This window comes from Streptococcus sp. NLN76, assembly GCF_015686645.1.
GTDB lineage: Bacteria > Bacillota > Bacilli > Lactobacillales > Streptococcaceae > Streptococcus.
The window spans coordinates 1-40,727 of record NZ_JADPMS010000014.1; the positions used below are offsets into that span (position 1 = coordinate 1).

Here is a 40,727-nt window from a genome sequence, read left to right on the forward strand (position 1 = left end):
GGTTGGAGGTAAAATGAAGGGCTGGGTAACAGACTTTGTAATGAAGACTGAGCAACAAGGAGGATAAGAAACAACCATGAGTCCTTTCCATAACTCTATTGTTCTGGGAAACATTGCAATAGTCAAGTATTTATACAATCATTGTTCAAACTGGGTTTTAATAACCCTCTAAACTTATATTACGAGGAGGGGTTCCTATTCAAGAGTTAAATATCGGGAATATCCATAATTCTGAGGGAAAAACTCAGGTGACACGTTCCATCTTCTTTGGACCTGAAGATAAAGCTGCTGTCAAGGAATTGAGCGAGGTTTATCATGTTCAATTCAATACCAAAACAACTCCATCTGGTAATGATGGTGCTGCTCAGGTTAATGTCTTGGACTACATTTGATTTTCTGTGGCTAAACTCATTTCAACAATTTGAAGGAGAGTAATTATGACAATTAGTATCATACAGGCCGTCCTTATCGGTCTTTGGACAGCCTTTTGTTTTAGCGGTTTGTTGCTTGGTATTTACACAAACCGAAGCATCGTTCTCTCATTTGGAGTTGGTATCATTTTGGGGGATCTTCCTACGGCCTTAACCATGGGAGCCATTAGTGAATTGGCCTATATGGGATTTGGAGTAGGAGCAGGTGGAACTGTACCTCCAAATCCAATTGGACCTGGTATCTTCGGAACTCTAATGGCGGTTACTAGCGCAGGCAAAGTCACTCCAGAAGCAGCTTTAGCTCTATCGACTCCGATTGCGGTCGGGATTCAATTTTTACAGACGTCAGCCTATACCATTCATGCTGGTTCTCCAGAATCCGCTGTGAAACACTTACGGGCAGGGAATATCTCTAAGTTTAGAGGTGTTGCAAATCGTACCATCATTACCTTTGCTGTTGTTGGATTTGCCTTAGGATTTTTAGGAGCCTATTCAATGGATACTCTGCTAAGTCTTGTGGAGCTTATCCCACCAGTATTGTTGAATGGACTTAGTGTAGCCGGTAAAATGCTTCCAGCCATTGGCTTTGCCATGATTCTATCCGTTATGGCCAAGAAAGAATTGATCCCATTTGTTCTTCTAGGCTATGTTTGCGCTGCTTATTTAGAATTGCCTGTTATTGGGATCGCCATCGTCGGAAGTATTTTTGCCTTGAAAGAATTTTTCAACAAGTCAGAACAGCCCGTAGTTAAACAGGAGGAGGTCCAAGATGACTGGATCTAAACTAAGTAAAAAAGACTATATCACAACATCCTTAAGAGCCTTTTTCCTTCAGAATGGTTTTAACTATAACAATTATCAGGGGATTGGCTATGCCAATGTACTATATCCAGCCTTTAAAAAACATTTTGGAAATGACGAAAAAGCTCTTTATAAAGCTTTGGAAAAGAACTGTGAATTTTACAATACCAACCCACACTTCTTACCTTTTATCACCAGTCTTCACTTGGTAATGCTGGAAAATAATCGCCCCGAAGATGAAACTCGAGGCATTAAAATGGCCTTGATGGGCCCCTTAGCTGGAATCGGTGATTCCCTATCCCAATTTGTCTTAGCGCCTTTGCTATCCACCATTGCTGCCTCCTTGGCAGGTCAAGGGTTGGTCCTAGGTCCAATCTTGTTTTTCCTTGGGATGAATATCATTCTAACCAGTATTAAATTATTGACAGGTCTTTATGGTTATAAATTCGGAACAAGTGTCATTGACAAAATGAGTGAGCAAATGGCAACGATTTCGAATATAGCGAACATCATTGGTGTCACTGTTATTTCTGGCCTAGCAGTAACATTTGTCAAAATTCAAGTGCCGATTACTTTTGCAGCAGGAGAAGTCCAAGAAGAAGCACAACAAAGTATTGTGTCTATCCAAGGAATGTTGGATAAAATTGCACCAGCCTTACTACCCGCTTTGTTTACTCTATTCGTTTACTACCTCATTAAAAGTAAAAAATGGACTACCTATAAATTGGTTATCTTAACTGTTATTATTGGAATTATTGGAAGTTGGCTTGGAATCCTTGCCTAATCTTATCCCTTCTCATAGTTCGAACTCTCCAGATAAATTGCTGATTGCATTAAGTAAGAAGGTCTTGCCACCATCTCCTTGTCCTAACTCATACCAATGCAATCTCGAAACCAGAATACTCAAAGTTGTTTAACATCTAACTCGAACCTTAATTCAGGAATTGAATTAAGATTTATATTTAAAGAATGCAAGCTTTGCTTGCAAATATTAATAGACTTCCTACGGACCTAATGTAGTTGATCCAATTTCACAGCAGGAATTAGCGCATAACCACACTGAAATATCTTGTGGCTCAGTCTTTTTTCAAGTGATAACTCCGATGAATCTCAAGTTCCGTCACTGTTTTGCAGGAAGTCTAATGATGAAGGTTGTTCAACGGATCAGGAAGACCTGTTGAATGTTTACAATCTAGCGTACAAGGTACGCAGTCAATAAGGTTCACCAAAGATGTTGAACAGTGTTCAGATTTTGAATCATACAGAGTGTCAGTTTATTGCAACCTCAAAGATTACTGTATCTTGGAACCGGATTTAGAATCTCGAGAGGAACAGGGGAGTTAGGGAGGGCTATGATTAGGTTTGATTTTGAAACAAATCTAGAAAGAGAGGTATAGGTTTTCCTAGCCTCTTTCTCTATTTTCCTTGAAAGGAAGAAAAGGAGCAGAGTATGTATAGTCAATCAGTCCTAGAGATATTAGAACGAGAACAGCAACCAGCTCTTAAGTCTGTGTTAAAGTCTGCGAAGCTATTGCTAGAAAACATTTTTGTGTTTGATGATAATTGGGATATGGAACCCTGTTTAATTCCCTATAGACTATCTCCTTTGAGATGGGATATGGATTGTCATGGTGATGAGGAATGGCTGTTTATGTTAAATCGCCAAGAATATTTGTGGAAACTAGGCCTTGCATTTCAACTTTCTGGAGATTCTTCCTATCTTGAAAAAATAAAGGATTTCATGGAATCTTGGATTGCTCAAGTTCAAGAATTTAGTCCCAAAGATTTACGTTGTCGGACAATGGATACTGCCATTCGTTGCATCAGTTGGAGTAGAGTCATTCCTTTGTTAAGAGACAATGCAGTAATTGATGACGAAGAGTATTATAACCTGTTGCAATCTCTTAAAAATCAGCTAACCTTCCTGAAGTACAACTATAGACCCAAAGATACTTTAAGTAATTGGGGTATTTTTCAAACGGTTGCCATCTTATTGGTAGATTATGTATTCGGAAATGAGGTGACGTTAGAATCCGAAAGGCAATTTGCTGATGCAGAAATTTTGACACAAGTTCAAACACAGATTCTTGAAGATGGTACCCAGTTTGAGCAATCTTTTCTCTATCATGTTGAAGTGCTTCAGCTCTTGTTAGAATTAGCTGATCGAATCCCTAAATATGCAGTGCTGTTGTCCGATACCTTGAGAAAAATGGGGAACTATGTGCTATGGATGACAGGGCCTGATGGGCATAATATAGCTGTAGGCGATAGTGATATTCACGCACTTCATGACGTTCTTCAATTTGCAGCTATTGTTCTAGAGGATGCAAACTATCTCCTAGACATCCCGAATATTCGACGGCTCGATTTAAAGATTCTCTTCCTGGTTGGAGAGGAGGGGTTACACACTTTTCAACGTTTGATTCCGGTTAAGCTACCTCAAGGAGGCAACCATTTCTACGAATCCGGACATAGTCTTATTCGTGAAGGGGAGTCTTTGATTTTTTTCAAAGCTGGTCCTATGGGAAGTGGTCATAGCCACTCCGATCAAAATCAACTCTGTCTGTATCATCGTAGTAAACCGATTTTCATTGATCCTGGTCGTTATACTTATCGAGAGTGCCGCGAACGTTATTTTTTGAAAAGCAGCCTAGCCCACAATGTCTGCTTATTGGATGATGTTCCCTCTGAACAAATTGAAAACTCTTGGAGTTATCACTCTTATCCGTATCTGATTAGTCACACTTCCAAAAATCGAGAAGATTGCCATTTGCTTCAAGGTGTTTATCAAGCCAAACTTGCGAATGGTCAACCTTTTTGGCATGAGCGACAAGTATTGAGCGTTGGAGCCGACCTTATTTTCTTGTTTGATATTCTAGATTGTTCCGGTGAACATACCTTGAGGACACAATTTGTTCTAAGTCCGGATTTGAATTTTTTAGAAAATAAAATAGGGGATTTGCAGATTTATAGCGAGCAAAATTTTGTGTTAAAGGATAGTCTCTATTCTCCTCGGTACAATCAATTGGAAGCAACCCGTAAAATTGTTAGACAGGAATCTTTTCAGGATCACTTAGCGACAGTCACCGTAATAGCGGAGCAGGGATTCACGGTGAAAAAAGTTCCTGTTTTCAGATCAAATCAGGAACTTTTTCCTCATGCTAAGGCTTTTTCATGTAAGCGAACTGAAGATGAAGACTATATCATCCTTTTTCAGGACAGAGACATTTATCGGGGTGAAAAACTACTGGTGGTTGATGGTGTCAAACTTCGGGGGAAATGCATTGTTTATAATCGGAAAACCAAGGAAATGCGACGCTTGCGTCATTAGTTAAGTAAACAGTTTGCCTTCTGATTTTACTTGTGGTATGCTTAAAGTGAAATAGAAAAGAGCCTTGTACAACAAGGTGTTAACCGCTTTCTTTTTAGGAGATAATCTCAATATCCATAGCGTAAGGGGAGGGTTAGGGGATGTCAAAAAAAGTGACGATTAATGACGTAGCTAAATTAGCAAATACTTCAAAAACTACGGTTTCTTTTTATCTAAATGGAAAATATGACAAAATGTCAGAAACTACACGAGTTCGGATTCAACAAGCCATTCAAGAGACAGATTATAAACCAAGTATTATTGCGCGTGGACTGACTTCTAAGCAAACGAAACTCATCGGCGTTCTTATTGGAGATATTACCAATAGTTTTTCCAATCAGATTCTAAAGGGGATCGAAGAAGCAGCTAATGACAAAGGCTATCAAGTCATCATCGGGAATAGTGATTATAGTCCGACTAGTGAAGATCGCTATATTGAAAGCATGTTGCAGCTTGGTGTAGACGGTTTTGTGATTCAGCCGACCTCCAATTTCCGGAAATACTCTCGTATTATCAACGAGAAAAATAAAAAGATTGTTTTTTTTGATAGTCAGCTCTATGAGTACAACAGCAATTGGGTAAAAACCAATAACTATGACGCTGTATACGACACTATTCAAAGTTGTATCAAAAAAGGCTATGAAAAATTTATATTGATAACTGCAGATCCAAGTCGACTCAGTACACGGATTGAACGAACTTCTGGTTTTATTGATGCTTTAACAAATGTCCATAAAAGTTACAGTGAGTTAATCATTTCAGACGTTCAAACAGATGTGGGTGAATTGGAGACTTTTTTAAAGCAAGAAATTGATGCAGAAAAACCGACCTTAATTTTTGCTCCTAATTGCTGGGCACTCCCTTTGGTTTATACAACGATGAAGAATCTTGGTTGTGATATGCCTCACGTTGGTTTACTTGGATTTGACAATACCGAATGGAGTAATCTGGCATCACCAACGGTCTCTACAATTGTTCAACCAGCTTTTGAAGAGGGAAGTAAGGCAACTCATATTTTAATTGATGATATCCAAGGATTGAATGAAGAGGAGAAACATCAGGTTTTGAACTGTTATGTCAATTGGAATGAGTCTACGAATCTCTAGTCAGATTTTAGACTAATGTATTTTGAAAAAGCTTCTTTGGAATATTCTTTCAAAGAAGCTTTTTGGGGTTTGAATGGTTTCTATTTTTTAGATATAGTCTTTTAGTTTGCTTTTAGTACAAGGCAGCGAGTCGTAGACAGTACTGAAGTACGGCAAGACGAGCTAACACAGTAATAAAAGATAAACTAAAAGAGTATAATGGATAGACATCCATCTCTTTTTTATGTATAATGTGTTTAATAAAACACACAGGAGGTTTTTATGTTTTCTGGTCAACGATTAAGAGACTTGCGCGAGAAGCAAGCGAAGACACAAGCGGATGTTGCACTGGTTCTAGGAATTAACCGAGCTTCTTATGCTAGTTGGGAGTTGGGACGGGCCAAACCAAACCAAGCGAATTTGGAAAAATTAGCTGCACTTTTTGAGGTGGAAGCGACCTATTTTGAATCGGAATATGCCATTGTTCATCCGTATTTACAACTAAACGCTGGCAATAAACTGAAGGCCGAGGACTATGTTGAGAACTTACTGGAAGCTCAAGTAGTAGCAGAAACCAAGTCCAAGGTGGTGCCATTGTTTGCGGTTCAGGTGCTAGATCAGGTGCCGTTATCAGCTGGTTTTGGGGAGGCCTATTACGATGAGCAATCCTTCCAGACCGTTTATACAGATCAGGAGTATTCTTATGATTTTGCTTCCTTTATTCAAGGGGACTCCATGGAGCCTAAATACTTTGATGGGGAGGTGGCCTTATTTGATGATGACGGATTTGACTATGACGGAGCTGTTTATGCCATTTCCTTGAATGGACGTGCTTATATCAAGCGGGTATACCGTGAACCGGAAGGTTATCGTATTGTGTCCTTTAATTCCGATTATGCAGATATGTTCGCTGGTCCTGAGGATGATTTTCGGATTGTCGGCAAAGTTATTGGACATTTCCGACCTGTGGAGGAGGTGTAGTATGTGGAAGAGAATCAGTCAATAGAGCTCTTTGATTATAGCCGGGAGCCTCGTAGTGATATCGCTTTCGTTGATATGAAGTCTTTTTATGCGAGTGTGGAATGCGCTATGCGGGGATTGCACCCGCTCAAGACTTCCCTATGTGTCATGAGTCTAACTGACAATTCCAATGGTTTGATTTTGGCTTCTTCCCCGCTCTTTAAACAGGTGTTTGGTAAGTCTAATGTGGGACGGGCGCGTGATTTACCCTTTGATATCCGAACTCGGCGTTTTTCCTATGGAGTAGCTCGCAGGCAGGGGTTACCTACAGATTCTGCCTATGTGGCCTTTGTTGAAGAGTGGGCGCGAAACAGTTTGATTGTCCCACCTCGAATGGATCTTTATATTGAAAAAAATATGGAAATTCAACAGGTATTTCAGCAATATGCAGGTTTAGAAGATATTCTACCCTACTCGATAGACGAGGGCTTTTTAGACCTAAGCGCTTCCCTGAATTACTTTATTCCAAACCCGAGTCTCAGTCGCAAAAAGAAATTAGAGATGGTGAGTGCTCGAATCCAGCGGGATATCTATCGTAAGACAGGTGTTTACTCAGCTGTAGGTCTTTCCAACGCCAATCCTCTTTTAGCAAAGTTAGCACTAGATAATGAGGCCAAAAAAACGGCAACAATGCGAGCTAACTGGTCTTATGAAGATGTGGTACACAAGGTCTGGTCTATTCCTAAATTAACCGATTTTTGGGGGATAGGGGAAGCGATGTCCAGACGGCTGCAGCACCTTGGTATTTACTCTATCCGTCAGTTGGCTGCAGCTAATCCAGATCAATTGAAGAAGGAATTGGGTGTTTACGGGGTTCAATTGTGGTTTCATGCCCACGGGATTGATGAAAGTAAGGTTCAACGTCCCTATAAGCCAAAATCTAAGGGGCTAGGGAATTCCCAAGTTCTCCCCAGAGATTATGACCGGCAGGAAGAGATTGAACTTGTTCTAAAAGAGATGGCAGAACAAGTCGCCATTCGACTACGAAAGCGGAAGAAGAAGACAACCAAGATTTCAATCTACATTGGGTACTCCGGCTTCGATGAGAAAAAGTCTTTCCGAAGTCAGATGCAGGTGGAGCCCGTTAACCAGACTGAAATGCTGCAGCAATATGTCCTGCAACTGTTTCGTAAAAAGCATACCGGTGGTTCTGTCAGAAGAATTGCTGTTTCCTATGAATCTTTTGTTAGTGAGGAATTGACCCTACTGAATCTGTTTGAAGACCCAGAAGAAATACTGAAAAAAGAACGCCTGCAGTCAGCTGTTGATCAGATTCGGCAAGAGTTTGGTTTTGCTAGTCTGCAGAAAGCGACGGCCTTGACGGAGGCTTCTCGTTCTTTGGCTCGTAGTAAGCTAGTTGGGGGACACTCTGCTGGTGGATTGGATGGTTTAACATGATTGACCGCAACTATCTTCCCTATCAAACAGCGCGTGATTACCGAGATTCGGGTATGCAAAAATGGATGGGCTTTTTCTTATCAGAGCACGTGACCTCTTTAGAAGAGGACAGAAAACAAGTGGATTTGTCTTCTTCCTTGTCTAGATTGGATATTTTAATTCGTTTAGGCCAACTCTACCAGCATCAAGCACAAGGTGCTATTGTTAGTAAACAGAGAGGGCAAAGAACATCCTATCAAGGAGTGGTCAGTGAACTGGGAACTGAAACTGTGACCTTGAGAACCAGTGAAGGGTATCGTAGAGTCCAAATAGACGATATTTTAGAATTAAGTCTTGTGGAGGTATTGGATGAATCGGAAGGCAATCTATGATGATCTATTACAATTAGACTATTTCTCAGATTCTTACCTAACTTTTGAGGAAGATTTTCACCGTTATTACAAGGGAGTGGATCCTTTGACCTTTTTAGTTGATGATATTTTGCTGACAATGGCTTTGAAGCAAACCAATTATTTCCGACTCCATAAAACCAAGAGTCGAGATGGGGCAGACCATTATTTTTATTTTAAGATCCGCAGCCCAAAAGAAAATCCCAAGGTTCGGATTTATGACTATCAAGGGATGGACCAACGAAAGAATTCTGAGAAAACAACATAAGTCCATTTTGTTCCAAATCAAAACTGCAGCCAAGCGGGAGATTCTGTGACGTATCAGGCTGGCTGCAGTTTTATTTTCGTTATCAAGTATCAAACTAAACAGGATTGGCTTGCCATTTTTCTAGAAGTCTGGTTTGTTCTAACTGACCGTCCTCATCCAATCCTTGTAAGCTTTCAATAAAAGCAATCATTTCTGAATTCGGTTTAGGAACGATTTGTCCTAGCGCCCAGATGGCAGTAGCAACGTGGATTTTATTTTGAGATTTATCAATGATTTCAAGTAGTTTGGGAATGGCAGAGCGATCACGGCTATTGGCCAGAGCAATAATCGCATTTCTTTGAAGAATATTCTTTCCACGCCAAGAGCCGGCTACCTGACCGAACTTTTCTTTAAACTGTCCATTACTCAACTCCAAAAATGGGAGGAGTTGGGGATGAGCCAGTTCAGGATCGATATCCGTGTGCGTCTGATTCAAGATCCCCTTGTTATAAGGACAAGAAATTTGACAGATGTCACAACCATAAATCACAGATTTGATTTTTTTACGGAATTCTAAATCCATCATTCCTTTGTCTTGGGTTTGGAAAGAGAGGCAGCGTTTGGCATTCATACTGCCATCCCCAATGAGACAAGACGTCGGGCAAGAGGTCAGGCAGCGGGTACAATCCCCACAGCCATTGGGAACGGGCTGGTCTGGTTCAATTTCTAGATTGGTGATTAGCTCACCCAAGAAAACATAGGATCCGTATTCTTCAGTAATGAGAAGGCCATTTTTTCCGATAAAGCCTAATCCAGCCCGTTGAGCGACAGCGGTGTCGACAAGAGCTCCTGTATCGACCATGGTCTTGTATTCTAGATCAGTATCCAATTGACGAATAGCTTGGGCTAAGGCCTCCATTTTTTCCTGCAGGAGGAAGTGGTAGTCCCGTCCCCAGGAAGAAGGAGTAAACTTACCTCGTTTAAACTCAGACTTTTCAACTGGATGTGGTAATTTATGGGGATAGGCTAGTGCGATAGAAATGATGGTTTTGGCAGACTTTAAACTGAGTTTTGGATCCAATCGTTCCTCAAGAATCTTGTGTTCAAATCCTGATGACCGGTCCTCTTCTTGGGCTAATCGCAACGATTTTTCTAAATAGTTGAAGTCATCTGCTGTAGTAAATCCAATTTTCGAAATCCCTATTTCCTGGGCTAGCGCTTTAATCTCTTCCTTGATATTCATAGCCCCATTATACTTTAATTTTTTTGAAATAAAAATAACAAGGATATGTTTATGTAAAAAACAAAAAAAGTTTGTTAAAATTTCACATAAGATTTGTGAAGCAGTTCCAGAAATAGTATTCTATAAGAAACGGTTAATGGGTCTACAAGAAGATGTAGGCTTGAGGTTCTAGAGCATTGCAAGAGCTTACATTCTAGATGAAAGGAGCTGTCGCTATGCACCTCACCGATAAAGACTTAGTGGTCAAACAAGAAGTCCGCAATCAAATTCGCGGAGCAAAAGAAGCACAGGAAATCCTGGGTACATGGTCGTAAGAACAAATCGACGACCTGGTAAAATCAGTCGCAGAGGCAACTTATGCCAAGCGCGAAGAATTGGCTAAAATGACCAACGAAGAAACCGGCTACGGAAAGTGGCAGGATAAGGTTGCCAAGAATACCTTAGCTTCAATGGGAGTTTAGGACTTGGAGACTGGAATTCTTCGTCGAGATGAGAAAAAGAAAGTCATGGAAGCAGCAGTGCCAGTCGGTGTCATTGCAGCCTTGATTCCATCTACCAACCCAACTTCCACCGTTATTTTCAAGGCAATGATTGCCTTGAAAACAGCGAATTCTATCATTTTTTCACCACATCCAAGTGCAGCTCAGTGTATTCAAGCGACTGTGGATGTGATTCGCCAAGCTTTGAAAAAGTTTGGAGCACCAGAAAATGCAGTCAACTACTTAGAATATGCTTCTCTGGAAGCTACACAAGAATTGATGGACGATCGAGACACTAAGATGATTCTGGCAACCGGTGGAAAAGCCATGGTTAAGTCAGCTTATTCCTCTGGAACACCAGCCATTGGGGTGGGACCTGGTAATGTACCTTGTTACATTGAGAAAACAGCCAATATTCCTTTAACAGTTGAGCGGATTATTGGTTCTAAACCTTCGATAATGGTGTCATCTGTGCTTCAGAGCAATCTGTAATCGTGGATGAGGCTATCGCTGAAGCTGTAAAAGAAGCGTTTATAAAACAAGGTTCCTACTTCATCACTGGAGAAGACGCAGACAAGTTTGGCAAGTTGATGATCCAAGGAAACGGTCTTATGAATCCGGCTATGGTCGGAAAAGATGCGCAAACCCTCGGAAAAATTGCTGGGGTAGACATCCCCGAAAATGTCAGGGTCATTATTCACGAAGAAACTCAGGTCGGTCGCGACTACCCATATTCCACTGAAAAACTCTGCCCAGTTCTAGCTTTCTATACTGTTAAGGATTGGGAAGAAGGCCTAGTGCTAAGTCGCAAGGTCCTCGAACTCAAAGGACTGGGTCACACCCTCTCACTTCACACAGAAGACGACCAAGTTGTCGAAAACTTCTTCCTACACAGTCCCGTCTCTCGTGTGTTGGTCAACGTGGGATCAGCTTTGGGAGCAGTAGGAGCAACAACTGGATTCCTACCATCCATGATGCCAGGCTGTGGAGCTATCGGAAATGGATCGACTTCAGACAATATCGGACCAAAAAACCTTATCAATATTCGTTACCTCGCTTACGGGGATAAGGAAATTGGAGATTTGCAAGTATTCGTGAATAATAGCCAGAATTCCCAATAACCGTATAAAAAGAAGCGTAGAATTCATAATAACTATGAGATTCCACGCTTCTTTTTCCTTTAAAATTATACCTTTGATTTTCGAGATATCAAATTTTTTTACGTAAACGTATTCATCTGCCTATAAACTTTCATTTACCTCTTGCTCATCAAAAAGCTCCATATTGAATAAGTCCGCATGACTGCCTGTATCAGATAAAGTTAGAGTTAAGACATCGTCCTCAATAAGATAAATCAAAATCCAATCGGGTTTTATATGGCACTCTCTGAAACCAGCATAAGATCCTTTTAGTTCATGATCTCGGTATTTTTCGTCTAAAGAATGTCCCAATCGAAGTTGCTCAATAACTTCATCTAGTAGATTCAAGTCTACTCCACGTTTTTTCATACGTTTATAACTTTTTTTTAAAGCAGATGTAAATTTCAGATGATACATTTAAGACTCCAAGGCTTTTTTTAAATCAGTTAAATTATCATATGAAGCAACAGATTGATCCCGAGAAATGAGCTTCGCTTCTTCCATTGCTTGAATTGTACTCTGTGAATAATTTGGAATCTCAACAGTAAAAGGAAGACCCCCACGCAAAAGACATTGACGTAAAAAATATTGACAGCGCTAGACATATCTAAGCCTAAATCGCTAAACAATGAGGTTGCCTGAGTTTTTACAGATTCATCAATTCGAATTTGAGTCGGTACGTTTGCCATTAGATATACCTCCTTTCAAATGAAATTTTACTACAGATGATATACATTTTGTGTCGTTTTCTCAAAAGTTGCTATTTACCTTGAAACGGCTATCCTGAGGTAGTGATGAGACCTGAGGAAGGTAGCAAGGGGTAGACTCTAGTGAGAGCGTATTCCAATCTACAATCCCTTTTCAGTTGATATAGCCAAATCTGTTATACACTGGTACTGATCATCAGCTTCTATCTACAAGCTTCTTTCCACTGACTCCAGCATCGAGTAATTCTTGGAGGTTATGAATCAAATCGATCCACAAGAATGGTAACCTGGCTATTATAGGGTTGAAGAAAGGCAAGGATTAGTGTATGCTAATTTTCATGTAATGATAAAGGAATTTGGACTAATATCACAGATGAGGAGTCGAATTCCGCAGAATGAAAGTAATCAGAAAGGCAATCACATGGCAACAATTCAATGGTTCCCAGGGCACATGTCTAAGGCACGACGCCAGGTACAAGAAAGTTTAAAGTTTGTGGATTTTGTCACGGTTTTGGTAGATGCACGTTTGCCGCTATCCAGTCAAAATCCTATGTTGACAAAAATTGTGGGGGATAAGCCACAATTATTGATTCTTAATAAGGCAGACCTAGCAGACCCACAGATTACACAGGAATGGCGGTCTTATTTTGAGAAGCAAGGAAAAACGGTGCTGGCTCTTAATTCCAAAGAGGCTTCCAGTGTCAAAAAAGTTACCGAGGCAGCAAAATCTCTCATGGCTGCTAAATTAAAGCGACAAGAAGAACGCGGAATTCGCACACAAACCCTTCGGACCATGATTATCGGTATTCCAAATGCAGGGAAATCGACCTTAATGAATCGTTTAGCGGGTAAAAAAATAGCGGTGACAGGCAATAAACCAGGTGTTACCAAGGGCCAACAGTGGTTGCGGACCAACAAGGACTTGGAAATTTTAGATACACCTGGAATCCTTTGGCCTAAGTTTGAAGATGAGACTGTAGCCTTAAAACTAGCCTTGACGGGTGCGATCAAAGATCAATTACTTTCTATGGACGAAGTAACAATTTTCGGACTTGATTACTTTAAGACCTATTATCCCGAACGTTTGCAGGGACGTTTTCCAAAACTTGATTTAAGCTTGGAGACTCCAGAATACATTATGGATGGGACCAGTCTCTTAGGGTTTAGAGATGATTATGACCGCTTTTATCAACTTTTTGTCAAAGAAATTCGCGACGGCAAACTAGGCCGTTATACCCTAGATCGAGTGGGTGACTTAGATGGCGACGATTAAAGAAATTCAAACATTATTACTCGGGGTGGACCGCTTGGACCACCCTCTTTTCCTGGATTTACAAGAAGACTCCCGACAAGGGGTTCAAAAACTTCTTCAACAAAGAAGAAAGCAGTTGGAAGCAGAACGAGTGGAACAGGAGCGCTTGGAAGCTCTAATGAGCTTAGAGAAGGACTTGTACTCTCGGGGAGTTGAATGGATAGCCGGAGTAGATGAGGTTGGTCGTGGTCCTTTAGCGGGGCCAGTCTTGGCTGCGGCAGTCATTTTGCCACAGACCAGCCGGATTCGGGGAATCAACGATTCTAAAAAATTATCCAAAAAGAAATTACTAGAAATGTACGATACGATCAAAGAAGAGGCAGTGGCGATTGGGATTGGGTGTGTTGAAGCCGAAATCATCGATCAGGTCAATATTTATCAAGCGACAAAGATAGCCATGAAGGAAGCCATTCAAAACCTTGGACTAGTTCCCAATCATCTATTGATTGATGCCATGAAATTGGATCTAGCCGTCGAGCAAACTAGTTTAATCAAGGGAGATGCGAGAAGCCAATCGATTGCTGCAGCCAGCATCATCGCCAAGGTAGAGCGCGATCGCCTGATGGAGGCCTATGATCAGGAGTTTCCTGGTTATGATTTTGCCAACAATGTCGGTTATGGAACACCGAGTCACCTAGCCGGTCTTCGGCAATTAGGGCCAAGCCCCATTCATCGAAAGACCTTTGCTCCCGTCAAAGATTTTTAATTTTTTTGCCGCATTTGCGAATAAGCAGATGAGGTGAGAAATAATGAAGACATTTGACATATTTTATTTACGGAAACTCGGCTTAAGCAATGCTCAGATTCGAAGGATTATGGATTATGAGGCGGAAAAAGGAGAAGAAGAAGTGCTCCGCAATCGGCTTGTAATCTCAGGTTGCAAAGAACCCTTTGACCGCTTGCAGAGGGCCCAAAAATGGGACCACGGGTCCATACAGGAAGAATTTCACTCTTGCCCTTCTATCGGAATGTCCGACCCTGCCTACCCAGCTCCTCTAAAAGAAATCTATGATCCTCCACTTATTCTCTTCTATCAAGGAAATTTAGAGCTTCTACAATTACCAGCTTTAGCGGTTGTTGGGAGCCGAATGGCTAGCCCGTACGGGCTCCAAACTGTCAACAAAATTATCCAAGAACTCAAAGGGAAATTAGCGATAATTAGTGGCCTGGCCAGGGGAATTGATACAGCAGCCCATAAAGCGGCTCTCAGAGAAGGGACACCAACTATAGGCGTTCTAGGAACAGGCTTGGGTCATGCTTACCCACCAGAAAACAAACGACTTCAAGAATACATGGGCCGTCACCAACTTCTGATTAGCGAGTATGGCTCTAAAGAAACTGCCAAACCCTATCATTTTCCCAATCGGAATCGCATCATCGCTGGCTTAGCTACCGCTGTCTTGGTAGCAGAAGCCAAAGTTCGATCTGGAAGCCTGATAACAGCAGACCGCGCTCTTGAAGCAGGACGTGAAATCTATGCCATTCCAGGCTCCATTTTATTAGAAAGTCATGAAGGCTGTCACCAGCTATTGAAAGAAGGCGCACACTACGTCTCATGTGGTTTAGACATTCTTAGTGATTTAAACATAACTTAAAGTTCTCCTATAGAAAAACCTAATTGTTGACAGGGGTATGAAAATAGAGTAAACTTGTCCCAGTTTAAATTGATACTCATTAAATTTCAAAATCTGACGTTGTCAAGCCTCTTCGGTGAACCTTAAGTTCTACCATCATCGGCTTTCCTAGTCATCTTTTTGAAATTTTTCGAGTATTCCGATTTAGAAGTTAGTTAAGTATGAATTGAAAGGTGAAGAGCTTGGTTACAAAAACAAGGAAAAAAACCACTCCAAAGAAAAATCTAGTCATTGTCGAATCGCCCGCCAAGGCCAAAACGATTGAAAAATACCTTGGTCGAAACTACAAGGTGATGGCGAGTGTCGGGCATATTCGAGACCTCAAAAAATCGTCGATGTCCGTCGATTTTGAAAACAACTATGAACCTGAATACATCAACATTCGCGGAAAAGGGCCACTCATTAACGACCTTAAAAAAGAAGCCAAAAAAGCTAAAAATGTTTTCCTAGCAAGTGACCCGGATCGCGAAGGAGAAGCCATTTCTTGGCATCTCGCCCATATCCTGGACTTAAATCTTGAGGATAGCAATCGCGTTGTCTTTAATGAAATTACCAAGGATGCGGTTAAGAGTGCCTTTAAAGAGCCACGGAAAATCAATATGGACTTGGTCGATGCCCAGCAAGCACGACGAGTTCTAGACCGTATTGTAGGGTATTCTATCTCACCAATCCTTTGGAAAAAAGTTAAAAAAGGTTTATCAGCAGGTCGCGTCCAGTCTGTTGCCCTAAAATTGATTATCGACCGAGAAGCTGAAATCAATGCTTTTATCCCAGAAGAATATTGGACGCTTGACTCAGTTTTTAAAAAGGGCAACAGACAGTTCCAAGCTTCCTTTTATGGAATCAATGGGAAAAAGAAAGAACTGAAAACCAACGAAGATGTTCAAGAGGTCTTAGGTCTACTCAAATCTGATGAATTTGATGTAACCAAGGTTGAAAAGAAAGAACGTCGCAGAAATGCACCTCTTCCTTACACAACCTCATCCCTTCAGCAAGATGCAGCGAATAAACTGAATTTCCGTACACGAAAAACCATGTCAGTGGCTCAGCAATTGTACGAGGGGATTAAAATATCCGGTGGGGTCCAGGGGCTTATTACCTATATGCGTACGGATTCTACACGGATTAGCCCGGTTGCGACCAACGAAGCCGCTAACTTTATCACAGAGCGCTTTGGAGCTAACTACTCCAAGCATGGAAGTAAGGTGCGAAATGCTAGCTCGGCTCAGGATGCCCATGAAGCCATTCGTCCTTCCAATGTTCATTTGACACCTGAGTCCATCGGCAAATACTTAGATAAAGATCAACTTAAACTCTACACTTTGATCTGGAATCGCTTTGTCGCTAGTCAAATGACAGCCGCTGTTTTTGATACCATGAAGGTCAATTTGGAACAAGCTGGCGTTCGTTTCACAGCTAGTGGAAGTCAAGTTAAATTTGATGGTTATCTAGCTATCTACAACGATACCGACCGCAATAAAATGTTGCCAGAAATGGAAGTTGGAGATAAGGTTAAACGTATTTCCAGCAAGCCTGAACAACACTTTACCCAACCACCAGCCCGCTATTCAGAAGCAACTCTGATTAAAACACTAGAAGAAAATGGAGTCGGACGCCCATCGACCTATGCACCCACAATCGAAACGATTCAAAAACGCTACTATGTTAAACTCGTTGCCAAACGTTTTGAACCAACAGAATTGGGAGAAATCGTCAACAGACTCATTGTGGAATTCTTCCCAGATATTGTGGACGTCCACTTTACAGCCGACTTAGAAAAACGCTTAGATGACGTTGAGATTGGCCAAGAAGAGTGGCAAAAAGTCATAGACCAGTTCTACCAACCCTTCAAGAAGGAAATTGGGAAAGCTGAAGAAGAAATGGAAAAAATCCAAATCAAGGATGAGCCGGCTGGTTTTGATTGTGATGTCTGCGGCAACCCCATGGTTATCAAGCTAGGTCGTTATGGAAAATTCTACGCCTGCAGCAATTTTCCAGATTGTCGCAACACCAAAGCTATCGTCAAAGAAATTGGGGTCACTTGTCCTGAATGTCAGAAAGGACAGGTCATTGAGCGTAAGAGCAAGAAAAATCGCACTTTCTATGGCTGTGATCGTTATCCAGACTGTGAATTTACTAGTTGGGACAAACCAGTAGGTCGGACCTGTCCAAAATGTCAGGGAACTCTCGTTGAAAAGAAAGTCCGTGGTGGAGGCAAGCAGGTTGTTTGTGTGAACGGGGACTACGAAGAAGCAAAGGTTAAATAATGTATAAAACTACCCATATCAATGTTATAGGAGCCGGTCTTGCCGGCAGTGAAGCAGCCTATCAGATTGCCAAGCGTGGCATCCCTGTTCGGCTTTATGAAATGCGGGGACCTAAAAAGACACCCCAACATAAAACAGACCAGTTTGCGGAGTTGGTTTGTTCCAACTCCCTAAGAGGAGATGCCCTAACCAATGCGGTAGGACTTCTCAAAGAAGAAATGCGTCGATTGGATTCCATTATCTTAAAAGCAGCGGAATCCACCCGCGTTCCAGCTGGTGGAGCCTTAGCCGTTGACCGGGAAGGTTTCTCCCAAGCTGTGACAGAGGAACTGTCCAATCATCCACTCATTGAAGTCATTCGTGAAGAGATTCAAGAATTGCCAGAAGATGAGATTACGATTGTTGCGACAGGTCCCCTCACTAGCGATGCCTTAGCAGAGAAAATTCATGCGCTGAATGGTGGCACTGGCTTTTACTTCTATGATGCGGCCGCTCCCATTGTTGATGTCAACACCATCGACCACAGCAAGGTTTACCTAAAATCTCGCTACGACAAAGGAGAAGCAGCCTATCTCAATGCCCCTATGACCAAAGAAGAATTCATGGCCTTCCACGATGCCTTGGTTCATGCAGAAGAAGCTCCTTTAAATTCTTTTGAAAAAGAAAAATATTTTGAAGGCTGTATGCCCATTGAAGTCATGGCTAAAAGGGGAATTAAAACCATGCTTTACGGTCCGATGAAACCTGTTGGACTGGAATATCCAGATGATTACGAAGGTCCGCGTGATGGTGAATTTAAGACCCCTTATGCAGTAGTGCAACTTCGCCAAGACAATGCTGCGGGCAGTCTGTACAATATCGTAGGTTTCCAGACCCACCTCAAATGGGGGGAACAAAAACGGGTTTTCCAAATGATTCCTGGATTGGAGAATGCAGAATTTGTCCGCTATGGGGTTATGCATCGCAATTCTTACATGGATTCTCCTAATCTCCTCAGCCCAACCTACCGTTCGAAAAAACAGCCCAATCTCTTTTTCGCTGGGCAAATGACTGGTGTTGAAGGCTATGTAGAGTCAGCCGCATCTGGCTTAGTAGCCGGAATCAATGCTGTTGCCCTCTTCAGGGGCGAAGAAGAAGTTCTTTTCCCACAAACGACAGCCATTGGCAGTTTGCCACACTATATTACTTCAACCGACAGCAAGCATTTCCAACCGATGAATGTTAACTTTGGGATTATCAAGGAACTGGACGGACCACGAATTCGTGATAAGAAGGAACGTTATGAAAAAATTGCAGAACGTGCCTTGAATGATTTAATTCCTTTCCTTGAAAAGTAAGGACTCCGAGACCTAGTCTCGGTTTTTTTGTATGCGATAGGAAAATTTATTGAAAACCTTCAAAAATATATGTACAGTCCTAGGCTTTTGTGGTATACTGATTTAAATTTTGAATATAGAGAGTTTTCAGACAATGAATCATTCTTATTTTTATTTGGACATGCATACGCATGAATTAGAGGTCCCTTATTCAGGTGAGGGGCGCCGCATTCGAGTTCTCCTTCCAAAGAACTATGAGCAAGACGTGGAGCGCTCCTATCCAGTTGTTTACTTTCATGATGGGCAAAATGTCCTCTATAGTAAAGAGGCGTTTAGTGGCTATTCTTGGAAGGTTATTCCAACGATTAAACGAAACCCAGATATTGATCGAATGATTGTGGTTGCTATTGACAACGATGGAGAAAACCGCATGAATGAATACTCTGCTTGGAAGTTCCAAGGAGGCATTATTCCAGGGATTAGCTTTGGTGGGAAAGGTATTGAGTACGCTGAGTTTGTCATGGAGGTTGTGAAACCTTTTATTGACGAACATTACCGTACCAAGCCTCAGAGAGAGTACACTGCCATGATTGGTAGTTCCCTTGGTGGAAATATTACCCAGTTTATGGGGTTAGCCTATCAAGATCGAATTGGTTGTCTAGGAGTTTTCTCCTCAGCCAATTTCCTCCATCAAGAGGCCTTCAACCGTTATATTGAACGGATGCCAATGGAGGCGCCTCAACAGATTTACATCTATGTCGGAACCCAAGAAGATGACGAGACGGATAAGAGTTTAATTGGAGGCAATATTAAGCAAGCCTACGTTAGCTCTTCCATTCGATACTTTAAGGATCTGATTCGAATGGGGCATGATGTAGACAATCTGGAATTTGTGATTCAGACGGATGCTGAGCACAATGAAATTGCTTGGGCTGAGCAATTAGGAGATTGTTTCCGATTCTTAAGCCGTTTTTGGCATGATTAGTAAAAGGAGAAGATTATGAATATCGAAAATCTTGTACATTGGAGTCATGAATTAGGGCGTGATATGCACATGAACCGCTATGGACATGCTGGGATTCCAGTTATGGTTTTCCCCTCTTCCGGTGGAAGTCACAATGAATTCTATGATTTTGGAATGATCAATGCCTCCCAACGTTTTATTGATGAGGGAAAAGTACAATTCTTTACTGTCTCAAGTATTGATAATGAAAGTTGGGAAGCCAATTGGAAACCTGGTCACGATCGTGCCTTAGCGCACCTAGCTTATGAACGTTATATCATTCAAGAAGCAGTACCTTTTATTAAATACTTGGCAAATTGGGAAGGGCCATTGATGACTTCTGGCTGTTCCATGGGGGCTTATCACGCGCTTAACTTCTTCTTGCAGCATCCAGACGTTTTCCAAAAAGTCATTGCCTTGAGTGGTGTCTATGACGCTCGTTTCTTTGTCGGCGAATATGGAGACGACAAAGAAATTTACCAAAATTCTCCAAGCGATTATATCTGGAATCAAAATGACCCATGGTTCCTAGATCATTACCGTTCTGCTGACATCATTGTCTGCACTGGTCTGGGGGCTTGGGAACAAGATGGATTGCCATCCTTCTACAGCTTGAAATCTGCCTTTGAAGAGAAACAAATTCCCGCTTGGTTTGATGTTTGGGGCTATGATGTAGCTCATGATTGGGATTGGTGGCGGATTCAGATGCCCTATTTCTTAGAAGCACTTGATTTATAAAAGGAGAGGGATTATGAACTATATCGTTATTTCGCCTTATTACCCACAAAACTTTCAAAAATTCTCCCTTGAGTTGGCTAAGCAGGGGGTCAATGTGCTTGGTATTGGTCAGGAGCCTTACGATCAACTTGGATCAGACCTTCAGGGAGCTTTGACAGAATATTTCCGGGTCAGTGATTTGGAAGACTTGGATGAAGTTAAACGTGCGGTGGCCTTTCTTTTCTATAAACATGGACCAATCGACCGCATTGAATCCCAAAATGAATACTGGTTGGAGCTTGATGCAGAACTTCGCACACAATTCAATGTCTTCGGACCTAAAAATGAAGATATTGAGAAAACCAAGTATAAATCAAAAATGAAAGAAATCTTCCGTTCTGCTGATGTTCCAGTTACTCCAGGACGCGTCGTGACAAATGAAGCCGAAGTAGAAGAAGCAGTTGAACGCTTAAGTCTTCCATTGATTGCTAAACCAGATAATGGCGTAGGGGCAGCAGCTACTTATAAATTGGAAGAACCAAGATCTGTGCGTGAATTCCTAGAAAACTGGGATCAATCTGTTGCATATTTCTTGGAACCATTTGTAACAAGCACTGAGATTTGTACCTTTGATGGTTTAGTGGATGCCAATGGTGAGATTGTCTGGTCAACTTCTTTTGATTATACCGATACACCTTTGAATATCCTGATCCACCAAAAAGGAATTGCTTATTACACACAAATGGAAGTAGATCCATTACTCCGTCAGTACGGAGAAGCAGCGGTCAAAGCATTTGGTATGAAAGAGCGCTTCTTCCACATCGAGTTCTTCCGTAACGGCGATGACTATATTGCCATTGAATACAATAACCGTCCAGCTGGGGCCTTTGCCATGGATGTTTATAACTTTGGTTATTCACGTGATCTGTTCCGTGATTATGCTAGTCTCGTTGCAGGACATGGTTTTCCAGAGGCAGATGGCCCACTAAACCATGCACTGGCGGCTACACGTCGAGATGAAAAGAACTATCAAGTATCCAAAGAAGAACTGCTAGAGCGTTATGCTGCCAATTTGAAAGCGAATGTTCGTATGCCTGAAGCATTTGCAGCTCTTCAAGGAAATGACATGTTTATTTTCACTTCTGATGATATTGAGGTAATTCACAATATCATTCATGATGTCGAGGCGCTAGCTGATTAATTTTTCAAAAAAACAAACCCAGGTAATGCTACATAAGCCTATTATCTGGGCTTTTTTTACGTTTGCTAGTTATCTTTTGACAGGGCTTTCAAGACAAGGTAAAATAGAAGATGTAAGTTTGTGAAAACAGAAAGGTGAATATATGGAAAAACTAGACAAGAGCCTTTTACTGGATATGTTCCGTAAAATGGAAGAAATCCGTCGAATGGATTTAAAAATAGCTCAACTGGTTAAAAAGGGGAAAGTTCCAGGCATGACCCACTTTTCCGTTGGTGAAGAAGCTGCCAATGTTGGGGCCATGGCCGCCCTAAATCCAGATGATCTCATCACTTCTAACCACAGGGGACATGGACAAGCCATCGCAAAAGGCATTAATCTGAATGAGATGATGGCAGAAATTCTGGGGAAATACACCGGAACCTGTAAAGGAAAAGGGGGGTCCATGCATATTGCCGATTTAGATGCAGGAAACCTAGGAGCCAATGGTATTGTTGGAGGTGGAATGGGAATCGCAGTTGGAGCTGCCCTAACCCAACAGATGAAAGGAACCGATAAGATTGTCGTCTGCTTCTTTGGAGACGGCGCAACCAACGAAGGAGTCTTTCATGAAGCCGTAAATATGGCCTCCATTTGGAAGTTACCGGTTATTTTTGCTTGCATCAACAATGGTTATGGAATCTCAGCAGACATCAAGAAAATGACCAACGTAGAACATATCTACCAGCGGGCTGCGGCCTACGGTATTCCAGGTCTTTTTATTGAAGATGGAAATAACGTCTTGGATGTCTATAAAGGCTTCCAAGAAGCCGTGGAACATGTTCGTTCTGGAAAGGGACCTGTATTAATCGAAAGCGTCACTTATCGTTGGCTCGGACATTCCTCATCTGACCCAGGAAAATACCGGACACGGGAAGAAGTAGAAGAATGGAAGAAAAAAGATCCAATTGAAAATCTACGGAACTATCTCCTTGAAAACCAGATTGCTAGTGCTGAAGAGTTGGAAGAAATCCAGGCTCAAGTAAAAGAAGCCGTGGAAGAGTCTGTTCGATTTGCTGAAAACAGCCCATTGCCACCATTAGAATCAGCTTTTGAAGACATTTACGCCGAATAAGAGAGGACAAAAATAATGGAAACAAAACTAATGTCATTTCGGGATACAATTATCCTAGCCATGTCTGAAGAAATGCGCCGAAATCCAGATGTTTTCCTCATGGGTGAAGATGTCGGGATCTTTGGAGGAGACTTTGGTACTTCAGTAGGTATGTTAGAGGAGTTCGGACCAGAGCGGGTTCGAGATGCTCCTATCTCAGAAGCTGCGATCTCTGGAGCTGCAGCCGGTGCAGCTATGACAGGTCTTCGCCCGATTGTGGATATGACCTTTATGGATTTCTCTGTTATTGCCATGGATGCTATTGTCAACCAGGCTGCTAAAACCCGCTACATGTTCGGTGGAAAAGGTCAGGTTCCAATGACTGTTCGCTGTGCTGCCGGGAATGGAGTTGGTTCCGCGGCCCAGCACTCCCAATCACTTGAAAGCTGGTTCACGCATATTCCAGGACTCAAAGTTGTAGCGCCGGGAACGCCAGCCGATATGAAAGGTCTCCTTAAAGCCTCCATTCGTGATAACAATCCAGTCATTATTTTAGAATACAAATCTGAATTTAATCAAAAAGGCGAAGTTCCACTAGATCCAGATTATGTCATTCCTTTAGGCAAAGGAGAAATTAAAAGAGAAGGAACCGATGTTACAGTCGTGACCTATGGCAAAATGTTGCGTCGTGTTCTCCAGGCCGCGGAAGAATTGGCTGAAACAGGAGTTTCTGTCGAAGTGGTTGACCCACGGACTCTCGTGCCACTAGATAAGGAAATGATCATCAATTCTGTCAAGAAAACAGGTAAGGTCGTTCTCGTTAACGATGCTCACAAAACAAGCGGTTTTATTGGCGAAATCTCTGCCATCATAGCTGAATCAGAAGCCTTTGATTATTTAGACGCACCAATCCGTCGCTGTGCGGGTGAGGACGTCCCAATGCCTTATGCCGCAAATCTTGAAAATGCGATGATTCCAACAGTCGAAAGCATCAAAGAAGCAATTCTCAAAACTGTAAACAAAGAATAAGGAGAAGCAATGTCTGACGAAAAACTAAGAGCAACTCCTGCAGCTCGTAAATTGGCAGACCAACTAGGGATTAATCTCTACGATGTTGCTGGAACGGGAGCCAAAGGACGAGTCCACGAAGAAGATGTGGCCCTACATAAGGATACACATGTTGTTCGGATCTCACCTCTAGCGAAACGGATTGCCCTCGAGCATAATATTGCTTGGCAAGAAATTCAAGGTACAGGTGTTAACGGTAAAATCATGAAAAAAGATGTGTTAGCCCTTCTACCAGAAAACCTCGAGGCAGGAACAACCAAGTCTCCTGCTCAAATTGAAAAAGTCGAAGAAGTTCCAGATACGCAAACCGAATGGGGAACCATCGAACGCATTCCAATGACGCCAATGCGGAAGGTCATTGCCCAACGCATGGTAGATTCCTACCTAACAGCACCAACCTTTACCCTCAACTATGAAGTTGATATGACGGAAATGCTGGCCTTACGGAAAAAGGTACTGGATCCTATCATGGAAGAAACTGGTAAAAAAGTAACGGTAACGGATTTAATTTCCCTTGCTGTTATCAAGACCTTGATGAAACACCCCTATCTCAATTCGAGTTTAACGGAAGATGGACAAACCATCATTACACATGACTATGTAAACCTAGCTATGGCTGTTGGAATGGATGGCGGCCTTTTGACACCGGTTGTCTTCAATGCGGAAAAAATGTCTCTATCCCAACTTGTTGTAGCCTTTAAAGATGTTATTGGTCGGGCACTCGATATGAAATTAGCCCCTAGTGAATTGCAGAACTCAACCTTTACCATCAGCAATCTGGGAATGTTTGGGGTACAATCATTTGGTCCTATCATCAACCAGCCCAATTCAGCCATTCTTGGTGTCAGTGCAACAATTGAGAAACCAGTGGCTTTAAATGGTGAAATTGTCATCCGCCCAATGATGAGCCTTGGTCTCACAATTGATCACCGCGTTGTCGACGGGATGGCAGGTGCTAAATTTATGAAGGATTTGAAAGATCTTATAGAAAATCCTATTTCAATGTTAATTTAAAAGGAGTAAAGAATGGCCTTAGAAGTAATTATGCCTAAAGCCGGTGTCGATATGACAGAAGGTCAGATCGTCCAATGGAATAAAAAAGTAGGAGAATTTGTTAAAGAAGGAGAAGTTCTCCTCGAAATCATGACAGACAAAGTCAGCATGGAATTGGAAGCTGAGGAAGATGGCTACCTTATTGCTATTCTCAAAGGGGATGGAGAAACGGTTCCAGTTACAGAAATTATCGGTTATCTTGGTGCTGAAGGCGAAAATATCCCAACAGCTTCTGCAGAAGCTCCAGTTGCTGAAAGTCCAATTACCCCACTTGCTCAAGATGACTCTAGTAAGAGTGACGATGCCTATGATGTCGTTGTCATCGGCGGTGGTCCAGCTGGTTATGTCGCAGCAATCAAGGCTTCTCAATTAGGTGGTAAAGTGGCTATCGTGGAAAAAACAGCCCTTGGTGGAACCTGCCTGAACCGTGGCTGTATCCCAACAAAAACCTATCTCCACAATGCTGAAATCATCGAAAGTCTAGGCCATGCAGCTAATCGCGGTATCATGGTTGAAAACCCAAGCTTTACCGTTGATATGGACAAAGTTGTGGCGACAAAAGATAAGGTCGTAGCGACTTTGGTTGGTGGAGTTGGTGGTCTAATGCGCTCTTACGGTATTGACGTCCACATGGGTGTTGGAACCATTACCAAAGATAAGAATGTCCTTGTGGACGGTAGCACCCTCCTCGAAACCAAGAAAATCATCCTCGCCGGTGGTTCTAAAGTCAGCAAGATCAATGTCCCAGGTATGGAATCTGACTTGGTTATGACAAGTGATGATATCCTTAACCTCAAAGAAGTTCCAGAACACTTGGTTGTCATTGGTGGTGGAGTTGTCGGAATCGAGTTAGGACAAGCCTTCATGACCTACGGTTCAAAAGTAACGGTTATTGAAATGACAGACCGCATCGTTCCAGCAATGGATAAAGAAGTCTCTAAAAATCTTCGCCTCATTCTCGAACGTAAAGGCATGACCATTCATACTGAAACTAAGCTAGAAGAGATCATTGAAGAAAATGGCAAGCTCCGTATTAAAGTCTCAGGTCAAGAGGACATTCTAGCTGATAAAGCCTTGCTTTCAATCGGACGTGTTCCAGATTTAGAAGGTATGGGTGAAATAGACTTCGAACTTGAAAATGGCCGTATCAAGGTCAATGAATATATGGAAACATCTGTTCCAGGTATTTATGCTCCAGGGGACATCAATGGAACCAAGATGTTGGCTCATGCAGCCTTCCGAATGGGAGAGGTAGCAGCTGAAAATGCTTTGAAAGGCAACCATGCCGTAGCTAAACTCAACCTAACTCCTGCTGCTATTTACACCTTACCAGAAGTAGCAGCTGTTGGATTAACAGAAGAACAGGCACGTGAACAGTATGACGTTGCAATTGGTAAATTCAATTTCGCAGCTAACGGTCGTGCCATCGCTTCCGATGCTGCTCAAGGCTTTGTTAAAGTCATCGCAGATAAGAAGTATGGTGAAGTTCTCGGTGTCCATATTATTGGACCTGCCGCTGCAGAGTTGATCAACGAAGCTTCAACCATCATTGAAATGGAAATCACGGTTGAAGAAGTACTCAAAACGATTCATGGTCACCCAACTTACTCAGAAGTCATGTATGAAGCCTTTGCAGATGTTCTTAATCTAGCTGTACATGCACCCAAGAAATAGGAGACTTCATGAAATATATTGTTAATGAAAGCAACGACACAGCCTTTAATATTGCACTGGAAGAATATGCCTTCAAGCACATGCTTGATGAAGACATGATTTTCATTTTGTGGATCAACAAGCCTTCTATTATCGTAGGACGCCACCAGAATACCATTGAAGAAATCAACCGCGACTATGTTCGAGAAAATGATATTGAAGTTGTTCGACGTATCAGTGGTGGTGGTGCCGTATACCACGACTACAACAACCTCAATTACACGATCATTTCCAATGAAAATCAAGACAAACTCTTTGATTTCAAGAGCTTTTCCATCCCCGTTATTAACACCTTAGCAGCTCTCGGAGTGAAGGCAGAGTTTACAGGTCGCAATGATTTGGAAATTGATGGAAAAAAATTCGGAGGAAATGCCCAAGCCTATATCAATGGTCGAATTATGCACCATGGAGCTCTTCTCTTTGATGTAGATTTAACAGTATTAGCCAAAGCTCTCCAGGTTTCGAAACATAAGATCGAATCTAAAGGTGTTAAATCTGTCCGTGCGCGTGTGACCAACATTGTCGATGAGCTGGAAGGTGAAATGACTGTCCTTGAATTCCGTGATCTTTTACTGGATTATATGAAGAAGGAATATCCAGAAATGACCGAATATACCTTCTCAGATTCTGAATTAGACGAAATCCGTCAAATCCGTGATGCTAAATTTGGTAACTGGGATTGGAACTACGGAAAATCCCCAGAGTATAATATCCGTCGTTCCATTAAATTCCCAAGTGGTTTGGTAGATGCTTATATCAATGTAGTTGAATCACATATTGGCTCTATCAAAATTTATGGAGATTTCTTTGGTATTGAGGATGTAGCTGCAGTAGAAGAAGCTTTGATAGGTCTCGCCTATGAACGAGAAACTGTTGAGCAAAAACTGACTGAACTGGATTTGTCACGCTATTTCGCAGGAATTTCAGCGCAAGAAATTGCGGAGGCCATTGTTGAATAACTTTATGTTTAATGATTGAACGCTAGAAGAAATCTAGCATTCAACCATCATCTAAAATTGAGAAATGGAAGAAAAATTAGAACGATTAAAAGAGATTGATAGCATCTTAGTCAATAAGGAGGTTGCAGAAAATACTGAATTGCAGCAGATTTTTTCAAAAGCCAAAAAAGCTATTGAAAACGATGAAGCACAAGCAATTGGTCAGTTATAGTCTTTTAGTTTACTTTTAGTACAAGGCAGCGAGTCGTAGACAGTACTGAAGTACGGCAAGACGAGCTAACACAGTAATAAAAGAAAAACTAAAAGAGTATAAGCCAAAACTTATCTCTCTATCTAATGATGCATCAGTATAAAGCTCCCAAAAATGTGATAGAATTTGCTACAAAAATCGCCAAAGAATATCATCGGGAACGTGGTAGGAACTCCGCTTTAACGATGTTGGCTCTGAGCTTACATGGCTTAAAATAGGATAAGAGAATTGCCCTAGAGTTGATCTAGGGCATTCTTTTGTTCCTCGTCGACAATATGGGTATAAAGGTCCGTGACCTGTGTACTAGCATGTCCCAATTGATGACTGACCAAGACTTGTGATTTGGTCGCATCATACAGGCGTGTTGCAAGTGTGTGGCGTAGTTTATGGGGTGTAACACGGATTTTGAAAGATTCCGAGTACTTTGCAACCATTTTTTCAATGCTAGAAGCATCCATTCGATTCGCTTTGCCTCTATATTCACTTAAAAACAAAGCAAGATTTTGTTTTTCAGGCTTGTAGCGTTTATCACGAATTTCGAGATATTGGAGGAGATAGGGTTTCGCAAATCCGGCAATGGGCACCGCATCCCGACGACCTCCCTTGCGCGTGACTTCCGCAATCATCATTTGCGTATTCAAGTCCCTAACATCTAGATTGACAGCTTCTGATAAGCGAATCCCTGAAGCCAGCAGAAGTGCAATCAATGCTAAATCACGTTCCTTGTTTTTCTCGTAGGAACTGAGAGCACGTTTGGAAAGCTGTTTGGGATAATCATCCTCAATGTGGCGTAAAAATCCCTCCGTTTCATCTCCTAAAAAGAGCTTTTGCTTGATCGTCTCCGCCCTTGCAGCCAAAGTCTCCTTTTTCTTTTTCGTCGAAACCTTCTTCATAACATTGCGGTAAAAATAAGGTTCTCCCTGTTCATTTTCAACCTCCTCGGTCAAAAATTTAAAGAGACTAGAGAGAGCCGAAAGAGTCCGGTTAATGGTTGTCTGTGATAATCCAGTCTTAGTCGAATTTGCATTCAACAAGGGACGTTCACGCAGGTATAAGATAAAAGACTCAATATCTTTCTTAGATAAATGCTCCAGTGTTTCAATGGGAATCTCTTTGATTTCAGAAACTTGAACCAGATCTGTGTCCATCAACCAGTTAAAAAATCTTTGGTATTCTTTCAGGTATTCGTATAAGGTCGGAAAACTATAAGGCACAGTTAACTTGGATTGGTAGTATTCCAATACATACCAAGGCATAACCTGCTTTAAAACTTCAATCTTTTCTAGCAATAATTCACGACGCATAAGTACCTCCAAATTCTCTAATAGTAGTGTACCAAATACAAAAACTTTTTTCAAGAAAATTATAGTTTTTCGGAAAGATGTTATAAAGGACATTCCGAATGGTTTTGGGTTTGTTTTACCATTGCTTCTAAAAATTCCTTAGGTTGTCGTTTTTAACGTTTCCAATACTAAGCAATCTTCCTGGCTCTCTCACCGTTGGTATTCACGGCTTAAAACAAAGAATAACTTGGACGTTAAACTTTATGGTTTTTAATGAACCGTTTTTATATGAAATAAATTTATGTTAAACATAAGTCTATCAAAGTTTATTTTCTAGTTCTTTTGACTAAAAACATTGAATTTACTCTTTCATAAGGATTCCTAAATACATTTATAATCTCGTGTATTAATTTAATGACTTATTCTAGCTGCTAAAATGTCTCTAAAAATTCCTTCATCGTCTTCTCTTGTTATTAAATCAACTCCTTTTAGTAATTAATCTGAACAATGGATAAAACTTCTAGTTGCAAGTATTACAAGCTTTATTACATCAAAATTTTTAACATCCAATTTATGTTCCTCAGTTCGAGAATAGCTTGAGGTAACTAAAAGCTGTTCATAATTGCTATTTGAAGTAAAATTTAGTAGAATTTAACATAGAAAGTAAAAGGAGGAAGATTATGGCTACAATTAGTATGACAAGAGATTTTAAAATGACAACCACTGATGCTGAAAAAATTCTAAACAGTAAACCATCTGAATCGCTAGAAAATCTACTACAAAATATTAAGCCTGCCAAGAAAATTGCCTCAAATAAATTGATTACTCAATACCTATCAAAAGTATGATACAAACATTATCACTGACAGACTACTTAGCAACTATTAGTGAGCACGCTGGTGGCATAACTCTTGAAAAGAGCTATGATATTTTTAGGAATATTATAAAGGATAGTGTTGATTTTCATGGCAACAATGATATGTTGTCCTATTTATTAGATAAAGCTTGGCAATTTGAAAAACATCACCGCTCACGTAATTTTATTGTTGAAAATAGTAATACAAATGATATTGTGGGTTTCTTCAGTCTTTCTCTTAAAGTTATAGACATTTCAAATTTAGAGAAATCTATCAAGAAGAGACTTATTCTTAAAGGTAAAAGCCCAAATAATATTGATATCATCCCAGTTCTACTCATTGGTCAGTTTGGTAAAAACACTAAAATCAATCAAATTACTGGTACAGAATTATTTCAAGAAGTCTTGAAAAAAATTGAGTTGTTTAGAAGTATTGTAGGTACTCAGATAGTATTTTTAGACAGCTTAAACCACCCTAAAGTGATTTCATTCTACAAAAAATTTGGATTTGTGACCTATAGTGATTTAATTACTGACGATCAGAACATTACTTATCAACCCATGGCTCTAAACATGTCCTCTCTATAGAAGATAATGGTTCTATAATAAGTTGTGTGGAAATTTCCACGCAGCTTTTTTTGCCTAGAAAAAAGCAATTTCTATTAGACTGATAACTTCAAAAGAAATCAGTCTAACAGAAATTGCTTCGTAAGGCATTCAGGTGAGGATACGAAACAGTATCGACATCTAAAACGCTACTGGAAACAGTTGTTTATCGTCAGAAATTAAGTGCCACTTTCTTTTTAAACGATATTACTCAGCTTCTACAAGGAGTCTTAAAATCTAATTTTCGTAATCTCCACCTGGTACTCCAAAATATTCTTCTAGAGTCAAACCTGATTTGGCAATATCTTTCGCTTCGGAACCAATATAGCGTACGTGCCAGCTTTCTGCTGTGTAACCCGTAATATCTTCCTTATCCTCAGTGTAGCGAACAATGAAACCATAATCTGCCGCATGATCTCTTAACCATTTGCTAGCTTCTTTATCTGTCAAAAGATTTCCTGAGCTATCGATTAAGTCAAAGGCAAGACCAGTTTGGTGCTCACTGTAACCAGCTCTAGCTGAATAACGATCGGCATTGGCTTGACCATCTCGATCAACATAGGATTGGTATAATCCAACCTGTGTTTCATAGGAACGATACCCACTATACTGATTGCTGACAGCAAACCCTTTTTCTTGCATATCCGCAATCAGTTGCATAAATACAGCCTGTGCTTGAGGGTCTTCTCCTGGTGCATAGTTTGCATTTAAGGGGTGTTTCTTATTCACAATAATGATTTCTTGTCCTTCAGAACCTTTGACACTGTAGTAATCGCCATTATAAGTAGCTTTAGTGTCCATCTTAGCTTCTTTTTGTTGTGTACTGGACTTGGATGATGAACTTTCATTTGAATCGTTTTTGGCTGTCTGATTTGATTCAGTATTGGTCTTATTTTCTTGAGTAGTTGCTGATTCTTGGCCACAAGCTACTAAAGCTAGGGTCATGAGAATCAAACCGAACCATTTTTTTGATTTCATAAGATCCTTTCTTAATACTCACTGATAGAGTAAATTTTGAAGCTGCCATTTTCTGGGCGAAGCATAAAGACTTGATTTTTATTAACGATATCGGATTTACCGTTTGTATAAACTTCTTTAAAGCTATTGCGAACTGTAACTTTATAGTCATTACCTTCCTTGGCAACATCCGTAACGTTATACTCTATTGTTGTTTGATAATCAACATTCGCTCTCACAACACCACCGTTTGCTACGTAATCATACATTACTTTGTAGGCATCACTATTGGTGTCATAATAGTCCGTGAAACCAACTGACCGGTTACGGATAGAGTCACGCATGGCACTGATATAAGAGGTCATAAAGCTACTGATAGCTGCTTTATCTTCTTCCAATTTCCGTTTGGCTTCTTCTTCCTGCTTCGCTTTCTCTTCTTTGGCTGTTTTAGCATCTGTCATTTTTTGCTGAATATCCGAAGAAAGCTGAAGGTCAGCTGTAAGATTTTCTTGACCTGGTTTTACAAAAATTTTACTTTTTTCAGTCGTATACGTATTCTCTTCAAACTTGAATTGAGCATGAACATCAATTGTTTGGTTTTCAATCAATTTAAGTTTCTTGGTCAACTCAGTCGCGACTTCTTTGTTATTAACGTATAATTTAATATCACTCGCCCCGTGAACATCGCTAGGGAGTGAAGCTTGAAGATTCTTATCTACATTAGAAATGGATAGAGTAATATGATTCTCTTTGGCTTCCGAAAGTTCTGCAGTAATATCCGTATTCAAGTCGCCAGCATCGGTTTTTCCTTTAGCCGCAAAAGAATGAGGGGCAAAGGAGAATTCTCCCAAATTTAATTCCTTATCTTTTTCCACCTTCTGCTCATTTAAACTCAGGGATTCCAAATTCGTTTTAGCCGTAATGGTCAAAGGATACGTTTTTACCTCATAAACAGGGAAGATACCAAGTTTTTTCTCAGTTTCCTCAAGTCCAAGTAACTGATTCCCATTTTGATCTTTGATAATGTAAGAAGGATCAGCTTCTAACTTAGCCAACTCACTCTCTAGCTTTCCATCTTCATTTAAATACTGAACAAAATTCTTAGCATCCTCTGCAGACCAGTTCACTTTTTTCGAATCAGCATCACTGAACGATTCAGCAAGTTGTTGGAATTTGCTATTTTCAATTTGTTTGGAAAATTGATCGACGGCCAAATCCGCACCAGATTCCTTGTCAAAATAGTAATACCCACCGCCCAGAGCGATAAGAACTAAACCAATGGCTGTACCTGTAAAAACCTGTTTACGGCTAAGCGTGAATTTTTTCTCTTTCTTAACAGGAGCTGTAGTTTGGTCCACTTGTGCAGGTGCTACAACAACGGGTTCAGCTACTGATTCAACCGATGTTAAATCAGGTAAATAATCTACGTCAAACCCTGTTTCCTTAGCAAGGGCAAACTCCTGAGGCTCAGGTCGACGACCGTGAGCCGCTTCATAAGCTTGAACCCAAAGTGTTTTTGGGTCCTGATTCCCAAGGTTAGCTTGTGAAGGTTTCTCGATTTCTTCTGATGGAAACTCCTGCATTTTTGTTGAAGCTGATCGTGTAGAGTTTTGGAAACCAGTCTTCTTAGCTTCCATATATTCGGCAGGGCTAGGCTTGCGTTTCTGTTCAGATTCGAAAGCTGCAACCCATTGGTGGGCTAAATCTTCCTCTGAAGCTTCCCCTTCCAAAGGAAAGCCCGCTTCCTTTGCTGCAAAAAACTCTTGTGGACTCGGTTTTCTTCCCTCACGCGTTGCAAACTGCTCTAGCCATTGATCCTTCTTTTCCATAATCTTTAACACCTAACTTTATTCTTTTTCCTATTATAAGTTTAGTAGAAAGCCAGTTTCCTGTCAATGTTTTATTGGTTAATTTTTAACATAAATTTATTTAATAAAATTTATCCTGAGAATCAAATATTAGCCCTAGATGTAACTTAACATCTACATATACACTAAATGACCCAACAAGCCATTAACGATTTGTTGGGTCAATTCATATTTTTAAAGTCCCAGTAACTCGTCTGGGAATTCGTCTTCGACATCAACCACATAGTACTCTTTGGGTTGATACCATTTTTTTAGAAAATTTATAGGAAATGCTTTGATTTTTGTATTATAGCGAGCTACAAACTCGTTGTAAGCTCTTTGATAGTTTGCTAGCTCTTCCTCACTCCTGAATAGTTCATCAAAGAGTCTTGAAACTGCTTGTGGCATATTTAAATCAGGGATCTCATCTAAAATCTGGGCGAACTCGCGCGAGGTTTCAACTTTGGATGAGCGGTGTTTTTCCGTCAAGCTAGACTTCATCCGTTCTTTAACAACAGTTGATTGCTCTGAAACAAGAACTCCCTGAGTTAATTCTTTTAAGTTCTCTTTTTCACGTTCCTGATGTTTGTCTACAAAGCGATTGGCTTTGGATAAGAGTTGACGATTTCGTTCCTCGGTAATACGGATATTACTTGCTAATTGAGAACAGCTTTCTGAGAGACGGTTGGCCTCGCTAATTGTTAGGAAACTATAGATCAACAAGGTTGTCAGCGTTCCGAGTACAAAACTAGCGCCTGGGAAGGGTTCAACAACAGTCTCCACTTCTTGAGGAGTAATTGTCAGAGCAAATATGAATACCCACAATAGAGTCGAAAGGATTGTAAAGCCGAGTAGACTAAGCAGGGTGACAAAAATTGATTTTTGTTTCATAGCACTCCTTCAATCACTTTTTCCGTTTTTTTCTAGCTTTTTTCAGTTGCTTATTCATACGGTTCATGGCTTGTTTAGTGGCAAATTGGCCAAGTTTCCCTTTAAGACCTCCTCCAAAGAGCTGGCTCATATCCATATCCCCACCAAGGGCTGATAGGTCTGGCATGCCATTTGCTCCCATCATTCCTTCCAAAGCAGACATATCCATATCCCCCATGTTTGGCATATTTGGCATGTTCTTAGGAAGTTGGTTAGGATTTAATCCCATTTGTTTCATCATCTTATTCATATCCCCAGACATAACCCCTTGCATCATTTGTTTGGCTTGGTTAAAGTCCTTGATGAATTTATTTACTTCCACAAAACTGTTGCCTGATCCAGCAGCAATACGACGACGGCGAGCTGGGGTGAGGAGATCTGGGTTCTCCCGTTCAGCGGGGGTCATGGAGTAGATAATAGCCTTACGGCGAGCAACTTCTTTTTCATCAACCTTGAGATTTTTTAAAGCTGGGTTGCTAGCCATACCAGGAATCATTTTTAAGAGATCTTCCATTGGTCCCATGCTTTGAACCTGATCCAACTGATCAAGGAAATCGTTGAAGTCAAAGGTATTTTCCCGCATTTTCTCAGCGATTTCCAAGCTCTTTTGTTGGTCATACTCTTGAGAGGCTTTCTCAATCAGCGTTAGAAGGTCCCCCATTCCAAGAATACGGCTGGCCATACGGTCTGGATAAAAGGCTTCAATGTCCGTAATCTTTTCACCTGTACCGGTAAATTTAATGGGTTTTCCAGTGATGTGACGAACAGATAGAGCAGCTCCACCTCGGGTATCTCCATCCATCTTGGTTAAGATAACACCCGTAACCTCTAATTGTTCATTAAATTCACGTGCAATATTGGCAGCTTCCTGACCGATCATAGCATCGACGACCAAAAGAATTTCGTTTGGTTGGGCAAAATCCTTAATGTCCTTCAACTCTTGCATAAGGACTTGATCAATCTGCAAACGTCCAGCCGTATCAATCAAGACATAGTCATTTTTGTTTTCACGGGCTTGTTCCAAACCAGCTTTCACAATCTCAAGCGCTGGGACTTCAGTTCCCATCGCAAAAACGGGTACCTCGATTTGCTGGCCGAGTGTTTTTAACTGGTCGATAGCCGCTGGGCGGTAAATATCCGCCGCAATCAATAAGGGACGAGCATTTTCTTCTTTTTTGAGCTTATTGGCCAATTTTCCGGCGAAGGTTGTTTTCCCCGCCCCTTGAAGACCGGCCATCATGATGATGGTTGGGATCTTAGGTGATTTTTCAATCTCCGAACGATCAGAACCAAGCAAGTCAGTCAATTCTTCATTGACAATTTTAATAACCTGTTGGGCTGGATTCAAGGTGTCGATAACCTCTTGTCCCAAGGCACGTTCTCGAATTTGCTTGATAAAGTCCTTCACAACAGGAAGAGCTACGTCAGCCTCCAGCAAGGCCATCCGAATCTCTTTGGTTGCCTCTTGAATATCTTTTTCGTCAATTTTGCCTTTTTTACGAAGATTTTTAAAAACAGATTGCAAGCGTTCTGTTAAACTTTCAAACATAATTCATCCTCACTCTCGATTATCAATGCTAGTTAGCAAGTCAATTTTTTCTTTTAAATACTTATCTTGGGGATAGCTTTCAAGGATTTCTTCAAAAACTTGACTACGAACAATATAATCAGAATACATATGGAGCTTACGTTCATAATCTTCCAAAATTCGTTCCGTTCTCTTAATATTATCGTAGACAGCTTGACGACTGACCTGGTACTCCTCCGCAATTTCCGCCAAAGAATAATCGTCCGCATAATAAAGCTCTATATAGTTCATTTGCTTATCCGTTAATAAAGCAGCATAAAACTCAAACAAAGCGTTCATGCGATTGGTTTTTTCAATTTCCATAACACTCCTATTGTAACAAAAAAATCGCAATTGGATACAATATTTACACACATCTTGCTAAAGAAAAAAACTCTGATTCTATCCACAAAAATTGAGTCTTCATCGCAACAAAAAGTCCCTCCGCAAGGGAGGGATCAATGCCATTCAATTTTTCTATATTGGTTTTTCTCAAATCACTACATTTTTCTCTTTTTGCTTTATGATTGAATCTCAACGCCACAGGATCTGTTCTCCACCCACTCCTTCTAATTTTCAAAATAAAATTCGAAACGATCTGCTGCATATTGGCTTTTTACGTACTCAAAGGCTTGTCCGTCTTCCAGGTAGGATAATTGAGTGAGCGCTAATACAGCTTGACCTCGTGGAATATCCAGATAATGGGCAATGCGATCCCCTACCAGTTTGGCACTGATGGTCTGACTTGATTTACCAATCCGATAGCCCTTTTCCTCCAAGCTTTTGAAAAAATGACTGGTCACCTGCTCTTTGGGCAAATCTTTAATAAATTTTTCTGGGATGGAGGCAATCTCGTAAACGACGGGCACATCATCTGCATATCGAACCCGTTCCATCCGAATGATATTCTCATCTCTGGCAATCCCCAAGCGGTCCATTTCTTGCTGGCTTGGCAGGGTTCGCCGATAGGAGATAAGATGACTGGATGGCTCTTTTCCTTGCGACTGAATAATTTCTGTAAAAGAGGTCGTCCCTCTCATTTTTTCTTGAACACGGGTCGAAGCAATAAAGGTACCACTCCCAACGCGGCGTTCTAAGACCCCTTCTTCCACTAAAAGTGTAATGGCCTGTCGTAGGGTCATACGACTGACTTGATAGTGTTCCGCCAAATCGCGTTCGCTTGGTAAACGCTGACCAATCTTCCACTGCCCTTGATCAATGGCTGTTTTAATATCATCGTGTATTTCTAAATAGGCTGGACGCATAGCTCCTCCCCCTTCTTTCTTACTATTTTAGTGACCCTAAAAGGAAAAGTCAACTCAATGTAGCTTCCTTGGCAAGGAGCTAGGTCTGTGATACAATGGGAACTATAAAAAATCTAAAATGAGGAAAGGGATTAGATGACTACAATCACTCCTGACATGAAAGATGTCGAAAAAATTATCGTTCTGGATTATGGTAGCCAATACAACCAATTGATTTCTCGTCGTGTGCGTGAAATGGGTGTGTTTTCTGAATTAAAGAGCCATAAACTCAGCGCCCAAGAAGTGAAAGAGATGAATCCAGTTGGAATCATTCTTTCAGGTGGTCCAAACTCTGTCTATGAAGAAGGATCCTTCGATATTGATCCGGAAATCTTTGAGTTGGGAATCCCTGTACTTGGAATTTGTTACGGAATGCAACTCATGACCCATAAATTGGGAGGAAAAGTTGTCCCTGCTGGTGAAGCTGGGAACCGTGAATATGGCCAATCCAACTTGACCCACACTCCTGACAGTCTCCTCTTTGCTGGAACTCCAGAAGAACAATTGGTTTTAATGAGTCACGGGGATGCAGTAACTGAAATTCCTGAGAACTTTGTTCGTACCGGTACTTCTGCTGACTGTCCTTTCGCGGCTATCGAAAATGCAGATAAAAATCTTTATGGTATCCAATTCCACCCAGAAGTTCGTCATTCTGTTTATGGATTTGACCTTTTGAAAAACTTTGTTTTCAATATCTGTGGTGCCAAAGGCGATTGGACCATGAATAACTTTATCGACATGGAAATCAAAAAAATCCGTGAAACAGTTGGAGATCGCAAAGTACTCCTTGGTCTGTCAGGTGGGGTTGATTCCTCTGTTGTAGGGGTCCTTCTTCAAAAAGCGATTGGGGACCAACTGATCTGTATCTTTGTAGATCATGGCTTGCTACGTAAAGGCGAAGCTGATCAAGTTATGGATATGCTTGGAGGCAAATTCGGCCTTAACATTGTAAAAGCTGACGCTTCTGAACGTTTCCTTTCAAAACTTGCAGGAGTTTCAGACCCGGAACAAAAACGCAAAATCATCGGAAACGAGTTTGTTTATGTCTTCGATGACGAGGCTCGTAAATTGGACGGTGTCGATTTCTTGGCCCAAGGTACCCTCTATACAGACATTATCGAGTCTGGAACAGATACCGCACAAACCATCAAATCGCACCACAACGTAGGTGGTCTACCAGAAGACCTTCAATTTGAATTGATTGAACCTCTGAATACCCTCTTTAAAGACGAAGTACGTGCCCTTGGAACAGAACTTGGCATGCCAGACGAAGTCGTATGGCGCCAACCATTCCCTGGACCAGGACTTGCCATCCGTGTGATGGGAGAAATCACCGAAGAAAAACTCAAAACTGTCCGTGAATCTGATGCCATCCTCCGCGAAGAAATTCAAAAAGCTGGCCTAGACCGCGACGTATGGCAATACTTCACCGTTAACACAGGCGTCCGCTCTGTCGGAGTTATGGGAGACGGCCGCACTTATGACTACACCCTAGCCATCCGTGCTATCACTTCTATCGATGGAATGACAGCTGACTTCGCTCAACTCCCATGGGATGTTCTGAAAAAAATCTCTGTCCGCATCGTAAACGAAGTCGACCACGTCAACCGCATCGTCTACGACATCACCAGCAAACCACCAGCAACAGTTGAGTGGGAATAAAAAGGTCCAGTGGACCTTTTTATCCCGAGCTCGAAAAATAGAGAGCGAGGCAGGTCCTGAGGAGAAACAATTTCGAATTCCTCTCGATTGTTTTTACCCGTCGCCTTGAAATTAAAAAGCGACGTTAAGCCAGTGGAGAATCAATCTCGAATTATTTTTAATAGTGGCTAAGTTTAGCCCTCAATCTCATTATCAGCTGATCAGTCCTCGCAAAATGAGGGCTGATTTTTAATAGGGCTCGCTTTCTACTGATTCATAAAATCAAAATTTAGTGCCTCTATGCTAACCATGTATGATACTATTAAAAGGAGGATTGGTTTTAGAAAGATTTGGAGAAATAGTATGAATTCAGAAATCAAATGGATTTTCTTTGATGTTGGCTCTACACTTTTTGACGAAAGTGCCGTTTATGAAAATAGAATTGAAAAGATAATACAGGATAATAACATTGATAAAAATGAATTTATCACAAAGGTAAAACAACGCGCACAAATTAATCAGAAGCCGATTGTATCGGTTGCTGAAGACTATAACGTAAAAATTCCTGCTTGGCGGCACGACTTAGAAGTCTTATACCCGGATGTAAAAGAAATATTGCCAAAACTCTATCAAAAATACAAACTCGGTATCATTGCAAACCAGGATTTTGGGACGGAAAAAAGATTAGCAGCTTTTGGTATCCGACAATACTTTGACCTCGTCATCGCCTCTGCTGAGAAAGGTATCTCCAAACCTAATCTGAGAATATTCCAGATTGCACTTACTCGTGCGAATTGTAAACCTGAGGCAGCCATCATGATTGGAGACAGAATTGATAATGATATAGTTCCAGCTAATAAAATCGGTATGAAAACGGTTTGGATTAAACAAGGACCCGGTAGTTCTGTAAAGCCAAATAAAATCGAGGAATATCCCAACTACACCATCAACAATCTAAGTGAGTTATTGACTTTGCTCTCCTAATCAACCACATTTATTGCTCAGAAGGTGCTTAACTATACAGAAAATACCAGACTATTTCAATTTAGGCGAGACTAATCGGATTTTAATTCTCTATATAGTTCAATCTAATCATTGTTAAACCTCTCTGGTGAACTTGACTCCTCAGATTTCAAACCATTATGAGTATTCTAACCTTGAGACTAAATGAGTATAAAATTGATATTCATTAAGTATTACATATGATTCATGGAGGTATTTAAATTGAAAACAAAAAATGTTATTGTTGTTCCCTATGATCCAATTTGGAAATTGGCCTTTCATCAAATAACAGACGAGCTTTCTACTCTTCTGGCCGATCTGATTCTTGGAATTGAACATGTTGGTAGCTCATCTGTAAAAGGGTTAGCCGCAAAACCTATTATTGATATTGATATTATTATTAGTGATGAATCCATGTTAGATAAAGTAATTTCTAAATTAGAATCTCACGGCTATACCTATGAAGGAGATTTAGGAATTACTGGAAGAGAAGCTTTTATTTGAAAATAACACAGTAAAAAAGCGCAAAAAAACACTATCTGTGTTATACTTAAGATGAATATATTTAAAAATGTCTTAAGGATGTTGCCGCATCCCTAATGCTTTTACTGCTTCATAAGTTTGATGTGTTTTCAAAAGTTTGTAGACAATTCTTAGTATCTTATGAGCACAAGCGATAACAGCCTTCATCTTACTTCCTCTTTGGGAAACTCGTTTGTATAAAGATGAGAAAGCTGGATCTTTGGAGTGTCCTGCTATCATACCCGAGATCGTTAAGGCATGTTTTAAGTATTTATTTCCTTGCGTTATTCGCGAGGATTTTTTAATACCAGCACTTTCAT

General features: G+C 40.9%; 38 protein-coding genes and 3 pseudogenes. 30 read left to right on the plus strand and 11 right to left on the minus strand.

The window, feature by feature from the left end:
• Window positions 1–176: 176 nt before the first annotated feature.
• The 9 genes and pseudogenes from I1A59_RS03895 to I1A59_RS03935 form a co-directional block, all read left to right on the plus strand.
• Window positions 177–392 (plus strand): annotated as a pseudogene (locus I1A59_RS03895) (PTS sugar transporter subunit IIB); the annotation flags it as partial.
• Window positions 393–437: 45 nt separating this feature from the next.
• Window positions 438–1,214, plus strand: coding sequence for a PTS mannose/fructose/sorbose/N-acetylgalactosamine transporter subunit IIC (locus I1A59_RS03900; protein ID WP_196091506.1), 777 nt, complete (start codon window positions 438–440; stop codon window positions 1,212–1,214).
• Window positions 1,201–2,016 (plus strand): PTS system mannose/fructose/sorbose family transporter subunit IID, encoded by an 816-nt coding sequence (locus I1A59_RS03905; protein ID WP_196091507.1) that lies wholly within the window; start codon window positions 1,201–1,203, stop codon window positions 2,014–2,016. The genes I1A59_RS03900 and I1A59_RS03905 overlap by 14 nt, the downstream gene beginning before the upstream one ends.
• A gap of 666 nt (window positions 2,017–2,682) precedes the next feature.
• Window positions 2,683–4,563 carry a heparinase II/III family protein gene (locus tag I1A59_RS03910; RefSeq protein WP_196091508.1) on the plus strand — a complete coding sequence of 627 codons (1,881 nt, stop codon included), beginning with the start codon at window positions 2,683–2,685 and terminating at the stop codon, window positions 4,561–4,563.
• Between the two features lie 140 nt (window positions 4,564–4,703).
• Window positions 4,704–5,708 (plus strand): LacI family DNA-binding transcriptional regulator, encoded by a 1,005-nt coding sequence (locus tag I1A59_RS03915; protein WP_196091509.1) that lies wholly within the window; start codon window positions 4,704–4,706, stop codon window positions 5,706–5,708.
• 261 nt (window positions 5,709–5,969) lie between these two features.
• Entirely contained in the window at window positions 5,970–6,668 is a 699-nt protein-coding gene (locus I1A59_RS03920; protein ID WP_196091510.1) for an XRE family transcriptional regulator, read from the plus strand.
• Window positions 6,669–6,689: 21 nt separating this feature from the next.
• Window positions 6,690–8,105, plus strand: a complete 1,416-nt coding sequence (locus I1A59_RS03925; RefSeq protein WP_196091542.1) for a Y-family DNA polymerase — start codon at window positions 6,690–6,692, stop codon at window positions 8,103–8,105.
• Entirely contained in the window at window positions 8,102–8,476 is a 375-nt protein-coding gene (locus tag I1A59_RS03930; protein ID WP_196091511.1) for a hypothetical protein, read from the plus strand. The genes I1A59_RS03925 and I1A59_RS03930 overlap by 4 nt, the downstream gene beginning before the upstream one ends.
• Window positions 8,454–8,762, plus strand: a complete 309-nt coding sequence (locus I1A59_RS03935; protein WP_196091512.1) for a DUF5960 family protein — start codon at window positions 8,454–8,456, stop codon at window positions 8,760–8,762. The genes I1A59_RS03930 and I1A59_RS03935 overlap by 23 nt, the downstream gene beginning before the upstream one ends.
• Before the next feature lie 94 nt (window positions 8,763–8,856).
• Here I1A59_RS03935 and queG read toward each other — a convergent pair whose 3' ends face one another.
• Entirely contained in the window at window positions 8,857–9,984 is a 1,128-nt protein-coding gene (queG, locus tag I1A59_RS03940) for a tRNA epoxyqueuosine(34) reductase QueG (protein ID WP_196091513.1), read from the minus strand.
• A gap of 464 nt (window positions 9,985–10,448) precedes the next feature.
• Here queG and I1A59_RS03945 point away from each other — a divergent pair, with 464 nt between their 5' ends.
• Window positions 10,449–10,955: an aldehyde dehydrogenase family protein gene (locus I1A59_RS03945; protein ID WP_196091514.1), complete on the plus strand. Its 507-nt coding sequence runs from the start codon at window positions 10,449–10,451 to the stop codon at window positions 10,953–10,955.
• 2 nt (window positions 10,956–10,957) lie between these two features.
• Window positions 10,958–11,584 carry a hypothetical protein gene (locus I1A59_RS03950; protein WP_196091515.1) on the plus strand — a complete coding sequence of 209 codons (627 nt, stop codon included), beginning with the start codon at window positions 10,958–10,960 and terminating at the stop codon, window positions 11,582–11,584.
• Between the two features lie 120 nt (window positions 11,585–11,704).
• Here I1A59_RS03950 and I1A59_RS03955 read toward each other — a convergent pair whose 3' ends face one another.
• Complete coding sequence (locus I1A59_RS03955; RefSeq protein ID WP_196091516.1) at window positions 11,705–12,019, minus strand: type II toxin-antitoxin system YafQ family toxin; 315 nt, start codon at window positions 12,017–12,019, stop codon at window positions 11,705–11,707.
• Window positions 12,020–12,291 (minus strand): annotated as a pseudogene (locus I1A59_RS03960) (type II toxin-antitoxin system RelB/DinJ family antitoxin). It abuts the gene before it with no gap.
• A 439-nt stretch (window positions 12,292–12,730) separates the two neighbouring features.
• Between I1A59_RS03960 and ylqF the strand changes: the two are divergent.
• The 14 genes from ylqF (at window position 12,731) to I1A59_RS04030 (ending at window position 27,853) form a co-directional block, all read left to right on the plus strand.
• Complete coding sequence (ylqF, locus tag I1A59_RS03965) at window positions 12,731–13,582, plus strand: ribosome biogenesis GTPase YlqF (protein WP_196091517.1); 852 nt, start codon at window positions 12,731–12,733, stop codon at window positions 13,580–13,582.
• The gene (locus tag I1A59_RS03970) at window positions 13,569–14,327 is read left to right on the plus strand and encodes a ribonuclease HII (protein ID WP_196091518.1); all 759 of its coding nucleotides are present in this window, start codon (window positions 13,569–13,571) and stop codon (window positions 14,325–14,327) included. The genes ylqF and I1A59_RS03970 overlap by 14 nt, the downstream gene beginning before the upstream one ends.
• 43 nt (window positions 14,328–14,370) lie before the next feature.
• Window positions 14,371–15,216: a DNA-processing protein DprA gene (gene dprA / locus I1A59_RS03975; protein WP_196091519.1), complete on the plus strand. Its 846-nt coding sequence runs from the start codon at window positions 14,371–14,373 to the stop codon at window positions 15,214–15,216.
• A 212-nt stretch (window positions 15,217–15,428) separates the two neighbouring features.
• On the plus strand, window positions 15,429–17,522 hold the full coding sequence (gene topA, locus I1A59_RS03980) for a type I DNA topoisomerase (protein ID WP_196091520.1): 2,094 nt from the start codon (window positions 15,429–15,431) through the stop codon (window positions 17,520–17,522).
• Entirely contained in the window at window positions 17,522–18,859 is a 1,338-nt protein-coding gene (gene trmFO, locus I1A59_RS03985) for a methylenetetrahydrofolate--tRNA-(uracil(54)-C(5))-methyltransferase (FADH(2)-oxidizing) TrmFO (RefSeq protein ID WP_196091521.1), read from the plus strand. The genes topA and trmFO overlap by 1 nt, the downstream gene beginning before the upstream one ends.
• Before the next feature lie 133 nt (window positions 18,860–18,992).
• Window positions 18,993–19,823, plus strand: a complete 831-nt coding sequence (locus I1A59_RS03990) for an alpha/beta hydrolase-fold protein (protein ID WP_196091522.1) — start codon at window positions 18,993–18,995, stop codon at window positions 19,821–19,823.
• 15 nt (window positions 19,824–19,838) lie between these two features.
• Window positions 19,839–20,579 (plus strand): alpha/beta hydrolase-fold protein, encoded by a 741-nt coding sequence (locus I1A59_RS03995; protein ID WP_196091523.1) that lies wholly within the window; start codon window positions 19,839–19,841, stop codon window positions 20,577–20,579.
• A 13-nt stretch (window positions 20,580–20,592) separates the two neighbouring features.
• On the plus strand, window positions 20,593–21,759 hold the full coding sequence (locus tag I1A59_RS04000; RefSeq protein ID WP_196091524.1) for a carbamoyl phosphate synthase large subunit: 1,167 nt from the start codon (window positions 20,593–20,595) through the stop codon (window positions 21,757–21,759).
• 142 nt (window positions 21,760–21,901) lie between these two features.
• Window positions 21,902–22,870, plus strand: a complete 969-nt coding sequence (locus I1A59_RS04005) for a thiamine pyrophosphate-dependent dehydrogenase E1 component subunit alpha (protein ID WP_196091525.1) — start codon at window positions 21,902–21,904, stop codon at window positions 22,868–22,870.
• Between the two features lie 15 nt (window positions 22,871–22,885).
• Window positions 22,886–23,878 carry an alpha-ketoacid dehydrogenase subunit beta gene (locus I1A59_RS04010; RefSeq protein WP_196091526.1) on the plus strand — a complete coding sequence of 331 codons (993 nt, stop codon included), beginning with the start codon at window positions 22,886–22,888 and terminating at the stop codon, window positions 23,876–23,878.
• Between the two features lie 9 nt (window positions 23,879–23,887).
• Window positions 23,888–24,931: a dihydrolipoamide acetyltransferase gene (locus I1A59_RS04015; RefSeq protein ID WP_196091527.1), complete on the plus strand. Its 1,044-nt coding sequence runs from the start codon at window positions 23,888–23,890 to the stop codon at window positions 24,929–24,931.
• Between the two features lie 12 nt (window positions 24,932–24,943).
• Window positions 24,944–26,644 carry a dihydrolipoyl dehydrogenase gene (gene lpdA, locus I1A59_RS04020; protein WP_196091528.1) on the plus strand — a complete coding sequence of 567 codons (1,701 nt, stop codon included), beginning with the start codon at window positions 24,944–24,946 and terminating at the stop codon, window positions 26,642–26,644.
• A gap of 8 nt (window positions 26,645–26,652) precedes the next feature.
• Complete coding sequence (locus I1A59_RS04025) at window positions 26,653–27,642, plus strand: lipoate--protein ligase (protein ID WP_196091529.1); 990 nt, start codon at window positions 26,653–26,655, stop codon at window positions 27,640–27,642.
• Window positions 27,643–27,706: 64 nt separating this feature from the next.
• The gene (locus I1A59_RS04030) at window positions 27,707–27,853 is read left to right on the plus strand and encodes a hypothetical protein (RefSeq protein WP_196091530.1); all 147 of its coding nucleotides are present in this window, start codon (window positions 27,707–27,709) and stop codon (window positions 27,851–27,853) included.
• Window positions 27,854–28,125: 272 nt separating this feature from the next.
• Here the strand turns inward: I1A59_RS04030 and xerS are convergent, their stop codons facing one another.
• Complete coding sequence (xerS, locus tag I1A59_RS04035) at window positions 28,126–29,196, minus strand: tyrosine recombinase XerS (RefSeq protein WP_196091531.1); 1,071 nt, start codon at window positions 29,194–29,196, stop codon at window positions 28,126–28,128.
• A gap of 659 nt (window positions 29,197–29,855) precedes the next feature.
• On the opposite strand from xerS, the gene I1A59_RS04040 reads away from it, so the two are divergent.
• On the plus strand, window positions 29,856–30,023 hold the full coding sequence (locus I1A59_RS04040; protein WP_196091532.1) for a hypothetical protein: 168 nt from the start codon (window positions 29,856–29,858) through the stop codon (window positions 30,021–30,023).
• Window positions 30,020–30,619 (plus strand): GNAT family N-acetyltransferase, encoded by a 600-nt coding sequence (locus I1A59_RS04045; RefSeq protein WP_247644758.1) that lies wholly within the window; start codon window positions 30,020–30,022, stop codon window positions 30,617–30,619. The genes I1A59_RS04040 and I1A59_RS04045 overlap by 4 nt, the downstream gene beginning before the upstream one ends.
• Before the next feature lie 255 nt (window positions 30,620–30,874).
• Here I1A59_RS04045 and ldcB read toward each other — a convergent pair whose 3' ends face one another.
• From ldcB to I1A59_RS04075, 6 genes are all read right to left on the minus strand, one after another.
• Window positions 30,875–31,615, minus strand: coding sequence for an LD-carboxypeptidase LdcB/DacB (gene ldcB / locus I1A59_RS04050; RefSeq protein ID WP_196091533.1), 741 nt, complete (start codon window positions 31,613–31,615; stop codon window positions 30,875–30,877).
• A gap of 11 nt (window positions 31,616–31,626) precedes the next feature.
• Entirely contained in the window at window positions 31,627–33,423 is a 1,797-nt protein-coding gene (locus I1A59_RS04055) for a hypothetical protein (protein ID WP_196091534.1), read from the minus strand.
• Window positions 33,424–33,636: 213 nt separating this feature from the next.
• The gene (locus I1A59_RS04060) at window positions 33,637–34,332 is read right to left on the minus strand and encodes a LemA family protein (protein ID WP_196091535.1); all 696 of its coding nucleotides are present in this window, start codon (window positions 34,330–34,332) and stop codon (window positions 33,637–33,639) included.
• A 13-nt stretch (window positions 34,333–34,345) separates the two neighbouring features.
• Window positions 34,346–35,923 carry a signal recognition particle protein gene (gene ffh, locus I1A59_RS04065; protein ID WP_196091544.1) on the minus strand — a complete coding sequence of 526 codons (1,578 nt, stop codon included), beginning with the start codon at window positions 35,921–35,923 and terminating at the stop codon, window positions 34,346–34,348.
• 6 nt (window positions 35,924–35,929) lie between these two features.
• Window positions 35,930–36,262: a putative DNA-binding protein gene (locus I1A59_RS04070; protein WP_196091536.1), complete on the minus strand. Its 333-nt coding sequence runs from the start codon at window positions 36,260–36,262 to the stop codon at window positions 35,930–35,932.
• Between the two features lie 245 nt (window positions 36,263–36,507).
• Window positions 36,508–37,203 carry a GntR family transcriptional regulator gene (locus tag I1A59_RS04075; RefSeq protein WP_196091537.1) on the minus strand — a complete coding sequence of 232 codons (696 nt, stop codon included), beginning with the start codon at window positions 37,201–37,203 and terminating at the stop codon, window positions 36,508–36,510.
• A 135-nt stretch (window positions 37,204–37,338) separates the two neighbouring features.
• On the opposite strand from I1A59_RS04075, the gene guaA reads away from it, so the two are divergent.
• The 3 genes from guaA (at window position 37,339) to I1A59_RS04090 (ending at window position 40,389) form a co-directional block, all read left to right on the plus strand.
• A complete protein-coding gene (gene guaA / locus I1A59_RS04080) occupies window positions 37,339–38,904 on the plus strand; it encodes a glutamine-hydrolyzing GMP synthase (RefSeq protein ID WP_196091538.1) in 1,566 nt (521 codons plus the stop codon).
• A gap of 342 nt (window positions 38,905–39,246) precedes the next feature.
• On the plus strand, window positions 39,247–39,867 hold the full coding sequence (locus I1A59_RS04085) for an HAD-IIIA family hydrolase (protein WP_196091539.1): 621 nt from the start codon (window positions 39,247–39,249) through the stop codon (window positions 39,865–39,867).
• Window positions 39,868–40,107: 240 nt separating this feature from the next.
• Complete coding sequence (locus tag I1A59_RS04090; RefSeq protein WP_196091540.1) at window positions 40,108–40,389, plus strand: GrpB family protein; 282 nt, start codon at window positions 40,108–40,110, stop codon at window positions 40,387–40,389.
• Window positions 40,390–40,461: 72 nt separating this feature from the next.
• On the opposite strand, the pseudogene I1A59_RS09510 reads toward I1A59_RS04090, so the two are convergent.
• Window positions 40,462–40,727 (minus strand): annotated as a pseudogene (locus I1A59_RS09510) (IS110 family transposase); the annotation flags it as partial.

What these genes read in the sequence shown, in the direction of transcription:
- I1A59_RS03900 (WP_196091506.1), top strand. Translation starts at nt 438, where the DNA reads ATGACAATTAGTATCATACAGGCCGTCCTTATCGGTCTTTGGACAGCC.
- I1A59_RS03905 (WP_196091507.1), top strand. Translation starts at nt 1,201, where the DNA reads ATGACTGGATCTAAACTAAGTAAAAAAGACTATATCACAACATCCTTA.
- I1A59_RS03910 (WP_196091508.1), top strand. Translation starts at nt 2,683, where the DNA reads ATGTATAGTCAATCAGTCCTAGAGATATTAGAACGAGAACAGCAACCA.
- I1A59_RS03915 (WP_196091509.1), top strand. Translation starts at nt 4,704, where the DNA reads ATGTCAAAAAAAGTGACGATTAATGACGTAGCTAAATTAGCAAATACT.
- I1A59_RS03920 (WP_196091510.1), top strand. Translation starts at nt 5,970, where the DNA reads ATGTTTTCTGGTCAACGATTAAGAGACTTGCGCGAGAAGCAAGCGAAG.
- I1A59_RS03930 (WP_196091511.1), top strand. Translation starts at nt 8,102, where the DNA reads ATGATTGACCGCAACTATCTTCCCTATCAAACAGCGCGTGATTACCGA.
- I1A59_RS03935 (WP_196091512.1), top strand. Translation starts at nt 8,454, where the DNA reads ATGAATCGGAAGGCAATCTATGATGATCTATTACAATTAGACTATTTC.
- queG (WP_196091513.1), bottom strand. Translation starts at nt 9,984, where the DNA reads ATGAATATCAAGGAAGAGATTAAAGCGCTAGCCCAGGAAATAGGGATT.
- I1A59_RS03955 (WP_196091516.1), bottom strand. Translation starts at nt 12,019, where the DNA reads ATGTATCATCTGAAATTTACATCTGCTTTAAAAAAAAGTTATAAACGT.
- ylqF (WP_196091517.1), top strand. Translation starts at nt 12,731, where the DNA reads ATGGCAACAATTCAATGGTTCCCAGGGCACATGTCTAAGGCACGACGC.
- I1A59_RS03970 (WP_196091518.1), top strand. Translation starts at nt 13,569, where the DNA reads ATGGCGACGATTAAAGAAATTCAAACATTATTACTCGGGGTGGACCGC.
- dprA (WP_196091519.1), top strand. Translation starts at nt 14,371, where the DNA reads ATGAAGACATTTGACATATTTTATTTACGGAAACTCGGCTTAAGCAAT.
- trmFO (WP_196091521.1), top strand. Translation starts at nt 17,522, where the DNA reads ATGTATAAAACTACCCATATCAATGTTATAGGAGCCGGTCTTGCCGGC.
- I1A59_RS03990 (WP_196091522.1), top strand. Translation starts at nt 18,993, where the DNA reads ATGAATCATTCTTATTTTTATTTGGACATGCATACGCATGAATTAGAG.
- I1A59_RS03995 (WP_196091523.1), top strand. Translation starts at nt 19,839, where the DNA reads ATGAATATCGAAAATCTTGTACATTGGAGTCATGAATTAGGGCGTGAT.
- I1A59_RS04000 (WP_196091524.1), top strand. Translation starts at nt 20,593, where the DNA reads ATGAACTATATCGTTATTTCGCCTTATTACCCACAAAACTTTCAAAAA.
- I1A59_RS04005 (WP_196091525.1), top strand. Translation starts at nt 21,902, where the DNA reads ATGGAAAAACTAGACAAGAGCCTTTTACTGGATATGTTCCGTAAAATG.
- I1A59_RS04010 (WP_196091526.1), top strand. Translation starts at nt 22,886, where the DNA reads ATGGAAACAAAACTAATGTCATTTCGGGATACAATTATCCTAGCCATG.
- I1A59_RS04015 (WP_196091527.1), top strand. Translation starts at nt 23,888, where the DNA reads ATGTCTGACGAAAAACTAAGAGCAACTCCTGCAGCTCGTAAATTGGCA.
- lpdA (WP_196091528.1), top strand. Translation starts at nt 24,944, where the DNA reads ATGGCCTTAGAAGTAATTATGCCTAAAGCCGGTGTCGATATGACAGAA.
- I1A59_RS04025 (WP_196091529.1), top strand. Translation starts at nt 26,653, where the DNA reads ATGAAATATATTGTTAATGAAAGCAACGACACAGCCTTTAATATTGCA.
- I1A59_RS04030 (WP_196091530.1), top strand. Translation starts at nt 27,707, where the DNA reads ATGGAAGAAAAATTAGAACGATTAAAAGAGATTGATAGCATCTTAGTC.
- xerS (WP_196091531.1), bottom strand. Translation starts at nt 29,196, where the DNA reads ATGCGTCGTGAATTATTGCTAGAAAAGATTGAAGTTTTAAAGCAGGTT.
- I1A59_RS04040 (WP_196091532.1), top strand. Translation starts at nt 29,856, where the DNA reads ATGGCTACAATTAGTATGACAAGAGATTTTAAAATGACAACCACTGAT.
- I1A59_RS04045 (WP_247644758.1), top strand. Translation starts at nt 30,020, where the DNA reads ATGATACAAACATTATCACTGACAGACTACTTAGCAACTATTAGTGAG.
- ldcB (WP_196091533.1), bottom strand. Translation starts at nt 31,615, where the DNA reads ATGAAATCAAAAAAATGGTTCGGTTTGATTCTCATGACCCTAGCTTTA.
- I1A59_RS04055 (WP_196091534.1), bottom strand. Translation starts at nt 33,423, where the DNA reads ATGGAAAAGAAGGATCAATGGCTAGAGCAGTTTGCAACGCGTGAGGGA.
- I1A59_RS04060 (WP_196091535.1), bottom strand. Translation starts at nt 34,332, where the DNA reads ATGAAACAAAAATCAATTTTTGTCACCCTGCTTAGTCTACTCGGCTTT.
- I1A59_RS04070 (WP_196091536.1), bottom strand. Translation starts at nt 36,262, where the DNA reads ATGGAAATTGAAAAAACCAATCGCATGAACGCTTTGTTTGAGTTTTAT.
- I1A59_RS04075 (WP_196091537.1), bottom strand. Translation starts at nt 37,203, where the DNA reads ATGCGTCCAGCCTATTTAGAAATACACGATGATATTAAAACAGCCATT.
- guaA (WP_196091538.1), top strand. Translation starts at nt 37,339, where the DNA reads ATGACTACAATCACTCCTGACATGAAAGATGTCGAAAAAATTATCGTT.
- I1A59_RS04085 (WP_196091539.1), top strand. Translation starts at nt 39,247, where the DNA reads ATGAATTCAGAAATCAAATGGATTTTCTTTGATGTTGGCTCTACACTT.